Consider the following 57,671-nt stretch of genomic DNA (forward strand, 5'->3'; position numbering starts at 1 on the left):
GCCCTTCGGCAGGACCGGGCACTCGTCGTGGAACCGGGCGAACGCGTCGGCGAGGCGTTCCAGGTGCCGGGCGACCCGGTCGGGGCCGCGGCGGCGGGCGGCGCTCTCCACCACGCGGGGGAAGTCGGCGATCAGGCCGAGGAGTTCGGTCTCCGCGGGGTGGTGCGGCAGGCCGGGCGGGCCCGGTGGCGCTGTCGCGGACCCGTCGCCGTCGACGAAGGTGCCGCTCGTACCGCTTCCTTCGACCGTACACGGGTCCGCTTCGCCGTACGGGTCGTCGTACGGGGCCGGGCCGTCGGACGGCATGCCCAGGTCGCGGGCGTTGCGGAGGAGGGCGCGGGTGCGGGCGTGGGCGTAGCGGACGCGGAAGAGCGGGTTGGCCTCGGTCTGGGCGAGCAGGGCGGCGCGGGCGGCGGCGTCCAGGCGCGGGGGGTCCTCGGCGGGCGGGCGGAGCAGGGCCCAGCGGGTGGCGTCGGGGCCGAGGAGGGTTTGGAGGGCGGCGTACGTGAGGGGGGCGGGCGTGCCGTCGGTGGGCGGTTCGGCCACGTCCAGGGGCTCGGGCGGGGTGCCGGGGTGGGCGCCCGCGGCCCGCAGCAGGCCGTTCACCACTTCGGCGACGAGCGTGCCCCGTACGGTGCCGGGGGCCGCGGCCACGGTGGCGTGCAGGTCGGCGAGGCCGTCGCCGTACCCGTACCGCTCGCGCTGCTCGCGGACCCGGTGGACCACGACGTCGTACGCGCGGGAGCTGAGCGTGATGTTCAGGAAGCCGGCGCCTGCGATCTGCACGTCGGCGATGCCCGGTTCGCGGGTGAGGCGGCGGCGCAGGATCTCCGCGACCTCCCGCGGGGTGCGGCCGGCCGGGCCGGCGAGCTGGAGTGCCACGTTCGTGGCGTAGTCGCCGCAGCCGGGGCGGGGCGGGCGCTGCACCACCACCTTCTCGGGGACCGCCACGGCCAGCTCGGCCGCGTCGACGGCACGGCGCACCGTGGTCAGGACGGCGCGGGACAGCTCGGCGGGGGTCACGGGAAGAGCGTAGGCGAGGGTGGGGGTGGGGCGGCGAGCGGGTTTACGGGGTGGGGCTCACGGGGCGGGTGCGGTTTCGGGGTCCTTCGGCGGGGCGGGGTCCGTGGGGGAGGCGGGGTCCTTCGGCGGGGCGGGTGGGCGCGGGCCGCGCCGGACCAGCCTGCGTACGGTCTCCACGAGCACCGCGGGCTCGAACGGCTTCGCCAGATACGCGTCGACCCCGCCCGGACCGCCGGCCGCCTCCGGGAGGCCGCCGGCGCTGACCATCACGATGCCCACCTGGCGGGTCCGCGGGTCCGCCCGCAGCCGGCCCGCCGTCCGCACCCCGTCGAGGCGGGGCATCACCACGTCGAGGGTCACCACGTCCGGCTGCACCGAGTGCACGATCTCCAGGCACTCGGCACCATCGGCCGCGGTCACCACCTCGAAGCCCTCCAGCTCCAGGTTGACCCTGATCAGCTGCCGGATGACCCTGTTGTCGTCGACAACGAGCACCCGGCCGGACGCGCCCGCCACACCCGGAATCGTAGGCGCCCCCTCGCGACGCGTCCGCGTTTTGCCCACTTCTTCCCCGCCAGGGGTGAACCCTCCCCCGGGCCCCGCCCGTCCTCCCGCCCCCTCCCCGAAACCCCGTCACGCCCACCCTCCCCAACCTGCTAATGTTCTTCCCGTCGCCCCCGTAGCTCAGGGGATAGAGCAACGGCCTCCGGAGCCGTGTGCGCAGGTTCGAATCCTGCCGGGGGCACTTCGCAGGAAGTGCCGACAGACCCCCTGACACGTCAGGGGGTCTTGGCGTACCTGCGGACACAGATGTCCTCGGCGTCCCGGAGTCTGCTGTGACCGCACAGATCGACGGTCCGTACGGGCCACTCATCCCTATGCCCGACCTCACGCCGGACGGTCTCCGTGCCGCCGTCACCAAGATCGCGCCCAGCAGGCTCCCCGCGCTGACCCAGCACCTCTTCGAAGCCACCACCAACGCCCAGCAGACAGCGAGCATCGCCCCGCTCCGCGCGTTCGTCCACTCCTGGGCCGTCTTCGTCGCGATCGAACGCCATCCAGCCCGGGCAGCCCGCCTCCACGAACTCGAACGCCTCGTCGACGCGGGCACCGACGACCCGACGGACGCCATCGCCGAGATCCGCCGCATCCGCGACGAGGCAGAGGCCGAGACCGGCCTGTGAACAACTGGACCTGGGACTACAACCCGAGCACCGACTACCTGACCACCGGACTGCCGCCCGGCGTCATCGCCGAGGTCGAGCGCCTCGCCACCGAACTCGCCGCGCTCGGCGAAGACTCCACGAAGGTCGGCCGCCCCCTCGACCGGGAAGGCGGCCTCCGCGAGTTCGACATCCTCAACGGCCGCGGTTTCATCAGCTTCCTCTCCGTCCCGCGGCACGAATGCGTCTACGTCTGCAACGTCACCTTCTACGGCTGAAGCCGCGTATCCCGAATCCCCCACCGACCGGCCGACGGGCCCCGAACTCCGCGGAACACCCCCTCGGCCCGATGCGGGAGCTACCCCAGCGAGTTCCGTACGACGCTGGTCCCGCACGCCCGTTCCGCCACTGGCGGCACAGGCCGCAGAGCATCGGATCTGGCAGGCCCCCGCCGACCCCGGGCGCGACGCGTAGGAACGCGTAGTCAGAAGGGTCGCCAAAGGCGCCGATCGCCGTTTGTACGGATCGTTTCGACGCGGCGAGCGAACTCCTCGGCCGCTTTCGGCTCCGCCGCAGCCTTGCCACCCAGCCACAGCGCCATCATCAACTCGCGGAGACTGGCCAGCACTTGGTAGCCGGGCCAGTTCATGATGTCGAAGCCGTAGTGGTGGACGAACGACTCGTACTCCGCGCGTGTGTGCCAGCCGAAACGGTCGTAGAACAGCGCGGTCTGGATGAGGTCCCACTCGCGGGGTGCCAGGGCGAAGCCGTCGAGGTCGATCAGCACGGCCTGGCCAGCGCGGTCCCGCAGGACGTTGCCGATGTTCGCGTCACCGTGGATCAACCCGAAGGGAAGCACGAAGTCGAGCCGGGCGTACGCCTGCGCCAACTCGGCGGTGCGGTCGGCCAGGAACGCTACGTCCGCCGAGTCGCAGCCCGCGCCGAGTTGCCGCACCGACGCCTGCACCTTCGCCACCGGATCGAAGTACGGCAACCCCAGCGACTCCGGCTCCTCCAACCAGTGCAACTGTTTCAGCACGTCCGCCAACTCCGGGAGCGTGGCGTACTCCTCCTCGTCCTGGACGCTCTCCCAGAACGTCACCACCCGGCCGCTTACGACGAGGGGTTGCCGGGCGATCCCCGGGAGCAACCGGTTCGCCGGGATCTCCTCCTCGGCCAGCCACCGCGCCACCCGCACGGCCCGCTCCATGTCGGCAAGCGCATCCGGGTCAGCGGCAATCCGCACGATCACCGGCCGCCCGGCAAGCGCGAACACGGCGTTCGACCCCAGCCGCACAAGCCTCGCCCCGGCCCCGTCGAGCCCCACCTCACCACACGCCCCGCGCAGCACCCCGGCGGCAACCTCTTCGGTGAACCCCTCCCCCGCGTCGCCGCCACCCGCCACGTCCACCGCCTCTTGACCACCGCTCGCCATGCCCCCGACCCTACGGCGCGCAGACGCTGATCCACCCGCCATTCTCCCCGGACGGCTCAGAACCGTTGCTTCTACGCGCCCAGCACCCGCCATGCGCTTGCCGCGCTTCGTTCACCACCAGTCGCGTGGCTCCCCCGGCAGCGGACCATCCCCGCGGGCGCGGGGAGCACGCCGACATCGCCCGCACCAGCTCTGAGTTGCTGGGACCATCCCCGCGGGCGCGGGGAGCACTTCCACGCCCCTGACCTGCGGTTCCACCCCGGGACCATCCCCGCGGGCGCGGGGAGCACACTTTCTGACCTGGGACTCTATCGGCCGATGGGGTCGGATTTTGCAACTTCCGCCGACTCGGGCATACCGAACATAACGGCCTCGCACTTCCATATCGCTCCGCCGCGCGTCGGCCTCACGAGACACGCTCGCGAAGGTCGGCACTTGAACAACTCGCACCTACGTCGTAGGGACGTAATGATCACGCCTCCACCGTCGCTCGATCCCAACTCCGCCCTGGTCAGGGCCATTCAACGAGCAAGGGCTCCCCCGGCCTCCGGAGCCGTGTGCGCAGGTTCGAATCCTGCCGGGGGCACACTGTGCAAGTGTGCCAAGACCCCGCCGCCAGCCACCTCGCTGCGTGCGGGGTCTTCGTCTGTGTGCGGCCAGATGCGGCTCGCGGCAGCCGTCTGACGGTGATCACGTTGTAATAGCGTGTTGATCTTGAAGGGCTTCGCAGGGGACCGGAGAGCGTCTCACGGACTTCCGACGCACGCAGGTAACGCCGGAAGCCACGTCGCCCACGAGGCGATGAATCAGCGGTGGACGTCCAGGTGGAGAGGATCTGGAGAGCAGGCCGATCGGGGGTGCGTTGGCTGCGGGAGTGCCGCCGCTCCACTGCGGCAGACGATCAGCACGGCGCAACGGCGTGTCTGCGGGACACCGAACTCCTCTGCATTCAATACTCCGTGCACGACCGAGCAGCCCTCGGCGGGGAGCGCTTTCCCTATTTCCTCCAGGCTGGCAAGGCGGTTCCGCTTGCTCCAGCACGACGGTTTCGTAGGGTCGTCCGGATTCCACGGCAGCAAGGGCCCATCGCAGCGGTCCCAATATCAGACTCGTACGCGGGTCGTCCATGTCAGCCAAACATGCCGAGATGTTCTCCCGATGCACTACCCGTTGAACAAGGTGCTGCACAGTCGCTAGAGCGCGCCGCCTCCCACCATGACCAGCGACGGAAAACCTGGCACGGCGGTCCAGCCACCAGTACGTTCGCATGCGGGAAGTCGACCGGGGAGAACTTACGGACGTCTCCTTCCACGGTTGCTAGCCCTGCGGCGCGACGTCTAGCACAAGCATGCCGATCCCCTTCGATAGCAACGGCCGGCACACCCAGGCTCACCGGCCCCTTCGCGTTGCGTACGAACCGGACACTCCCGCCTCCACTGGCCCGCGCCGAGCCTCGGACCCACCCGGTGAGTACAGCGTATAATCAATAGATGACTTCAGAGAAACTAGCAAATATCCTGAGCTCCGTGGCAAAAAGGATGCGCGCCGACTTTGAGCAGTCGCAGAACTTCAATCATAACGGCGAGGCCGGAACGTCGCGCGAGGTGCTCATCCAGCAGTTTCTTTCTGGATATCTGCCAACTCACGTTGAAGCAGTGCACAACGTAGAAGTCATCGCAACGAATGGCGATGTATCGCCACAGTCGGACATTGTCCTTATCGACCGCGGAACTCCGCCATTCACTACCCTTCAGGGCTTCCGTATCATTCCAAACGAATGCGTATACGGCGTGGTTGAGGTGAAGACCAAGCTCGACGGAGCGCAACTGCTGGACGCTTGCGGCAAGATCGGCCGGATGCGCAAGATGCCCAAGACGGCATACCGCCCCATTTCTGGGGTCATCGTCCGATCCACTAAGGCGTATGGCCAGACGCATGACTTCTTTCCAACATCCGGAATGATTGTGGCGTTTGACAGCCTCAAGTTGGAGACCATCGGGGCTCATCTTGTAGATTGGTGCCGGACCCGCAATCCCATTGAATGGCCGGACAGTGTGTGGGTCGCGGGAAAGGGGCATCTGCAATGGGGAGACCCTCGCACGGGCTCACTCTTCAGGTCTCCGGTGGCTGGCGCTTCGCTATTCCAGATCGACGCCGAACCCGAGCAAGATATCCTGCTGGCGCTGGCGCTTCACCTCAACATCCACTTCTCTGATGCCTGGATGAATCCGCTCGACCTCATCCCCTATGCGGGAGCCGCGCCGTTGGGGCACATCGCCAACCATTGGACGATTTAGCAAAATGGCGCAAACTATCTCTACACCGCTAGAAGCGTGGCGACGGAGAGATAGTTTGCACCCGTGGTCAACCTAGGAAGCGACCGGTCCAACGAAATGGCCATCGTCGGATCGATACACCACCTGGACATCATAGCGATCGAGCAGCGTGTACATGTCGGGCGTGGGGGCTGCCGGCAACAGGATTACGCGCTTAGGCTCGCCCTCATGTTCGGACGTCTTGATGTAACGGCTGTAGTCCAGGATCTGACCTAGGGCCATTCGGATGTCCTCTCGGGAATTCGAGCCCTTTGCCTCATACAGAACGTGATCCGTTGCATCGTACAGGTCGGTGCGAAGCGTTGAGGTGAGGCCCTTTACCTTGATCTGGAACGCACCGGTCTTGTGGCCAGCAGACTCCAAGTGGGCTTGGTAAGCCTGCGTCAATTCGGCCTCATGTCGGACGGCGATCGTCGCGGCTGTGGCGGCACGGATACTCAGCTTGGTACCGAAAGCCTCAGGAACGACGAAAGTACCACTGGTTTCCGCGTTGGGAGTGGCCTTTCGTCCGGAGGTCCCCTTGCGAACGCGCTGCTTAGGAAGCGGCAGAGCGCCGGTCGTTGCCGGTTCGGACTGGAACATCGCCGCGGTAACAGCTTGGTAGGCTACGAACTCGGCCGTGGTCTCTTCGGCGGGAGGGATCACGTCCTGCGCTACGTGCTGAACAGTCCCATCGGGACGCAGCCGGAACACGATGACGCTGCGGTCCTGACCATCTTCGCCATGGACTCGGCGCCAGACGTACGGCTGCATGCCGTCCAGCGTGAACATCCCTAGGTATCGGTGCGTCTTTTTACCGCTTCCAGGAATCTTTCCCACGCGGGTGAACACGCGAAGTACCCGGCCCTGCTCTGCATGTCGCAGGATCGCCCGGTTACCTGAGCCGGCGGTTCCGTCAAAGGTCTGGTCACCGGATTTGCCTGCCCCGGTGTACTCGAAGACCGGCCCCAGGTCGTCTTGCTCAGCCAACCAGCCGTCGTAGTAGCCCGCTTGCTCGCCCACGTCAGGGTCAGAGTAGAGGTTGACGCTGTTCTTGTGGCCAGAAGGACAGATCCCTCCCTGAGGGCTTCCTCCGAACACGGCACGGATCTTCGCGCGCGTATGTACGTCACCGGGGTTGATCACTTCGACGCTTGCGGTCATGAACAGACCCTAGATCACCCCACTGACAGTCCAACCAGCCCTGTATTGAACCGCACGCGCCCCCTGGCTGGCGCACTCGCCGCTGGCTGGGGTTCAGGCGACCCCGTAGTTGGCCCGGAGTCGACGTCATCGATCACCCGCCTCCGGCCGACGTGGCGTGAATGTGCATCCTGGGCACCATGGCCAACGCCGAAGGCCCGTACGTGAAGGTGCACTTCGGACGTGAGGTTGAGGACAACTGACCTCCCGCCGGACGGAGAGCCTGTGGGCCGTCGACCAGGGCGACGGCACCCGGTGGGCCGTCGAAGTGGTTCGGCGATCGGAGAACTGCACCATCCGCTTCATCGTGCTGCGCGATCGCGGTTCAGGAGCCGCACGACAGAGCGTGATCAACGCGTTCAAGGGGCTCGGCGTCGACGGCGAGGGGAGTCGCCACCGCCGCCGCTGAGTCCCCGCTGCTGTACTGCATGGGAGCGTCCGAGCTTCGTCATTTGCGCGGCCTCAGAACGCGCCCCAATCGCGCCGACTGCCGTTTGTCCGGATGGTCTCCACCCGTCGTACGAACTCCTCAGCGGCTCGCGGCTCAGCCGCCGCCTTCCCGCCCAGCCACAGCGTCATCATCAACTCGCGGAGGCTGGCCAGCACTTGATAGCCCGGCCAGTTCATGATGTCGAAGCCGTAGTGGTGGACGAACGACTCGTACTCCGCGCGGGTGTGTTACCCGAACCGGTCGTAGGACAGCGCCGTCTGGATCAGGTCCCACTCGCGGGGTGCCAGGGCGAAGCCGTCGAGGTCGATCAGTACCGCGTGGCCGGCGCGGTCCCGCAGCACGTTGCCGATGTTCGCGTCACCGTGGATCAACCCGAAGGGGAGCACGAAGTCGAGCCGGCCATACGCCTGAGCCAACTCGGCGGTGCGGTCGGCCAGGAACGCGATATCCCCGGGGTCGACGCCCGCACCGAGCTGCCGCACCGACCCCCGCACCCTCGCCACCGGATCGAAGTACGGCAACCCCAGCGACTCCGGTTCCTCCAACCAGTGCACCCGTTTCAGCAGGTCCGCCAACTCCGGCAGCGTGGCGCGCTCCTCCGTGAACGCCTCCCCCACGCCGCCGCCACCCGCCACGTCCACCGCCCCTTGACCACCGCTCTCCATGCCCCGACGGCGCGCAGGCGCGACCCACCCCCCGTTCTCGCCGGACAGCTCGGAACCGCTGCTTCTACGCGCCCGGCACCCGCCATGCGCTTGCCGCACTTCGTTCACACCGGTCGCGTGTCTCCCCCGGCAACGGACCATCCCCGCGGGCGCGGGGAGCACGGTCGGCGCAGGTCGCATTTCGGCCGTCTCGGGGGGCCATCCCCGCGGGCGCGGGGAGCACCCCATGAGCGCGGCTTCCTCGAGCGCCGGGTTGGGGCCATCCCCGCGGGCGCGGGGAGACCACCGGCGCCAGAGCCGGGGCCATCCCCGCGGGCGCGGGGAGCACGCTTTCTGACCTGGGACTCTATCGGCCGATGGGGTCAGATTTTGCAACTTCCGCCGACTCGGGCATATCGAACATAACGGCCTCGCACTTCCACATCGCTCCGCCGCGCGTCGGCCTCACGAGACGCGGCTCGCGCAACGCGCTTGCGAAGGTCGGCACTTGAACAACTCGCACCTACGTCGTAGGGACGTAATGATCACGCCTCCACCGTCGCTCGATCCCAACTCCGCCCTGGTCAGGGCCATTCGACGAGTAACCGCTCCCCCGGCCTCCGGAGTCGTGTTCGCAGGTTCGAATCCTGCCGGGGGCACTTCCGGAGAAGCCTGTTGAACTGCGGAAACGCGAGCCTGACGGGCTTTTGCTTTGCCCGAAGAGGTCCCGCGTCCTGACCGTTGTCGTTTCAGTCACCGAGCCTCGGCCGCAGCCCAGCGACCTGCCATTTCTTACCCGGCGACCATGTCGGCCGAGGTGCCTGAACGCCCCTTCGTCCAGCCTGGTGGGCCATGCATGGGCCACCGAGAGCATCAATTGCCGCTCCCCGCGTGGCGTAGGCCTCTGACCAGCAAAGGCAGGTGTCGCACCCTACTGACGGCCTGTTAGGCACACGGTCCGGTGGACCGGCGAGGACCTGCGCGTTCATGCCGTGCTTCCAGGAGCACGAATGCCTTAGACGACGCTGTCCGCATCGCCTCCGCGAGGGTCGGCGCGAGGGCGGCCAGGACCTCGACGGCCTCGGTGATGTACCGGTACGCGGTCGTGGTACCGATGCCGAACCCCGCCGCGAGTTGGGCATGCGGGTGGCCGTTGCGGAGATGGGCAAGGGTGCGGAGCACCTGACGGTCAGCGCTCCGGCGTCGCCAGCGGGTGCCGAACTCCCGGCGACGCCGCCGCACCTTGGCGGACAGGAAACGCAAGGCAGAACTGGACACGTCGACGCCCGACGGGCAGACAAGCGCACGAAGCCTCTGGTGAAGACGGATTTCTTGGTCGAAAACCCATCTACCAGGGGTTTCACCCGTCTGTCAGCCCAACTGACCATTCCGCCGGACAGGATGGAAAAGGCTCACGGCAGAAAAGGTCGGTCAGGGTTGCCGTAAGTCGGCAATGAAGCGGCGCGCCTCGCTGTGTCAGGATTTCGTCAAGTGGGGGATCGGCGACAGTGACCGGAGACGGCGCGCATGGGCTGGCCGATCACAAGGGAGTCACAAGGGAGGGGGGTGGCGTGGGGCTGCAGCACGCGGCGGGCGGGCGACGGCGGCACAGCACGATCGGCGCCGTACAGGCCGCGTTGGCCGTGCTGGTGGTGGGCGGAGTCGCCCTGGGAGCACTGCTGCTGCACCTCGACACGGGCCTGTTGCCCAAGGGCCGCGGGCCGCTCGGCGGCAACCCCGTCCTCGTGGTCGGCCTCGCCCTGCTGTCGCTCCTCGGCGGCTTCGCGCTGCGCGAGAAGTACCGAGAGCAGGTAGGCGCAAACCGGGAACTCAACCCGGTGGAACAGCGGGTGGTTGACGGCGTGAGCCGCGTCCTGCTGGCCGCGACGCTGGTCGTCCCGCTCCTCATCCTGGTCCTGCACCGGTTCGGTTCGTCCGGCAGCCATGAGACCGGCCAGGGGCACGGCCGCGAATCGTCACCGTTTCCCAGCCCGCAACCAGACCCGGCGCCCACCCCGCTACCCCCACAGCATGCCGGGCACGCGGGCCACAGCATGCACTTCGGGCTGACGCGCATCCTGCTCGGCCTCGGCATCGCCCTGCTTGTCGCGGTCGTCGTGATCGCCGGGCTTCGTTTGTGGCGGTATGTGCCCCGGCCACCAGCGGCCGAGGCCCCGGCGACGTACGCGACGCTCGACGACGAGCAGGAACGCCTGGTCCAGGCCGTGGACTCCGGGCGCCGTGCCCTGCTGGACGGAGCCGACGCCCGCGCTGCCGTCATCGCCTGCTATGCCGCCATGGAGGAGTCGCTCGCCGACTCCGGGGTGGCCCGGCGCGCCTCGGACAGCCCGCAGGACCTGCTGGAGCGGGCCGTCGCCAACGGCCTGCCCACAGGGGCGGCCGCCGCCGCGCTCACCACCCTGTTCCGCGAGGCCCGTTACTCCACGCACCCGATGGACGGCGGCCACCGCGACCGTGCCGCGGCCGCGCTCACCGAGATCGCCCGCAGCCTGCGCTCGCGGACGCCTGGACCCGAAGCCGTGGTGGATACCCCGTGAAGGCGCCCACCTGGATACGGACCCTCGTCAACTCCGTGCCGTCAAAGCCCGGTTCGGTGCGCCACTCGCTGGCCGTGCTGGGCACCGTCGCGGTCGCGGCCGAAGTGCTGCTCGCCCTGGCCGACGGTGCCGCCGCGGCCGCCACCGGCCTCGCCCTCATCACCGCGGTGGCGCTGGCCCTGGGGCGCTATGCCGCGGGCGGCGCCGCCCAGGACAGCGGCTATCGCAGGCCGGTGCGCCTGCTGGGCAGCCGGGCCCCGGCCCTCGGCGGGTGGCAGCGCATCGTTGCCAAGGCCCTCGCGGACGACGGCGAAGCGCACCTCGACACCCAGCTGCGGCCGCAGTTGCAGCGGCTGTTCGCCGCCCGGCTGGCCGAACGGCACGGCGTGGCGATGTACCGGAACCCGCAACGGGCCCGGGCGCTGGTCGGAGCTGAGCTGTGGCCGTGGATCGATCCCGAGGTGACCGCTCCGCAGCCCACTCTTCCCGAACCCGTCCTGCGCGCCCTGCTCGACCGCCTGGAAGCCCTGTGACCGCTAGCGCCGCAACCGACCCCGCAGCCCGCGCGCCCCGACCCCACCCCGTGAGGAACCGACCGTGACCACCCTGCGACCCACCCCGGAACACGACGCCCTGACTCCCCGGCAGGCGGGCGAAAGGGCTGCGGCCGTGCTCGACGAGATCCGCACGGCCGTGGTCGGCAAGGCGGAACCACTGGCGCTGGTGATGCTCGGCATCCTCGCCGGCGGCCATGTCCTCATCGAGGACCTGCCGGGACTCGGGAAGACGCTTCTGGCACGCTCCTTCGCTACCGCTCTGGGCCTGGACTTCCGCCGCATCCAGTTCACCCCGGACCTGCTGCCCTCCGACGTCACCGGAGCTCCGTTCTACGACCAACGGACCGCCGACATGGTCTTCCGGCCCGGACCGGTCTTCACCCACCTGCTGCTCGCCGACGAGATCAACCGCACCCCGCCCAAGACCCAGGCCGCGCTGCTCGAGGCGATGGCCGAGTCCCAGGTGTCCGTCGACGGAAACACCCGGCCGCTGCCGGAGCCCTTCGTGGTCGTCGCCACCGCCAACCCCATCGAGTACGAGGGCACGTACACCCTGCCCGAGGCCCAGCTCGACCGGTTCCTGCTGCGGGTCCGTATGGGCTATCTGGCGGCGTCGGAGGAGGTGGGCATGTTGCGCGCGCGTGTCGATCGGGCGGCGCCGGAGGCTGTGCTGCGCACGCTGAGCGGTCCGGGCGAGGTGCTGGCCATGCGGGCCGCCGTCGAACGCGTCGAGGTGGACGACGACCTGCTGGAGTACGTCGTCGCGCTGGTCGGCGCCACCCGGGCCCACCCGCACATCCAGGTCGGCGCCTCTCCGCGCGGCGGCCTGGCCCTGGTGCAACTCGCCCGCGCCCGTGCCGTCCTGGACCTGCGGGACTACGTGACCCCGGAGGACGTCAAGTCCGTGGCGGTGCCGGCCCTGGCGCACCGCGTCACCCTCAAGCCGGAACTGTGGGTCCGGCAGATCGACGGCGACGACGTGATGCGCGAGATCGTGCAATCCGTGCCCGCCCCGCAGACCATGCCGCGCACTCCGATCGCGTCATGACGGATCCAGTGCCGGCCCGCGGAGCGGCCGCCGCTGTCCGGCGGGCCCTGGACGGCTGCCACGACGGGACCGCCGAACCCCCGCCGCCTCCGCCGCCCGGCTGGCGCGTCGGTGAACGCGTCCTGCGGCTCGGCACGTTGGCCGTGGTCGCGCTGGCCGCCGCGCTGGTCACCGGACGCCCCTGGGTACTTGCTCTCGCGGCCGCACCCCTGGTGCTGATCGCCCTCACGCTGCCGAGCAGGCCGCGTCCGGAGGCGGTGACGGCCGAGGCGGAGGTGGAGCCGCGGCGGTGCTTCGAGGGCGAGCAGCTCAGGGTGCGGATCACGGTGTCCTACGACGGTGAGTCCGGCCGCCTGGACCCTGGCGTCACCCTCGGCCACGGGGTCGGGCTCGACCACCTCGCAGTCGGCCCGCACCGCGTCGATCTCGTCCTGACCGCGCAGCGCTGGGGCCGCTGGACGCTCGGCACGGTCGACGTCGACGTCTACGACCGCGGCGGGCTGGCCCGGCGCACCGTGCGGGCCGAACTCGGTGAGGTCGCCGTCTTCCCCCTGCCCGGACACGCCGGCCTCACGCCCATCCCGGTCCGGCTGCCGCAACGGCTCGGCGAGCACACCGCCGTGCAGCGCGGCGAGGGCGTCGAGGTCACCGGCGTGCACCCGTATGTGCGCGGCGAACGCCAGCGGCGGATCCACTGGCCGGCCACCACCCGTCGCGGCGCCCTGCAGGTCCACCAGTTCGCCGCGGAGCGCACCGCCGACACCGTGGTGCTCCTGGACGTGCTCGCCGACGTGGTCGACCCGGTCAGCGGCACGTCCTCGCTCGACGAGACCTTCCGGACCGCTGCCGGGCTGGTCCGCGCCTACCTGCGTACCCACGACCGGGTCGGCGTCGTGTCCGTGGGTGGAGCGACCCGCTGGCTGCAACCGGGCAGCGGCCAGGGGTACTTCTACCGCATCGTCGAGAGCGTGCTGGAGGTCCGCAAGGACCGCGCGTACCGCACGGAGGGACTCAGCCTGCTCCCACCGCCCGCGTTGCCCGAGGGAGCTCTGGTGTACGTCATCACGCCGCTGACCGACCAGCGGATTCTCGACATCCTGCACCAAGTGCGCGCACGGGCCAACCCGACGGTCGTGGTCGAGATCCCCGCCGGCGACCCAGTCGTGGAACCCGGCGACACCGAGGGCGAACTCGCGCTGCGGCTATGGCGGGCCGACCGCGACGCCATGCGCTTCGCCTTGGTGGAACGCGGCATCGCGGTCGTCACCCACCGACCGGGCGAGACCCTCGACCTCGCCCTTGCGCCGCTGCTGCGCACCCGCATCCACGGGGGGACCCGATGACCACCGCCCCCGCCCGGCCAGGCTCGCACCCGCCCGGCAGCCGAGCCGCCCAGCTCCTCGGACGCCTCACCTCCCGCATCACCGACCGGTTGCTCGGAACGGCCCTTGCCGTTGCCGCCTGCGATCCGCCGGCCGCCCTGCACGCACCGCTGCCGGTCAGGGCTCTGGTGGTCGGAGCGGCAGCGGCCGCGTGGTGGGCAGCTCCGATGGTCGACGCCCGCCCCGTCCTGACCTCCATGCGCTGGCGGACCATCGCGGCCCGCCGCAGGACGACTGTGCTGCCGGCCGCGGCCATCGCGGTCGCCGCGGCCACCGACCCCGCAGTCTGGCTGGTCGTCTGCATCGCCGCCCTGCTGCTCGCCTACCTGCTCGTCACCGACGCCTGGACGGTTGGTGTCACCGCCCCGCCCGGCCGCACGCAGGCGACACCCGCACTGGCGGCCGCCGCCGCGACCGCAGTGGTACTGCTCGCCGCCCAAGCGCCGGTCGCGGGCACCTCATGGGCACGTCTGCCCGCCTCGCTCGCCATCGCCGCGACCACGGTTTGCCTGGTACTGGCCCTGGGCGCCCGTCGCAGCCGCCCGGCTGACCGCCGAGACCGCTGACGGGTTTGTCGCCTATCTCGGCGGCACCCCAAAGACCGCCAAGTGGGGCCGAATCCCACTGAGCCTCTTCCAACCTGCCGGTGACGGTGTGCAGTTGGGGTGGCAACGTGGCGGTCGGGTGTCCCGGAGGGATCGATCGAGCGATCACGAAACGGTCGAGGCCGGACCTAACGCCCTCTCGGAGCCGCCCCTTCCGGCGCAGCACGCCGCGCCGCGGAAGGCAGGGGCGTGCGGGCCGGGGGAAGGGAGATTCCGTCGAGCAGCAGGGTCAGGAGACGCTCCCAACCGGAGTACGACCGGCTGTCGATGGCGGCGGACATGCCGCACAGGGCCATGCCGAGGTCCTGCGCGGTGACGTCGGCCCGGATCGTTCCGTCCGCCTGCGCCCGCGCCAGGGTCGCGTCTAGCTTTTCGAGGAAGGTCCGCAGCGCCGCCGACACCTCGGCGGCGTCCGTATGGGCCGGATCGGCCATCGCCGCCCGTGCGCCGGCGTTCGCCTCCAGGAAGCGCAGCACCTCCCGCAGCGCTTCGGTGAGCGCCGCCCGCCCGGATTCGTTCGCGTCCACCGCCCTCTGCACGGTGAGCGCCATGCTGTCGAAGCTGTCCGCGATCAGTTCTCCCGCAAGGGCCGCCTTGGTGGGGAAGTGCCGGTAGACGGTGCCGAGCCCCACCCCGGCGCGCGCCGCCACCTCGTCCATCTGCGTTCCGAGCCCAGACGCGGCGAACACCTCCCGCGCCGCGGTGAGGATGCGCTCTCGGTTACGCCGCGCGTCCGCCCGCGACGAGGCTGCCGCCTTCAGCGGGCGGACAGGCGGGTCAGCAGGCATGTTTGACACTCTACCCGGACGGTTCCTAGGCTAGAAACGGAAGTGGAAGTCCGCTTCAGATCGGAGTCAGGGATGTCATTCTCGACGGGGTCGGCGTGGTCGGCTTCCGAACTGGTCACCCGCGCGGACAAGGTGCCCAGCGTGTGGGCCTGGGGCGGACGATGGAGTCCTCTGGTCTCCTCGGACGACGCCGGCGGGAGCTACTCGATCCTGGAGCAGACGATGCCGGCGCAGGCCGGACCTCCGCCGCACGTCCACGAGCACAACGACGAGGTCTTCTACATCCTCGATGGCGAGGTCCGTCTCCAGATCGACCACGACGTCGCCATCGGCACAGCAGGAGATCTCGTGCGGATACCGCGCGGGGTGCCGCACGGGTTCGCGGTGAAGAGCGACACCGCGCGTTTTCTCAACCTCTACGTCCCCGGCGCCCTCGACGTGGTCATCTCGGCACTCGGGACCCCCGCGGCCGGGCCGGGCCTGCCGGCCGACGGTACGGAGCGGTCGCCGAGCCCGGAGCAGGTCGCCGCGCTCGGCAGGCGGTTGGAGGAACTGGCCGCACAGAAGTGGACGGGGCAGCAGGACCTGCTGGCCGCGTTCCGGCCCGCCTCCGGCGGTCTCGGCGTCAGCGGTCCCGACGGGCGCTGAGGTCCCGTATCAGCGCCTCATCACCCCCCCGGTCCGCCTCCTACCTCAGGAGGGCGGCAACGTCCTCGCATGACGTTGCCGCAGGCCGGACGCTCCTCGGCGATGCCCGCGCGCCCCGCAAACCGTGAGCCGGGGTTTCGGAGTTCGCCGGCGGGCCGGCGTTCACGATGCCGACGAGCGGACGACGAGGGGGCGACGACCTCCGGCCGGTACGGGTGCGGGCTCCGCGCCGAGGGGCCCTCGTCGGGCGTGGCGGTCATCCGGCCTGCCCGGCGGGGCCCCGGCGGGGTCAGGCGCTCAGGGCGACCGACCCCGCCAGCACGGCGACGATCACCGCCAGGCTGACCAGGGAGGGGATCTCCGGCACGCTGTGGCTGATCGTCTTGTGCGCGGCCTGGAGGACCAGCTTCACCGCGATGAACGCCAGGATGACCGCCAGGCCCTTGCTCAGGTGGTGGAAGCGGTCCAGCAGCCCGGCCAGCATGAAGTACAGCGCGCGCAGGCCGAGGATGGCGAAGGCGTTGCTGCTGTAGACGATGAACGGGTCGTCGCTGACCGCCAGCACCGCGGGCACGCTGTCCACCGCGAACACCAGGTCGGCCGCCTCGATGGCGACGACCACCGCGAGCAGCGGCGTGGCGACGCGCCGGCCCGCCTCCCGGACCAGGAACCTCGCCCCGCTGTACTCCTCGCGGACCGGGACGACCTTGCCCAGCAGCCGCACGGCCAGGCTGCGCCCCGGGTCGAACTCCTCGTCCTCGCCCCGCAGGATCTTGTAGACGCTGTACAGCAGGATGGCCGCGAAGACGAACAGCACCGCGGAGAACCGGGTGACCACCGCCACGCCCGCCGCCAGGAAGAGCCCGCGGAAGACCAGCGCGCCCAGGACGCCGAAGAACAGCACCCGGTGCTGGTAGGGGCGCGGCACCTTGAAGTAGCCGAAGATCAGGGCGAAGACGAACAGGTTGTCGACCGACAGGCTCTTCTCCAGCAGCCAGGCGGTGGTGTACTCCACGCCCGCCGTGGTGCCGAGCACGCCGAAGACGAGGCCGGCGAAGACGACCGCGAGGCCGACCCAGAACCCGCTCCACAGCGCGGCCTCCCGGAAGCCGATCACCTGCGTGTCGCGGTGGGCCAGCAGGTCGACGGCCAGGGACCCGATCACGACGGCGGCGAACGCGAGCCACAGCCACAGCGGTACGTCGGGCACCTGGCCCTCCTCGGGCACGGCGGGGACACGGACACGGGCTTCCGTCTCCGCCCAAGCCTGGCCGACCCGGCCGCCGCTGTCCGCAGACGCGGCCGGACCGGCCGCCGGACCGCCGGGCCGCCGGCACCGGGGCCGTCCCAACACGGCGTCCATCCGCGGTAGTTCCGTGACGTTTCTGCGGTGAACGGTCTAACCCGTACGAGTGACCAAAGGCTTGCCCATCTATGCATCAAGTGTGGGCACAGGAAAGGTATGGGTTTGGCAATGAAGCCGTGCCGTGTACGACGGCCTCACCTGCCCTCCGGCAGGCGCCTTTCACCCCCACGAGGAGTCACGATGAAGTTGAAGTACGGAAGCAAACTGCGCGAGGACATCGCCGCGCCGGGCACGACACCCCTGATCGGCGTCTACGACATGTACTCGGCGTCGCTGGCCGCAGAGCACTTCGACGGCATGTTCGTCTCGGGCTTCGGGTTCGCCGCGTCGTACTACGGGCTGCCCGACATCGGGTTCATCGCCTGGCCGGACATGGTGGCCTTCGTGCAGCGGCTGCGCGGCGCCTTCCCCCGCCACCACCTCCTCGTGGACATCGACGACGGCTACGTGGACCCGGAGGTGGCCTGCCACGTCGTGGAGGGCCTGGAGCGGATCGGCGCCTCGGGCGTGATCCTGGAGGACCAGAAGCGGCCGCGCCGCTGCGGCCACGCCGACGGCAAGCAGGTCCTCCCGCTGGAGGAGTACCTGGAGAAGCTGGAGATGGTGCTCGCGACCCGCCGGGACCTGGTCGTGGTGGCGCGCACGGACGCGACGGAGGAGGAGGACATCCTGCTCCGGGCCGAGCGGCTGGCCGCCACGGACGCCGACGTCGTCCTGGTGGACGGCGTCCGCAGCGTGGAGTGGATGCGGCGAATCCGCGCGGCGGTCGGCGACAAGCCGCTGCTGTTCAACCAGATCGCCGGCGGCAAGTCGCCCCGGCTGTCGCTGGGCGAACTCACCGAACTCGGCATGGACGTGGCGATCTACAGCACCCCGTGCCTGTTCGCCGCGCACGCCGCGATGGAGTCGGCACTGCTCGAACTCAAGGCCACCGACGGCCGTCTGCCCGCAGTGGACCCCGCGCAGGGGATCGGTGTGGCGGCGTCCACGAAGCTGCTGGAGCGGAACATCGCCCGCCACCACCCGGAGCCCGAGACGGTCGGCGCGTGAGCTGCCTGCCGCGTCCGGCCGCGGACCGCGCGGGGGAAGGGCGGGTTCCCCGATGAGCGCGGACTTCCCACGGGCCCGGGCGGTGCTGCTGCTGACCGCGGCGGCGCTGGGCTGCGCCGCGGCGCCGGCGGTGGCCGACGGGAGCCTGGTCACGGTCCTGGACAACTCCCACTCCGACTCGATCCTGGAGGTGGACCGGACGGCTAACCTCCAGACCGGCCACGGCGACGCCGGCAGCGACCACGACGGCAGCGCGGTCGACGCCCTGGAGGTCCTCTTCGGCGCGGGCGGCCAGGGTGAGGACGGTGACGACTGAGCCGACCGGCGGAAGACGGTAGGCGTCCGCGCGGGTCCTCCGGAGTTCCCGTCACCGGGTGTTCCGGGTGCTCCGGGTCGCCCCGGGCCCCGGGTGTTCCGGGTGCTCCGGGGCTCCGGGGCTCCGGGGCTCCGGGGGATCGCGTACGGCGCCGGGCGGTCGCGCGGCGGTGTACGTGGCCGCCCGACGGCTTCGAAATTCCCCCGTCCCTCCTGCGAGAAGCCTCCGAGCTGTACGGCAACGTCATCATGGGCCCTCCGCGCTGACCCGCGCGCGACGCACCACGCACCACGCCGATCACCGCCCACGGCTCCGGACCCGCCCGCCGGTTCCGCCACCGTCCAAAGTGGCGTACCAGGCACCGCTCGGCCCCGTTCGGACGGCTCGTGACACCAGGGCGAAGGACGTCGCCGTTCGCCCCCATCACCCTGAGATCGGTCAGGATCGGGGCGGGCCGCAACAGTGCCAGCATGGCGCTGGCGGATCTGATGGAAGCCGTGGTCGCCTCCGACGCCACCGAGATGCCGATGCGTTCGTGTCCGGAACATCCGAGATGGCGAGGAACACCATGAGAATCACCGCACCGGACCCGCGTGACCGCGTACGGCTGGAGAGCATCGATCTCGCGGACACGGCGCTGTACGCCGAAGGCGACGCGCACCTGGTCTGGCAGACGCTTCGGGCGGAGCGCCCGCTGTTCTGGCAGAGCCGTCCCTCGGGCGAGGGATTCTGGGCCGTCACCTCCCTCAAGGACGTGCGCAGAGTGCTGTCTGATCACAAGGCGTTCACTTCGGAGGCCGGTACGGCGATCGCCATGCTCGAAGGCCCGGACCCGGCGGGCGGGACCATGATGCAGTCAACTGACCCGCCCCGGCACCACGCGTACCGGCGGCAGCTCGCCGGCCGGTTCTCCCGTCACGCGGCGGCCTCGCAGGCGGAGTGGGTTCGGTCCTTCGTCAGAAAGACCATCGAGCCCGCGCTGGACGGCGAGGTGTGGGACGCGGCCGCGGCGCTCACCCGGCTGCCCATGGCGGTGGCGGCGCGCATGATGGACCTGCCGGACGAGGACATCGATCCGCTGATTCACCTGGCCTTCGCCTCCTTGGCGCCTGGGGACCCGCACTTCGGTGAGGGCTCCGAGCAGGAGACGGCGCTGTCGGCCCACTGCGAGATCATCGGATACTTCGAGGAGAGGCTCGTCGAGGTTCACAAGAAGCCCGGCGGCGATCTGATCAGCCATCTGGTGACGCTCACGGTGGACGGTCGTCCCCTGACGGGCAGTGAACTCCTCGTCAACTGCCTCAGCCTGCTCCTCGGTGCCGTCGTGACCACGGCCCAGGCGATCTGCGCGACGCTCGCCGTGCTGCCCGGACCGGGAGGCGAAGGACACTGGCCCCGTGATGCGCCGCTGGACGGCCTGGTGGACGAGGCGCTGCGCTGGTCTTCGCCGGTGCTCCACTTCATGCGCCGGGCACGGACCGATGTGGAGATGCACGGCCGGACCATACGTGCGGGCGAGGCGGTCACCGCGTGGATCGCCTCGGCCAACCGCGACGACGCGGTGTTCGAGCGGCCGTACGAGTTCGACCCGAGGCGTACGCCCAACCCGCATGTCGTGTTCGGTGCCGGTGTCCACCGGTGCATCGGCGCCAACTTCGCCCGGGTGATGGTGCGGGAGGCGTTCTCCGAGCTCATGGATGCGACGGAGTCCTTCAGCATCGCCGGCGGGTATGTCCACCTGCTGTCCAACGAGATCGCGGGGTGCGTCAGCCTCCCGGTCCGCCTGCGGGCCGCGCGGCGGACGGCTCGGTGAGGCGGAGCCGTACCAGGGGAACGAGAGGGCGCCTCCCGCCGGCCGCCACCCGGAAACCGGCCGCACAGCGGGAAGGCCGTCCCGTTCAGCCGCGCCCTCGCGAACGGCTGAGGTCGGGAAGCAGCGCGAGATGCTCCTCGCGCACCACGTCGAACCTGAGGGCGAACGCGACCAGGGCTTCGCGCTTGGAGTGCATGCGGCCTTCGTCCAGGTACTTGGCCCACTGGCTGACCGGAAGCTTCTGGTCCGTCAGGTAGTCGATGTGGTAATTGATGCTACTGCGGTTCGCCCCCCTGAACTGGTCGGTTCCTCTCAGCCTCTCCACCACCTCCTGCACCGAGGGAACTGCCGCCATGGACGAACCGCGCAGACGCGGCTCGCACAATGCGACGAGAACGGCGAAGTACTTGCTCGCCTTGTCCAGCTTGAACATCTCCGACTCAGGCACACTGGCGGCCTGTTCGGGGCCGAGCATGAGTGGCGGCGGGGTGAACACCGTGATTTCACTGATGCTCGCGCCCGCGGGGATCAGGATGCGTGACATCTCGAACGGGATCACCATGTCCAGCTGGCAGGGGCGCACCTTGACCAGTTCGGTTCCCCCTTCCAGGTTCTCGATGACGAAGGTGGCGCTGGTGGTGAAATTCGAGAAGAGGAGATGATGATCGTAGACTTCGAAGGCACCGATGCTGGGCGCGACTCCGGGTTGGAACTCGCCCGTGCGGCCCGAGATGCCGAAAACAAGTCGATCACCGACCCTCAGATTGCTCCGCTCCCTCGCACCGGGTTCGCCGGGAATGCGAGCGCCGATCCTCCAGGTCACGATCACTTCTACATCGGATTCGATTTTCGTATGCATGAAGAGCGCTTCCCTGTCGTCCGATCGCCACTGGGTACGACTACTGACGCCGATGGCGCACGGTTGACCGGCGGGCGCCATCGGCAGAACTTCAGAGCAAACCGCCTCGTCCCGACGGAGGGCATGTTCTCATCCGCCGGTCGACGTATCGAAAAGCGGGAAAATCCACACCGTGACGGCGTGGCGCAATGGAATCGAGGGATTCAGTTCCTCGCTCGGACCAGGCCTATCGAACGCAGCCACGCACGGAGCTGCGGCCACCGTGCCAGAGGAAACGGCAACAACTGACGGATGAGATCTCTCTCACGCGAATCCCCCCCAGGAAAAGTCACCAAGGGCACCTTTTCGGGCCCTCGGCCTTCGTGTCGACCGCATGCATCGTAGGACGCATGTGCGAGCAACTCAAGACCCGTTATTCCCATGCATCACATCCAAAACCTCAGTTTGATAATCAAATGTCCATTTTGGCGGATTTCCCGGGTGAACCACTTCCTGGACCACGCCCGGGGCCGAGGTGACGGTGAGGGCGAGGTCCGTCCGCGGCGAGGCGGACCCGTGGGCATCCGCGGCGAAGACCTTCACGAGGTGTTTTCCGGCCGCCCAGGCGATGTCGGGCGTCCAGGTCCAGCTCGCGTCGTGCGCGACCGGCGCCCACCCCAGGCGTCTGCCTCTCTCCCAGAACTCCACCCGAGCCGCTCCCGGAGCCGTGCCGGCGGCCCGCACGTCCCCCGCCGCCCAGACCCGCCGGCCATCCGAGGGCACGGTGAGGACGGGTGGGCCGAGTGTGTCGAGCACGGTGAACTCGACCACCGTGCCGTCCGACCGGGCGCCTTCCCCGTTGACTGCGACGACTTCGACCGCATGCCCTCCCCGGGCCCACGGCTTGACCGGGGCCCAGGACCAGCTCGCCTCGGCGGCCACCGGAGTGGACCCGACCTGCCGGCCGCCCTCCCAGAAGCTCACCAGGTCGGCGCCTCTGGCCGTCCCCGAGAATCCGAGCATCGAACCCGCCACTCGCTGTCCCGGCTGCGGGGCCGACACCGTCGGAGGGCCGAACCCCCCGCCCTCCTCAGCCGCGGTGGCCCGGACGTACTCCTCGATCAGGGACCTGTCGCCGTCGGGGTCCTCGTGGCCGTGCCGCGCCCTTCCCATTTTCGGGGTGATTCCGTCGATCAGGAGGTTGACGATGCCCATGATCAGCGGAAGGTTCCGGGCGGCCACCTGGTTGTGCCGGGTGATCGATGGGGAGTCGGCGAAGAAGAAATTGAAGTTCTGGTAATCGCGAAAAAGGTCGAGATAAGGTTCTATCTGTTCCCCGTACTGCTCGTCCGCCGGAGCGGAGAAAAGGTAGATGTTGGAGCTCCGGCCGATCCCGCCGCGCACCGCTTCCGGGATGACGGAGTCGAGGACGCGCACGTTCTCGGCAGAGACGTCCCGACCCATCATGTACTGCGCCGCACCCGGTTGTTCCGTCATCACGTAGCTGCCTATGGCGAACTGGGGGGCGCTCGCGAGGATGTTTCGGAACCCATAGCGCAGGCCAAAGTAGAGCGCCGCGCTACCACCCTTCGAACTCCCGATCAACGTGCAGTCGGCCGGCGTCAGCGAGAGGAAGCGCATGACCTTCGAAATGAGTGCGGCCACGGCCGACTCGATGGAGAAGTCCATGCCCCTGCACAAATAGTAGCTGCACTTCCCGTCGAATCGGTCGCGAATCCACAGGACATTGGCTCGCAGGCCGTCCAGCACACCGTACGCGAAACCGAAATCCTCGGGGGCGTGGAAGTTCGCAAATACGACGACCAGGTGCCGGTTGCCGTTGCGAGCATGCGAGAACCGAAATTCAACAGGGTGGGCCCCGGAGTCATCGATTCCCCGGAACCGCTGTCGCTCGGCATGACCACGGACAGACATGAATGCCCCCAGAAAGTCGGGTTCAGCGCATCAAGCGAGAGCCCACCATACGTCACACCACCGTCAGCGGCCACGGTTCGATTTTTGCCCGCTGTGCCCGTCTTCGTCATGGTTGGCCATGGGCCGGAAGACGGTGGTGGCACCATCGGGCCACCGCGGACGAGGCTGTTCCGGGGTGATCCTGACCGGTGTCAGTACAGACGCATCCGGTCGGTCAGTAATTTACGGTTCCGCCGCTGCCAACATGCGGGTCGTCGGACCAGGGATCGCGCAGCGATCGTGAGGAGCACTCCGAAATGGACCTACGTTCCCAAGAGGCGCCGGATCGTGTCGGGGCCCTGACCGAAATCTGGCGGCAGGTCCTCGGAAACCCCGAACTCGACGAGGACTCGGACCTCTTCGAGAACGACGGATCGTCGTTGCACGTGCTGCAGATCACCGGCCTGATCCACACCGTGCTCGGGATCGACGTGAAGCTGCGGGACGTGTTCTCGCACACGTCGCCGCGCGGTCTCGCGGTCTTCCTGGAAAACGAGCAGGGCCGGTGACCGCATCCCGGGCGAAGGCCACCACGGGTCCGACGTCGCTCACGGAAATGGCCAGGCTGACAGGCGAGTTCGCCGACTGGCACAACCTGCACTACTCGACGATGTGGCTCACCGGGGAGCTGGACCTCACCGCGCTTCGCGACGCGTGGTGGCGGGTCTGCCTGCGTCATGACGTCATGCGCCGGACCTACCTCTCGGCGGATGAGGCACGCACCTTCGACGACCCGCAGAGCACGGTGGAAATCCACACCGCCGATACGGACGCCGCGGCCATCGAGCTGATGCGCCGCACCCTCGGCAGCCCCTTCCGGCTGGACGGGCCGGGATTCTCGCGCGTCGTCGTCGTGCAGTGCGGCCCGCGGAGATTCCTCTTCGGGATCGCGATAGACCACATCGTCAACGACCTGACCTCGTGGCTGCGCATCCGGGCGGATTTCACCGACTTCTACAACCGCGCGCTGGCCGGCGACGCCGGCGACATCACGCCCGTGGGCAGCTACCAGGACTTCGCCACGGAGCAGCGCCGTCTGTTCGCCGGGGCGTGGGGAGCGGAACGCAGGGCGTTCTGGCGCTCCTACACCGAGGAGTTCGGGGTCTTTCCCCCGCCGTTCCCGGTGGGCGCCGCGAACACCGGGGAGTACCGGAGCAGGACGGTCACCAGGGACCTCCCGGCGAACGCGAGGTCCCTGGTGCGCGACTTCGCCCGGCGGGCCCGGGCCACCCCTTTCGCGGTGGCCACCGCCGGCGTGCTCGCGGCCGCGCAGGAAGTCACCGGCGATCCGCTGGTGGGGATCTCCGTCAACCAGCACGGTCGGACGCTGCCGGGTACGGCGCAGACCGCCGGCCTGTTCGTCCAAACCGTCCCGATGCACCTGGGGAAGCGGTTCGGAAGCCCGCACGAAACGGTCCGGGACGTGTTCCTGAGGACTCTGGACGTCTTCGAGTACAGTCTTCCGCTCCTCGTCTGCGGACGGTACTGGAACGAGACCCTGATGGCGGCGGACAAGGAAGCCGGACTCTACGTGGGGTTGAACGAGCAACCGCCCTCGTCGTTCAACTTGGCGCCGTTCACCGGCACCGACGCGGAGTACGTGCACCTGGACTTCCCCGGCGGGAAGCGGTGGCCGCAGACCGTGGTCGTCTCATGGAACCTCTACGAGACGGGCCCGCAACTCGTCGCGCAGTACAACGAGAACTTCCTGCCGGGCGACGCTGTGGAACGGCTCCTCACGTCAGCCGAGAGGTTCGCCCTGCAGACCGGTGGAGAGGACGTGCGGCCCTCTCCCGGCACCACGGGACAGTGACCGCCTTCTGAGGCAGGAGTGACATGTTCGACGACAACCGACGTGAGTTCCGCGTCGTCCGCAACGACCAGGAGCAGTACTCGATCTGGCCGACCGGGCGGGAGTTGCCCGCCGGCTGGTTCGAGGCCGGGTCACGGGGGACGAAGGCCGAATGCCTCGACCAGGTCGGCCGATCCTGGACGGACATGAGGCCCGCCAGACTGCGCGAGGTCCTGTCCACCGACGGGTGACCTGTCTCCTGACACCCGATGGCTTCGGCGGGGCCCGCTTGTCCACCGATCCGCACCGCGTGCAGAACGACTGGGGAGTCGCGTACTGATGACTGCTTTCACGGGTGAGTTCTGGCGTGGCGACTCCACCGGCTTCGCGGCAGCCGCGACGTCGCGCCTCTTCAACCACCGACGGCCGGCAGCGCGGCCGCGGGCGGTGCTGCGCGCCGCGCACGCGGCCGATGTGGCCGCGGGGGTGAAGCTGGCAGCGGCGGAGGGCTTGCAGGTCGCCGTCCGCTCCGGCGGGCACAGCTGGCCCGCTTGGTCGCTGCGCGAGGACACCCTGCTCATCGACCTGGCCCGGTTCACCGGGATGTCCCACGAGCCCGGCAGCGGCATCGTGGCAGTCGGTCCGGCGGTGCGCGGCGGCCTTGACCTGGACCCGTACCTCGCCGGGCACCAGCGGTTCTTCCCCGTGGGCCACTCACCCACCGTGGGCATGGGCGGGTTCCTCCTGCAGGGCGGCATCGGCTGGAACTGCCGCGGTTGGGGCTGGGCGGCGGAGTCCGTCGAGTCCATGGAAGTGGTGACCGCGGCCGGTGAGCGGGTGCGATGCTCCGAGACCGAGAACGCGGACCTGTTCTGGGCTGCCCGCGGATCGGGTCCCGGCTTCTTCGGAGTGGTCACCGAGTTCCGGCTGCGCACCCGCCCGCGGTTCCGGGCACTGACCCGCTCCACTTACGTATACCCCGCCGAACTCGCCCCGGAGGTGCTGTCCTGGTACCTCGCGGCGCGCAGCGAGGTGCCGCCGACGGTGGAGCTGGCCGCCGTCGGCTGCACCCCGCCCGGCTCCGACACTCCGGTGCTGATCATCGACGGTCTCACCTTCGACGGCGGTCCCGCCTCGCTGGCCGCGCTGGGCACCTGTCCTGTGGTCGGCAAAGCCCTGGCGAGCAGCGTCGCCCAGCCCGTGGACTTCGCCGACCTCCAGGCAGAACAGCTGCGGGCCAACCCCGAGGGGCACCGCTACTTCGCGGACAACGCGTTCCTCACAGGTGCCCCCTCGCAGCTGCTCCCGGCGCTGATCCCCGCTTTCACCCCACTGCCCACCGACCGGACCTTCACGGTCCTGGGCGACTTCACCCCCCTGCTGTCGCGCCCCCGACCGGAGATGGCCCTGTCGGTACAGACGGACCTGTACTTCGCCGCGTACGTCATCGGCGCATCCGCGGGGGACGACGCCCGGTGCCGTTCGTGGCTGGACGGCGTCATGGACCGCGTGGCACCGCACTCGGCGGGCTGCTACCTGGGCGACAGCGACCTCGCCGTCCGACCGGACCGGATCATGTCCGCCGCGGCGTGGTCGAAGTTCCAGCAGATCGCCGCCATACGCGACCCGGACGGCCGCTTCCCCGGCTACCTGGGGACTCCCCTGCAATAGCAGCCGTCCGCTGCCCGGGGGCGACCGCAACGCGTGCGGTCGCCCCCGGGTACTCCTGTCACATGGGTGGCCGGAGCTCAGAGCATGGCCACGAGCTCAGCGACAGTCGGGTTCCGGACCAGTACCTGGGCCCGCAACTGCACACCGAGGTCGGTCCGGATTCTGCTCCGCAGCCGGGCCGCCATCAGGGAGTCCCCGCCCAGCGAGAAGAACCCCTCGTCGATGCCGACCCGCTCGACGCCCAGTATCTCGGCGAACAGTTCGCACAGCCGCTCCTCGCGGTCCGTGCGGGGGCCGCGTCCGGCACCGCCGCCGTAGTCGGGCTCCGGCAGGGCCTTGTGGTCCAGTTTCCCGTTCGGCGTCAGCGGAAGCTCGGACAGCTCGACGAACGCCGAGGGCACCATGTAACCGGGCAGTGTCCTGGCCGCCTGTCCGGCCAGCGCGACGGCGTCCACCAGCCGTCCCTCGTGCGGAACCACGTAGGCCACCAGGCGCTCCCCGCCCTGCGCTTCCCGCCTGACGACCACCGCGACCTTCCGGACGCCGTCCTGGCGTGCCAGGACGGTCTCCACCTCGCCGAGTTCGATGCGGTATCCGCGCACCTTGACCTGGTCGTCCGCCCGGCCCACGAACATCAGCACGCCGTCGCGCGTCCAGCGGGCCAGATCCCCCGAGCGGTACATCCGCGCGCCCACACCGTGGAAGGGATCGGGCACGAAGCGCTCGGCGGTCAGTGCCGGCCTGCCGAAGTAGCCGCGGGCCAAGCCGACGCCGCCGAGATACAACTCGCCGACCGTGCCCGGCGGAACCGGGTTGAGGTACTTGTCCAGCACGTAGACCCGCCGGTTGTCGAGCGGCCGGCCGATGGGGACGTCACCCGTCAGGTGATCCGCCCGCTCCACCCGGTGGTGGGTGGCGGCCAGGGTGGCCTCGGTGGGTCCGTACAGGGGGCGTACCACCAGACCCGGACACGCCTTGAGCACGTTCCGCACGGCGACCGGCGAGACCACCTCACCGCCTGGGTACACATCGACCATCCCGGTGAACGCCGCCGCCGAGTCATCGGCGATCATGCGGAACAGTCCGCCGGAGAACACGGCGCCGGTCACACCGTGGCGGTCGACGAGGTCCTTCAGACTGCGCGCGTCGAGGTCTCCGGGCGGCGCGATCACCAGCTGCCCGTTCCTGAGCAGGGGCGCCCACATCTCACCCGTCGACGGATCGAACGCCAGCGGAGAGTGCACCAGCATCCGTGCCAGCGACGCGTCTCTCCAGCAGTCGTCGAGCGCCAGACTCACCGCGCTCTCGTGGGACACCACGATGCCCTTCGGCACTCCGGTCGACCCCGAGGTGTACATGAGGTAGGCGGCCTGCTCCGGCAGGGGCTTGCGGTCGGGGCTCCCCGTCACCGCGCCCTGGGGGCTGCCCTGCGACACGTCGATCACCATCGCGGCCCCGCGTGCCGCCTCGTGGTCGGCGTGCGGGGTGTCGGTGAGGAGGACCCGGGCTTCGGCCGCCGCCATGATGCCGATCATCCGCTCCGCCGGGTGGGCCAGGTGCAGCGGCAGGTAGCAGCCACCCGCCTTGAGCGCCGCCAGGACCGCGACGACGAGTTCCGGCGAGCGGTCCATCAGGACGGCCACCGGCTCTTCGCGTCGGATGCCCGCCCCGACCAGACGGTTGGCCAGCTCGTTCGCCCGTGAGTCCAGTTCGGCGAAGGTCATCGACGCGTCGCCGCAGACAAGCGCCACCGCGTCCGGCGTCGCCAGGACCCGCGCCTCGAACAGTTCCACCAGGGTGTGCTCGCCGACCTCGCGAGACGCGCCACTGGAGGTCTCCAGCAACGCCTGGCGCTCCTCGGCTGACAGCAGTTCCGCACCGGAGAGCGCGGTGTCCGGTGCGAGCGAGAAGGCCGGCAGCAGCCGGACCAGCCGATCGGCGAGCGACTGCGCTGTCGCGCGGTCGAACAGATCGACGTCGTAGGCGAGTTCCCCGGCGATCCCGGCCGGCGCCCCGTCGGGCCCATGACGTTCCGTCAGAACGACGGAGAGGTCGAACCCGGAGGTGTCCGCCGGACCGATGCGGGACGTGGCATCGTCGTTCACCAGCACGGCCACCTGGACCAGCGGGCTCCGCCCGGCGTACTCGGTGAGGTCGATGATCTCCGCCAAGCGCTCGACCGGCATGCCGTGCACCGCCCGTGCCATGCGGTCGGCCTCCCGCGCCTGCGCCAGCACCTCTCGCAGGCCCGGGTCCCCCGAGGTGTCGATCCGCAGCACGAGGTGGTTCGCGAAGAAGTCCGCCGGGTCCTTGTGCGGAACACCCGGGCGCGCCGCGGCCGGCGCGGCGATCGGAATGTCGTCACCGGCCCCGAGCCGGCTCAGCAGGACAGCCACCGCGGCGCAGATCGCCGTCGACATCGTCGTCCGGGCTTCCCGGGCGGCAGCGAGGACGGCCCGATGGGTCTCGGGGGGGACGTCGAACCGGTGCAGTTTTGTCACTGGCGAGCCGTGCGTCTGCCGGGGGCGGTCCGTCGGCAGCACCAGTTCCTTCGGTAGCGAGGCCAGAGTTCGTCGGCAGTACTCCGTGAGCGGTGCAGCGTCGTCCGTGGTCGGCATGCCGCCCTCCATCCAACTGTTGGTGTTCTCCGTCTGATCAGGCACACCCGGCTGTCAGCGCGGCATCAGTACGGGCTCTCGTCCTCACTGACGAACCTGACGTGGCGTTCGTCCTGTTCGTCGAACGCGGGCGCCACGGTCAGGACCATCTCCATCGACCCGAAGTAATGAATCCGGGTGTTCGGCGGGATCGCCATCAGGTCGGTGGCACCGACGGCGACCGGCCGGCCATCCAGGTAGAACGTCCCCCGGCCCTGGACGACGTAATAGATGTAGGTACTCCGCACGTTGAGGAATTCCTGGAAATGGCCTCGCTCGACCTTGACATGGACGACGGTCGCCGACGGGTCGTGCCGGCCGTAGACCGTCAGGTCGATGCCGTGCTTGCTGAAGCGCCGGGCGTCCTCGACCGTGTGCCGGTACATGGTCATCGGACGTCGGCGGCCGAGGGGCGGCGCGCCGCCGACGCCGCCTCGAGTTCGCTCGGCGAGGAGAACTCGAAGACCAAGCTCGTCGGGGGCCGCCAGCCCGAGAGCGACGCGTAGCGCGACAGGAGCTTGGGGACGAGCAAGGAGTAGCCACCGGCCTGGAAGAAGTCGGTCTGCTCGTCGATGTCGTCGCGCTCCAGGATGTCGCGGAACGCCACGAGCCACGGCGAGTCCGCGCGATCCTCCTGGCCGGCAGCCGGGCGGGGCGGGGTCGCCGGCGCGGCCTCCTCGACCGCGTCGCGGACTTCGGGTGCGGTCTGCGCCGCGCGCGGGGACGGCGCGACCTCGGCCAGGGCCAGGGAACCGATCGGCTCCAGCGGGTTCGCGGCGTAGGCGCGAAGCAGGGTCTCGAATGCGGTGGCGATCAGCTCCACGTCGTCGGAGTCGAACCGCTGCGTCGAGTAGTCCCAGGACAGTTCATAGCCGTACTCGCCCTCGTCACCGTGGAGCACGGCACCGGGCGTGACGAAGACGCTGAGGTCGAAACGAGCGCTCCGCGTGCTCAGGGCGACCTGCATGTCGACCGTGAGGCCGGGCACGTCCACCGCCGGGAAGGGCCGGTCGTGCATGCCGAAGGTGACGTTGAACAGGGGGTTGTCCAGCCCCTTGCCGCTGAGCCCGAGCGCCTTCACCAGGTCCTGCACCGGCGCCGATTCGTGATCGACGGCCTCGAAGATCGCGGCCAGAGCGTCCACGCCCACCTCGCTGCACGGGGCGCTGGGGTCTATCACCAGTCGGACCGGCACCGTGTTGACCATCATGCCGACCGTGTTCTCGAACCGTGCCGGACAGTTGGCCATCGGCATGCCGATGACCAGGTCGTGCTGACCCGAGTAGCGGCGGCAGAGTTCGGCGTAGACCGCCAGCATGGCGGAGAAGACCGTGTGGCCGCCCCGCTGGGCGGCGGTCCGCACCTCGGCCATGAGGTCGGCGGGGAGCGACTGCCGGTACTGCCCGCCACGGTAGTCGAACAACTCCGACCGCTGCTCGGCCAGTTCGGGGAACTCCACAAGGAACGCGGCGTCCTTGAGGTTCTCGGTCCACCACTCGACGGAAGCGGCGACCGCCTCGCGGTACTCGTCGGAGGTGATGTGCGCTACGTATTCCTGGTACGACGGAGCACCGACCGGGAGGAAGGACCCGCCCGATTCCTCTGCCGCGTACTGCGCGAGCACATCGCGGAGGAACGCCACGGTGGACCTGCCGTCATGGACCAGGTGGTGCTCGGTCATGAAGAGCTGCCAGTGGTCGTCCGCCAATCGGACCATCATCCAGCGGGCCAGCGGCGCCGCCTGTAGGTCGAACTCGGTGTGCATCTGCTGGTGCAGCAGCTCCGCCCGGCGCCCCTCGCTTTCCTCGACGCCACGAAGATCGTACTCAGGAATGTCCAGACTGACCTGCTCCACGATTTCCTGGTGCGGCACCGGAGAGTCCAGATCGCATATCCGCAGCCGCATCGCATCGTGCCGGCCGACCGCGTCGACGACAGACTTCCGGAGTACCGCAGAATCGACCCGTCCGTGGAAATTGACCACCGCGGAACTGTAGTAAGCGCGGCTGTCAGGAACCGTCTGGTGCTGTAGCCAGACGATCTGCTGTTGAGCGCTGAGCGGGAACACCAGGTCTCCTTGTCGATACGACTGGGGGCGAGTATGCAGGCACACAGGCGTCGGTCCGGTACTGATATCTGCCAGTACGAACGGCTCCGGCCGGTCCCTAGCCTGGCGTCCACAAAGCGCCAATGCCGCCGGACCGCGTTTCGCCGCGCGGCCGGCGGCCATTGACCGTCCCGGCGAAACGATTCGAGCGGCACGGTGCCCGCATTCCACTCTTCGGGTCAGTCACGCCCTGGAATCCGAACCGCCAGTGCGTTCTGCCAGAAAGGCTGGCGTTGTGCCGGAGCAGCTCGAGGCGGGCCGCGGCGGACAGCCGCGCGGCGCCGGGCCGATGCGGCCGCTTCCTGACCGCCGCGCGCACGAGCTCTTCGAGGACTGCGCGCGCAGCGCCCCGTCGGCCACCGCCGCCGTACACCGCGGGACCCGCTGGACCTACGCAGAGCTCGACGCCGCGGCGAACCGGGTGGCCTGGACGCTGCTGGCGGCCGGCCTGCGGCCCGAAGGCGTCGTGGCAGTCATGAGCCAGCGCTCACTTCACTGGCTGGCCGCGATCCTGGGAGTCTTCAAGGCAGGCGGGGTGTACCTGCCCATCGACCCGGCCTACCCCGACGAGCGCGTCGCCGACATGCTGCGCCGCAGCGGCACTCAGCTGGCCCTGGTCGAGGACGAGGCATCGGCACGTCCGGTCGAGGCCGCGGCGGTTCCCACGCTTGCGCTGGTGCCCGCATCGGCGGTCGACGCACGGCCGGTTCGCATCCGGACCGGGACGCTCGCCTACGTCTACTTCACCTCCGGGTCCACCGGGGCGCCCAAGGCAGCCGCGTGCGAGCACGCCGGAATGCTCAACCACCTCCTGGCGAAGGCCGACACGTTCGCGCTGGGCCCGGGTGCGGTCGTCGCCCAGAACGCGTCCCAGTGCTTCGACATCTCGCTCTGGCAGGCGCTCGCGCCGCTCGTCGTCGGCGGCAGCACCGTGATCATCGACCCCGAGCTCATGCTGGACGTCTCCGCGCTCTTCGCACTGCTGGCTGCGGAGAAGGTCGACGTGCTGCAGGTTGTCCCTACCTACCTGGACGTGATCGTCACCCGACTCGAGGGTGGGGACCGGGTGCCGGCCTCCCTGCGCATGCTCGGCGTCACCGGTGAGGCCGTCAGCCGGCAGGTACTCACCCGCTGGTTCGCCCAGTGCCCCGAGATTCCGGTCGTCAACGCCTACGGCGCCACCGAGGCATCGGACGACACCATGCACGAGGTCATCCGCAGCATGGCGGACCACGACCAAGTCACCGTCGGCAGGCCGATCGACAACGTCTTCGTCGACGTGGTCGGCGCGGACGGGCTGCCGGTGGAGGGAAGCGCCGTCGGTGAGATCACCTTCTCCGGCGTCTGCGTCGGCCGGGGCTACCTCAACGATCCGCGGCGGACCGCTCAGGCGTTCGGCGACGATCCGGCCCGTCCCGGACTGCGCCGCTACCGCACCGGGGACTTCGGGCACTGGCTGCCCGACGGACGGCTCAGATTCGTCGGCCGGCGGGACGAGCAGATGGAGACCGGCGGCGTCCCTGTCGAGGTCGGCGCGATCGAGGCCCGGCTCCTGCAGGTGCCCGGAGTCCGAACAGCCTGCGTGATCGTCGTCCCGGACGCCGCGGGCAGGCGCCTGGCCGGCTTCTACACCGCTGCGGCGCCGATACCGGAGGTTCATGAAGTGCTGGCCGGGACGCTGCCGGCCCGGTTCGTCCCGCACACCCTGCGCTGGCTGACCGAACTCCCGCTCACCGACAACGGCAAGGTGGACAAGCGGGAGCTGGCGGATCTGGAGACCAACCTCGCCGGCGGCAACGCCCTCATGCCTCCGCGGACCGACACCGAGCGGCGCATCGCCACCGCGTGGGCGGAGGTGCTGGGCCTGGCGCTCGACGAGGTCGGCCGCAAGGACGACTTCTTCGAACGGGGCGGCGGATCTCTGGAAGGAGTCCGGCTCGTCGTACAACTCGGCGGGCTGGTCTCGCTGGTGGACCTGATGGCGAACCCGGTACTGGCCGACCTGGCGGCCGCGGCCGACGGCCCCCGCCCGGCCGGCTCTTCGCTCCTGCAGGCCCTTGTGGTGCCCGAAGACGCGGCTGTGGCTCTGGTGTGCGTCCCGTACGAGGCCGGCAACGCGCTGAACTTCGGGGCGCTGGCGCAGGCGCTGTCCGGGTCGGACGTGGCGGTGTACGCGGTGGAACTGCCCGGCCACGACGTCACGCGGCCACACGACCGGTTGGCCGGATTCGACGGCCTCGCCGAGAGGTTGAGCCGGGAGGTCCTGGACCGCGTCGACCTCCCCGTGGCGCTGTGGGGCCATGGGGCCGGTGCGGCGCTCGCGCTGGCGACGGCCCGGGCGCTGCAGAGCGCCGGGGCTCCCCCGCTGCACCTGTTCCTGGCCACGGCAGCCGAACGGGAAGCCGCGGACGGCGCGTCGGCCCCCGTCGGGTCGGAGGACGTCGGCGCCTGGCTGCGCACCTCGGGCGCCCTCATCGACGTGGACCAGTGGCGCTCCCCCCGCAGCAAGCTGATCGAGCGCGCCTACTGGCACGACCTCGGCGAGGCGGAGCGCTGCCTCGCCGCATGCACCAAAACCCTCGACCTGCCCGCGACCGTCGTCATCGTCCCGCGGGCGCCGGGCGAGGGGGACTCGGCGGCACGCTGCGCCTCGGTACTGCCCGCTGCCCGAACCACGCGGTTCGCGGACGCGGGCCGCTATCTCGTCCGCAGCCACCCCGCTGCGGCGGCAGATCTCGTCACCGCGACCATCGCGGCCATGGAGGAGGGCGACATCCGTTGAAGCTGACCGGTCGGCTCGCTGCGACGCCGGACGATTTCATCAGGCAGGAGTTCCTCGAGCCGCAGTTCCGGCACGAGGTCGCCAACCTGCTGCGCTGGTACGTACTGATCGAGAAGGCGCTCCTGCGCGAGTACCACCGCCTCGGGGTACTGTCGGCCGTGCAGGTCGGCCGGCTGGCGCAGGCGCTTGACGGGTTGACCGCCGAGCAGCTCACCGCCGGCGCCGACGCGGCCCTGTCCGACATCGCGCTGGCGATGGAATCCCAGGTCGCCAAGGCACTTCCGGAGCCCGTGCCGGCCTGGCACGTGGACCGGAGCCGCAACGACCTCCAGGCCTGCGCCCAGTTGCTGTACGGCCGTGAGCAGGTGAGCGGAATCGCCTCCATGCTCGGCGAGTTGGCCGAGGTCGCGCACGAGCGGGCAGGCCGCGACATCACCTCCCCGATGCCCGGCTACACGCATCTGCAGTCCGCGCAGATCATCACTCCGGGCTTCTATCTCAGCGCCGTGGTGGAGCATGTGCTGCACGTCTCGGCCAGGATGCTCGGCACCTATGACCGGATCAACCTCTCGCCGCTCGGCGCCGGCCCGATGGCCGGCCAGGAACTGGCCTGGGACCGGGATTGGTTGGCGCAGGCGATCGGCTGCGCCGGCCCGGTTCGGCACGCCCTGACCGCGGTCGCCTCACGGGAGTGGCTGCTCGACGTCGCATCCGACATCGCCTCGGCGGGCGTGGGCTTCAGCCGCATCCTGACCGACCTGATGGCCTGGTCTTCCAGCGCGTACGGCCTGGTCGAGCTGCCGGACGAACTTGCCGGCATCTCAGCGGCCATGCCGCAGAAGAAGAACTACCCGCTCCTGGAACGTCTGCGCGGCCGCACCGGCCACCTGACCGCCTTCTACGTCGACTTCGCCACCGGCCAGCGGAACACGCCCTACAGCAACATGGTGGAGGTCTCCAAGGAGGCCGGCCTGCACACGGGCACCATGTTCCACACCGTCCGCGCGGTGCTCGCCGGATTCCACCTGGTCCTCGACAGGTTGCAGTGGCGCACCGACAGGATGCGCGCCGTCTGCGAAGAGGACCACTTCGGCGGCTTCAGTCTTGCCAACGAGCTGACACTGCGGGCCGGCATCCCGTGGCGGACCGCCCAGGTCATCGCCGGCCGGTACGTCTCCGCCGTACTGGCGAAGGGAGCGGGAAAGGCCGGGATCAGCGACCCGGAAGCCCTCGGCGCAGCGGCACGGGAGGCGGACCATCCGCTGGAGGACCCGGGCTCCTACTTGACGAACTCCCTGGACGTGGACGCGCAGTTGCGCGCGAAGGTGTCCGCGGGCTCGGCGAGCCCCGCCTCCGTGAAGCTGGTGCTGGCCGCGCAGCGAGAACGGCTCGACGCGCTGGCGGAGCAGTGGAACGCGCGCAGGGTCACGGTGCAAAGCGCGATCGCCGCCACCGATGACGCCCTGCGGCGCGCGGCCGAGGGAGCCGTATGACGGGTCGGCGACTCGTCATACGGCCGTCGGACCACCACCGGCCGCCCTCCCGGTCCGTCGCGGTCAGCTCGGCCTTCGGCACCTTCGGGGAACTGTTGCAGGGCGCGCTGCCCGGCGGGCCCGACTTCCTGGTCACTCTTCCCATCGCGAGGTGGGCCACGGCCATGTTCACGTACGAGAGCACACACGAGGGCGTCGAAGTCGTCCCGGAGACCAAGTCGAAGGCGCGCAGAGTCGCCGAAGCCGTGCTCGCGCGCTACGGGGGCGGCGGGGGGGCGCTCAGGCTGACCGGCTCGCTGCCGGAGGGGAAGGGCCTGGCGAGTTCCTCAGCCGACCTCGTGGCGACCGCGCGGGCGGTGGCGAGTTCGCTGGGCGTCGATCTGCCGCCGCAGGACATCGAGGACCTGCTGCGCGGGATCGAACCGACCGACGGCGTCATGTACCCGGGGGTCGTGGCGTTCGAGCACCGCAACGTCGCGCTCCTGGCCCGGTTGGGTGCCCCGCCTCCCATGACGATCGTCGGCATCGACGAGGGCGGCACCGTGGACACGGTCGCGTTCAACCGGATTCCCAAGAACTTCACGGCCTCGGAACGGGACACCTACGCACATCTGCTGGACGAGGTGCGGACCGCCGTACGGGCTGGTGACGCCGCCGCGATCGGCCGGGTGGCCACCCGCAGCGCCCACCTCAACCAGCGTCTGTGCCACAAGCGGACCCTGAACGCGATGACCGCTCTCAGCGCCGAGATCGGCGGGGTCGGTGTGGTCACCGCGCACAGCGGATCGACGATCGGGCTGATGCTCCCGCACGACGTCCCGGGCTTTCGGACCCGACTGGCCGAGGCCATCAACCGGTGCGGTCAGCTCGTGCACAGCGAACGGGTGCTCTGCTACCAGACCTTGAGTTTCGAGCCGACAGGAAACGGACCACGCAATGATCTTCGATGACCTTGTCGACGCGGTCGGCCACACCCCCGTCGTTCGGTTGCGAGTGGCCCGCGCGGACGTCACCGTGGCTGCCAAGCTCGAACTGCAGAACCTCTTCGCGATGAAGGACCGGGTCGCCCGTCAGGTCGTGCGCGAAGCGCGGGAGAACGGAGTGCTCGCTCCCGGGGCGCCGATCATCGAGAGCTCGTCGGGCACGATGGCGCTGGGGCTCGCCCTGGTGGGGAACATCCTCGGCCACCCGGTCCACATCGTGACCGACCCCCGCATCGACGCCATCACCCTCGCGAAGCTCAAGGCCCTGGGCTGCTCCGTGCACGTCGTCGAGGCGATGACCGCGAATGGCTGGCAGAGCGCCCGGCTGGAGCGGCTTGCCGCTCTGCGGCAGGAGTACCCGGGGGCGTTCTGGCCGCGGCAGTACTCCAACCCGCAGAACCCGCTCGCCTACACCGCGCTGGCCGAGGAGCTGGTGGCCGATCTGGGCCGGATCGACGTGCTCGTCGGCGCAGTCGGCAGCGGCGGCTCGCTGTGCGGCACGGCTCGGGCCCTTCGCCGGGCCCTGAAGTCCGCAGGCACGACCGATCCGCTGCGGGTGATCGGAGTCGACGCGGTCGGCAGCGTGCTGTTCGGCCAGCCGGACAGACCGGGACGCAAGCAGAGCGGCATCGGCAACAGCCTGATCCCGGGCAACCTCGACTACGCCGAGATCGACGAGGTCCACTGGCTGAATGACCGGGAGGCGTTCGCCGCGACCCGTGAACTCGCGCGGGCCGAAGGCATCTTCGCCGGGAACTCCTCGGGTTCGGTCTACCAGGTGCTCAGGCATCTGGCCGCGACCGTCGCTCCCGGCACGCGTGTCGTCGGCATCCTCCCGGACCGGGGCGACCGCTATGTGGACTCTATCTACGACGACCGCTACTGGGAGCAGGCGGGCTTCGCGGAACTCCCGGTCCGCGGCGAGCCGTTGCAGGTGCGTTACGGCACCGAGACCGAAAGCTGGGCGTGGGCTCAGGTGCCGTCCACCCCGCGCAGGCGGCTGGTGTTCGTCGAGTCGAACACCACGGGCACCGGGATGCTCGCCCTCTCACGCGCCAGGCACCTCGGTCTGGAGCCGGTGATGGTCACCAACCGGCCGAGCCGGTACCCCGGCATCGGAGAGGCCGACTGCGCGATCATCCGGTGCGACACCAACAGCGCGGACGCGCTGGCGGCGGCCGTACGCGCCCACCTGTCTCCCGACGACGTGGCCGGCATCACGACCACCAGCGAGTTCTACCTGGAGGCAGCCGCCGGGCTGGCCGCATCCCTCGGCCTTCCCGGCAATCCGCCCGAGGCCGTCGCCGCATGCCGCCGCAAGTCGGCGACGCGCCGGCTGCTGACGGAGGCGGGCCTGCCCCAGCCGGTCTCGGTGCCGGTGACGCGCGCGGCCGACGTGCGCGGCGCGGTCGCGGCCACCGGCCTGCCCTGCGTTGTCAAACCGGTCTCGGATTCGGCGTCCACAGGGGTGCTGCTGTGCGCCTCCCTCGAGCAGGCCCAGGAACACGCCGCGAAAATCCTCTCGATCACGCACAACGTGCGCGAGCAGGCCGTCCCGCAGGAGGTGCTCGTCGAGGAGTTCGTCCAGGGGCCGGAGTACAGCGTGGAGACGATCTTCGCTGACGGCTCGCTCCACGTCGTGGGCATCACCCGCAAGACGGTGTCCGCCCCGCCGTCGTTCGTCGAACTGCGGCACACCTTCCCGGCACCGCTGGACGAGGCCGCGGCGTGCGAGGTGGAGCGGGTGGTACGGGCGGCCATCGAGGCAATGGGGCTGCGCCACGGCGCCTGCCACACGGAACTGCGCCTGACCGCCGCGGGACCGGTGGTCATCGAGATCAACGCCCGGCTCGCCGGCGGCATGATTCCCGAGCTGATCCGGCTGGCCGGCGGGCCCGACCTGCTGACCCAGCAGCTGCGCGCGGCCGCCGGGATGGATGTCCAACTGCCGGCGGGGACGCCGCACCCGGCCGGTGTCGCCTTCCTCACGAGCTCCGCGCAGGGACGGCTGGCGGGTGTGGAGGGCGTCGAGCAGGCTCGGCAACTGGCCGGTGTCGCCGAGATCCAGATCTCGCGCCGGCCGGGCGACCCGGTCAAGCCCGCCACCGACGCCTACGACCGGATCGGCTACGTCATCGCCTCGGCCGGCTCCGGACCCCAGCTCGACGAGGTGCTCGATGCGGCACTGGACCGCGTCACCGTCAAGTTGGCCGACGACTACACCACCAAGGATCAGCTGACATGATCGAAATGAGAAGCGACACGTTCACCCTGCCCACCGAGCAGATGGTGGCGGCGATGGCCGAGGCGGTCCTCGGGGACGACGTGTACGGCGAGGACCCGACCGTCAACCGGCTGGAAGAAGCGGCCGCGACCGCTGTCGGCAAGCCGGCAGCGTGCCTGATGCCCAGCGGGACGATGGCGAACCTCGCCGCCCTGCTGGTGCACGTGCCGCGCGGCGGGAAGGCCCTCGTCGGCGACGAGAGCGACATCTACCTGTACGAAGCCGGCGGTGCGAGCGTCTGCGGCGGTGTCGTGTACGAGCCGATCGCGACGCAGCCGGACGGCACTCTCGCCCTGGACGACCTGGCCGCCGGCTTTCCACCCGATCCGGACGACCCGCAGTTCGCGTTGCCGGGGCTCGTCTGCGTGGAGAACACCCACAACCGGATGGGGGGCCGGGTACTGAGCGGGACGTACCTCGCCGAGGTCCGCCGCTTCGCCGACGCCCGCGGCGTCCCCGTGCACATGGACGGCGCCAGGATCTTCAACGCCGCCGTGGCATCGGGCGTGCCCGCCGACCGCATCGCCGCCCACGCCGACTCCGTCCAGTTCTGCCTGTCCAAGGGCCTGTCGGCGCCGATCGGCTCGATCCTGGCGGGCGAGGCCGACTTCGTCGCGAAGGCGCGGCGGGTGCGCAAGATGCTCGGCGGCGGCATGCGGCAGGGCGGTGTCTTCGCGGCGGCCGGTCTGGTCGCGCTGGACTCGATGGTCGACCGGCTGGCCGAGGACCACGCGGGTGCGGCAAGGTTGGCCGCAGGTCTGGCGGAGGTGGACGGGATCGACGTCGACCCCGGTTCGGTGGAGACGAACATCATCCTGTTCCGGGTGACGGCCGAGGGGCTGGACGACGACCGCTTCCTTCGTGGCGCCCGTGAACGGGGGCTGGCGATGGGCGAGTTCGGTCACGGCCGGATCAGAGCCGTCACGCATCGCGGCCTCGGCCCGAAGGATGTCGACGCGGCCCTGGGGATCGTGGCGGACGTGGTGCGCGAGGCACGGTGAACCATGAACGGGCCGGCCGGGTGGGCGCGTACGCCGCCCGGTCCGGCCCGTTCGGGGCTCACACCAGGAAACGCGCCTGGCAGTAGGAGTGGTCGGACTCGGTCGGCGTCACGGTGGTGGTGAGCAGCCGTACCGCCTGGCCGTACAGGATGTGGTCCTTCTGCCGGTTCGCCGGCGTTGTGGGAGTGCGGTCGAAGGCGCTGAGGTAGCGCCCCGGACACAGCGCCTCGGCCAGCAGGTCACCCACCCGCGCGTCATTCAGGTCGAGAGCCGCCAGCGCCGGACCGGCCTCGCCGAGCGCCACCAGGTCCGCCGCGAGCATTGCCCACATCGGCGCGAACGTGGGATCGGTGGGGCTCACACCGAAGTGGTGCAGCGGGAAGCAGTGCCCGTTGACCAGTCCGAGCGTGCGGCCGCCCAGATCCACCTGCCCGACGACATAACCCTTGTCGTGCAGTTTCCAGCGCTCCCCGTTCGGGCCGGCGCCCTTCAGCCCGGGATTGGGGAACTGCTTGTACACGGCGTCCTGGATGGGGAAGCGGGACACGATTCCGAGCGCCAGGGACGCCCGCTCCGCCATGTGGGAGCCGCTCGTCGGGAACGACACCGAGTAGCCGTATCCGGCCCGCCTCGCCAGGTACTGTGCCTGGCCTTCCCGGCGCCCGTGGTAGTCGTGGGCCTCCTGCAGGCAGACCACGTCGGGCCGGTGGGCCGCCAGGACTCTTGCGTAGTAGTCGAGTGAGGGCTCCACACCGCGCTGGTGGGACTCCCCGAGGATGCCTCCCCCGATGTTCCACGTCGCGATCGTCAGGGGCGTGTGGTTCATGGGCGCATCCTCTGCGGGCTGTTGCCGGGCCGGGGAGGTGGAGCGGGCGTTCGAGGTCCCGTGGACCGCCGTTCACGGACGTGCGGTGCGGCGTGGCATCGCCATGTCCCGCAGCGCACGGCGGTCCAGCTTCCCCGAGGCCGTCAGCGGCAGCGCGGGGACGAAGTGGTACCGGTCCGGCAGCATGAAGCCCGGCACGTTTTCGCGCATGTGCCGCCGCAGCACCGCCTCGGGTCCGTCCGCGCGCTGATCGGCGAGCACGACGCATGCGACGAAGAACTGGGTGCCGGCCGGACTGGTGACCACGGCGGCCGCGGCGTCCTTGACCAGTGCGTGGGCCCGCAGGAACGACTCCACCTCACCGGGCTCGACGCGGGCGCCCCGGACCTTGACCTGCTGGTCGTTGCGGCCGACGTAGTCGAAGGAGCCGTCCGCGAGCCGCCTGGCCAGATCCCCGGTCCGGTAGTAGCGGCGCCGCCCCGTCGGGGTGTCCAGGACGACGAAGCGCTCGGCTGTCAGCTCGGGCCGGCCCAGGTACCCGATCGCGACCGAGGACCCGGCCACCACCAGTTCTCCGACCTCGCCGTCAGGGAGCAGTTCCATCCCCTCACCGCGTACCTCCACCACCAGGTGCGGCAGCGCCGTGCCGATCGGCGAGCGCACCGCACCCCCGAGGTCCGCCCGGCTGAGCACCCGGCAGGTGGCGACGCACGTCACCTCGGTCGGACCGTAGACGTTCACGACCGTCGGCGGAGTACCCCGATAGGTGTCCGCAAAGGCCGAGATCACGCCGAGATCAACGCTCTCGCCGCCGAGCACCACGTAGCGCAGGGCGAGTCGGGGCCTGCCGGCCTCCTCGTAGCAGTAGGCAAGTGCCCCGAAGGCCGTGGGGACCTGGGAGATCAGGGTCACCTCCTCCCGGCGGAGCAACTCGACGAAGTCGGGCACCGACAGAGCCACCGGGGACGGCACCACGATCGCCGTCCCTCCGGAAGCCAGCGCGAGCCAGAGCTCGTTGACGGACCCGTCGAAGATGAACGGGTGGGAGAGCGTGACACGGTGCCTGCTGCCCAGGCCGAGCACCGGCATCTCGCTGCGGAGCAGTTCGAGCACACCGGCGTGTGCGATCATGCAGCCCTTCGGGGTGCCGGTCGAACCGGACGTGTAGATGATGTACGCCAGTTCGCTGCCATCGAGGTCGATCCGCGGTGGCGGGAGCGGCTCCTTCCGCCCGGTGTCCGGAGCGACCACGCGCACTTCGGTGAGTCCGCAGGACGCCACGTGCTCGGCGTCACCGATGACCAGCTTGATCCCGGCGTCACCTGTCAGATAGCGCAGACGCTCGGCCGGGTAGGAGGGTTCGAGCGGCACATAGGCCGCTCCCGCCTTCAGAACGGCGAGGATGGAAACCGGGATCTCGACCGAGCGGTGCAGGAGAATCCCCACGCGGTCGCCCACGCGTACCCCCTCCGCCACGAGTTCAGCCGCGAGTCGATCCGATACCAGGTCGAGTTCCCGGTAGCTCAGCGTTCGTCCGTTGTCGCGCAACGCCTCAGCGGCACCGCGCAGTGCCGCGACCCGGCGGAACAGGTCGGGCAGGGAGATCGCGTCGTCCAGATATGCCCGCTGCTCGTCGGCGGTCACGGCATTGCACATGGGATGTCTCCCCCGGTTCTAGGGTGTCCGGAAGCTTCCGCAGGGATCTGCTCGCGCGTCGGTCTATGCCTCTCCACGGGCGAACCGCCTGGTTTCCACCGCGCTCAGTACGCCGCCGTGGTAGTCCTGGAAGACCGCTCCGCGAGCCGCCTTCGGCGTCTCGGCCTTGGCGCCCAGGCGGACATGGTCGATCCCCCGGGCGCGCGCGTACGCGAACGGCAACTGGAAGAGCAGGTTGACGTACAGTGCGAAGCGCTCGCCGCCCTCCTCTCCGTCCAATCCGACGTCGTACACCTCCAATTCGTCCTCCCAGGCGACAATCGTCTGCACGCCGCGGATACCGGACGACTGGGCGGTGAACACGAAGAGGTCGATGTCGGGGTTCTCCTGCAGTTCGGAGTACCGCAGATCCACGAACTCGGGCCTTTCCGAAGTCCCCTTGCCGGCGTAGTGCAGCGAGATCAGTTCGGCCGCCCACGCGCTGACCTCGTCCCAACGCTCCCGACTCACCGCCATGGGTACCGCGGCGATCTTGCGCCGGTCCCGGTGGATCGTGTTCCGCACCTTCGACGGGAGTCCGCTCTCCCACCGGGGGTCGGACAGGCCGAACATGTGTGCCTCACGCCCCAGTCCGGTCCAGACGATGCGATCGTGGCTCGCGGCGGCCAGGACGTTCCGGGCTTCGGTGTACACGTAGGGGAACGCCAGGCACCGCTCCTCCTCCGCGGCGAGCCGGGCGAGTTCGATCAGAAGCCCGTGCAACTGGCCCGGGGTCGCGTCCGGATCGACATGGAGGCCGGTGCGCCGGTCTCCGCATCCGCCGACCATCAGGGTGGCCTCGGGCGAGCACCCGTCACCGGCTCCATCCGGCAGCCCCCATGAGCGCGGGTCGTAACCCGGGTCGGGCCACGCCTTCATACGGGACCGGTAGACCGGTATCGCCGCTCGCAGCCGGGACCCGTCGGTCCACTCGAGGTAGCGGCTGGACCACCTGGCATCCCGCTCCTTCTGAAGAAGCCGGCTGTACGAGGAGGCGAAGCCGGCCGTCCTGTCGAGCGCATCGAACTGCTGACGGTCGAAGTCCGCGATGGCCGAGGTGAAGTGGATGTCGCCCATGTGCAGTCCCCACAATCTGTTTCCATGGCAACAGCCGCCCCGGGCCGTGTGCGGGCCGGGCCCCCGGAACGGTCCTGACGTACCGTCACGACACGACGGGATCGGCCTCCGGATCGGGGCGGGGGATGTCGCGCATCCGGCGGAGCGGAGAGAAGAACACGAGCCAGCCGGATGCCCACACACCGATGACGGAGACCCACAGCGAGGGGCGCACCCCGATCGCCGTGCCCAGCAGTCCGCCGAGGATGCCGCCGATGGGCATCGTGCCCCAGACGACCCATCGGACGGCCGCGTTCATCCGCCCCATCAGGTCAGGAGGTGTCACCGACTGCCGGTAGCTGAGCTGCGCGATGTTGTAGACCATCATCGCGAAGTAGCCGGCGCCCCAGCCCACCGGGACAAGCAGTACCCCCCAACCGCGCCAGGCCGCCGCGGCAACGACCTGTGGCGCGGCGAACACCAGCACGGACACCCAGATGATCCGGGCCGATCCGATCCGCTTGGCCAACCGGCCGGCGAACGTGCCGCCGACGATTCCGCCGATGGAACCGCCCGCCATGATCAGTCCGACGAAACCGGGCCGCACGTGCAGCACCCGGACGAGGAAGACCATCATCAGCGCCGTGTTCATGCTGCTGAAGAGGTTGCCGGTGCCGGTGCAGGCGACGATCCTGCGGAGAATCTTGTCGGTGACGATGAACCGCAGGCCCTCGGCGATCTGACGGCGCAGCGTCTGGTCGGTCCGCCTCGGACGCGGCGGTTCCTCACCCTTGCCGATCGCGAAGAGGGAACCGACCGAGACCAGGTAGGAGATGGCATCGGCCGTCAAGGCGCCCGCCGCTCCGAATGCCGCGACCAGGCCGCCGCCCAGGCTGGGACCGGCCATCTGCGAGAAGGCACCGGTGGTTCCCAGCTTGCTGTTGGCGTCCATCAGTTGGTCGGTGCGCACCAGTGAGGGCAGGTAGCTCTGGTAGGAGACGTCGAAGAACACCGTGCACACGCCGGCGGCGAGCGCGACGAGATAGAGCTGCGCCATCGTCAGGCCGTCCAGGGCGGCGGCCAGCGGGAGCGAGCCGATGAGCAGCAGGCGCAGGAGGTCGCAGGCGACCATGATGGAACGCTTGGAACCGCGGTCCACGAGCGCGCCCGCCGGCAGCGCGATCAGTGCGAACGCGGCAGTGGTGGCGGCGGTCAACAGGCCGACCTGGAACGTGCTCGCCTTGAGCACGACGACCGCCACGAGCGGAAGAGCGACCTGGGTAACCGCCGAACCCATCACACTGACGGTCTGACCGCCCCACAGCAGCATGAAATCCCGCTGCCGCCACAGGTTCGGGCGATCGGTCTTCGCCCCGGCGTCCTGCAAATCGTCCGCTACATTCGTCACGGCCGTCAACCTAGCATGTCATGCTCAAAGCAGGTGATGGCGTCGGTCCTGATATTTGTTAGGACTTCGACGAGCCGTCACCCTGGCAAGCTGTGCTCGGGTTGAACCGGGTTGATGCGCGGCGCCCGGCTTTCTCCACCCGCCTGTCTCATATCGGCACGCTCGCCGACCGGCCCGCCGCGGCCGGAGAATCACGAATCACGGCCGAAACGGGGGACCGAATGGCGAACCGGATTCCCCTGTTGAACGCACAACTCGCTTTCGGGCTTCAGGCGGAGCGCTCGGGACGGCGTTCCACGGTCACCTTGATGTTCCGCACACCGCCTGCCGGCCTGTCCACCTCGGATGTGCAGCAGGTTGTGCAGTCGTTGCTGCTCCGGACCCCGGCGCTGTCCTACCGTATCCGGTTCTCCCGGGGCGGCGCGTACCAGGAGCGGCATGCGGCCGAGTGCGACTTCGCCGAACTCACCGTAGCGGGAGGAGAAGCGGTTTCCGCGGGTGTGACGGAACAGATCGAGGCATTCGAAGTCTCACTGGACGGCGCCGCCATGGCTGCCCGCCTCCTGCGCTCGCCGGAGGCCGACACCCTTCTTCTCATTTTCGACCACGCCCTGGTCGACGAACATTCGATGGTGCTCATCAGGCGGCAACTGGCTGCTCCCTCGACGCCGGACGCAGGGCAGCACGCGCGCTATCAGGCGGCGGTCCACGACCGGATGGCCGCTGAAGCCGCTGCCGCGGCCGGGCCCGGGGTCGCGTTCTGGCGGGAACGCCTCGACGCGGCCGGCGAATTCCCCCGGCTGAGGCCGAAACCCACCCGGGTCGTTCCCATCGAGAAGATCCCCGGCGTCGCCATCCCCCGTTCCTTTCGCGGTTCCCTGTTCCCCTACGTCCTCTTCTCGATCCACCGCGCACTGCGTGACGTCTCGCAGCCCGGACCGACCGTCATCGGCTACCCCTGGGGCGGCCGGAACCCCGCGTACACCGACGTTGTCGGCTGCTTCATGAACACCGTCATCTCGCTGGGCCCGACCGGAGCGCGGCAGGCACCGGCCGACGCAGCCGAGTTCCTCCGGGGATGGTACGGGGAACTCGACCACGCGGACGTGCCGTTCAGCACGGTCGTCGGACTGAGGTCCGCGTTCTCCGGCGCCGTCACAGCGCAGCTCAGCTACCAGCGCGCCACGGAGCGCACAGTGGTGATCGCCGGTGTCCCGGCCGTCGAGACCGCACCCAGCCGCGGTCGAGGGCCCCAGGGGCCCGTGGTCCTGGCCGGCGCGACGCTCCACGACGAGGAGCTCGGGCTCCGGCTGCTCATCGACGAGCAGAGCGCCGGCTACGGAGCCCAGGCATTCGGTGCCCGCTGGCGCCACTGGCTCACCACAGCCCTGTCGCGCTCTCCCGAGCGCACCTCCTGACAACCCGACGATCCATACCCTGGAGAAGCAAGGCATGCTGAATTCCCGGTCAAAAAGTGCACTGTGGCGGCCTTGGACGCCGATCACCCAGCAGGCCGACTCGATGCGGATCGTGGAGGCGCAGGGCAATCGCGTCCGCGACGCGGGAGGCACCTGGTACCTCGACGGAATCTCCGGTGTCCTGAACGCGTCCTGCGGACACGGGCATCCGCGGCTGGTGGAGGCCGCGACCCGGCAGTTCCAGCAGCTCGTCCACTACGACCCCATGGTGTCGAGCCACGATCCCGCCGAGACGCTGACCGCGCGGCTGGCCGAGATCCTGCCGGGCGAGCTCAACGAGACGTGTCTGCTCAACAGCGGTTCGGAGGCCACCGAGGCGGCGCTCAGGATCGCGTTGCAGTACTGGCGCAACCTCGGCGAGAGCCGCAACCGGGTGATCACGTTCGAGGCGGCCTACCACGGCAGCACCTTTCTGGCCCAGCAGCTGTCCGGCCTGCCCTTCACCGTCAGCGAATGGACCCCGCCCTTCCCCATCGACCACGTCTCCCTGCCCGCCTCGCCCCGGGCGGTGCGCACCGAGGAAGGAGCGGACGAGCTGATCGCGCTCTTCGCCCGGGCGCTCGAGGCCGGCCCGCCGGCCGCGGCGGTCATGGTCGAGCCGCTGCTGGGCCTCGGCGGCTGCGTGGTACTTCCCGCGGGATTCCTCGCCAGGCTGCGCCGGTTGTGCGACGAGCACGGAGCGCTGCTCATCCTCGACGAGGTGTTCTGCGGATTCGGCCGTACCGGTCGGATGTTCGGATTCGAACACGACGGGATCACCCCGGACATCGTCACGATGAGCAAGGGCATCAGCGGCGGGTACCTTCCGCTGGCCGCGGTGACCGTCACGTCGCCGATCAAGGAGTCGTTCGTCCGGGAACCCGTCGCCCAGGGGCTGCGGTACGGGCACACGACAGGCGGCCACGCCGTCGCGAGCGCCGTCGCGAACGCGGTGCTGGACGTCATGGCCGACGAGAAGCTCGTGGAGAACTCCGCGGCTCAGGGCGCCACGCTGCTGGACGGCCTGCGGCAGCTCGAACCGAGCCCGGTGATCACCGATGTCCGCGGTCTCGGACTGGTCGTCGCCATCGAGGCCGACTCTCCCGAGTCCGCGGCCGCCATCGCGACGGCTTCGGCCCGGGCCGGCGTCATGATGCGCCACGAGCGCGGTGTGGTCCGGATCGCGCCTCCTTTGACGATCACCACCGACGAGACGGCGGAGATGCTCCAGAAGATCGGTGCGGCCGTGGAAACCGCGGCTGAGGCACGTCGCTAGGAGGAGCCAAGTGAGCGAGACGACCCCGGCACTGCGGGAGGAGCTGTCCCTGCCTTCCTTCGACGCCCCGAGCGAGGCACCGTTCTCGTGGCTGCGGGACATGGCAGGGACCGTTCGTGACCGGATGCTGAAGCACGGGGCGGTGGTCATCCACGGCCTGCCGGTGGATGACCGGGACAGTCTGGCCGAGGCGCGCGGTTCCCTGGGGATCGAGCCGTTCACCCCCACCGAGTCCTTCAACCACCGGAGCGACCGGGGCGACGGCATCCTCTCCCCCATCAGCTGGCCGCAGGACAGGATCATCTGCCCCTTCCAGGAGAGCTCCTTCAGCAGGGAGTTCCCCTCCGTGGTGCTCACCGCGTGCGTCACCCCGCCCGACGGCGACGGGCGGACCCACCTCAGTGACGCCCGCCGAGTGGCCGATCACCTGCCGGCCCAGCTCGCCGACCGGGTACGGACGGGCGGTTGGACGATGACCCGGGTCTTCCACGAGGGGTTCGGCATCTCATGGCCGGAGGCGTTCTCCGTGACGGATCGTGCCGCGCTCGATGATCTCTTCCAGACCGCGGGGATCGATTCCGCGTGGCTCCCCGACGGCACGCTGCACACCGTGCGGCACCGGCCTGGCGTCCTCCGCCATCCGGTCACCGGGGAGGAGTGCTGGTTCAACCAGATCGCTTTCCTGAACGCCGGCAGCCTGGACCCGACCGAGCGCGTGATCATGGCCAACGCCTTCGGGGAGCACCTCCCGATGAACACTTTCTTCGGCGACGGGTCGCCGCTGTCCGAGGAGGATCTGGCGGCCGTGCACCACGCCTACGACGCGGTGAGGATCGGCGTCCCATGGCGTCGGGGGGACCTGCTGATCGTCGACAACATCCTCATGGCCCAGGGCCGGTCCGCCTTCGAGGGGTCCCCCGAATTCCTGATCGCCCTCGGCCGGTAACGCCCGGGGGCACCGGTTCGTCCGTCCCAGGAGCAGAGGCAGGCCGTCGCGCCGGCAACGCTTTCCCCCATCCATCGATCCGCTGATCGCCAGCATCCACAGAAGGAGAAACAGGTCATGGTGCAGGTTGTGCCAGAGGCGACTCTGCAGGAGATAAAGGATCACCTGGAACTGGTCGTCGGCAGCGCTTCCGGCAACACCTTCCAGGGCTCGGAGTCGGTGGTCCGCCGCCTCGCCGACCCGGGGGAACTGCGATCCCTGATCGGCCAGGTCATCGCTGACGGCCAAGCCCTCGCCGAGATCGCCGCCCGCTCGTACTACCACGCGAACAACTTCCTGAAAGTCGTGCTGCTGTCCGGCGACAAGAACCCGTGGAAACTGCGCCTCCACGTCTGGCACCCGCAGCCGGACGCCTCGGGGACGATCACGGAGGACATCCACTCCCACCGCTGGGACTTCACGACCGCCCTGGTGGCGGGGGAGTACTTCGCCCAGGAGTTCACCATCGGCCCCGGAGACGAGTACCACCACTTCAAGTACCTTCCGGTAGGGGCCGGGCAGGCCTTCTCCTTGGAGGCCCAGGGCAGGGAACGGCTCCGCAACGTGTTCTCGGCCCTCCTGCCGGCCGGCACGGTCTACCACATCGATCACCAGGTGCTGCACTGCATCTCGCGATCGGCCGGCAGGGCCGCCGCCTCTATCGTCCTGCAGCAGCCCGCCGAGACCGACTTCACGAACGTCTACCGGACGTCACCTGCCGGCGAGCAGGCCAGGACCGAGATCACGGTGGAGCGGCCTTCCACCGGTCAGCTGCGTGAAGAGCTCACACACTTCCTGTCCTGGCTCGGCTGACCAGGACGGCCGCGCACCCGGGACAACGCGCCCCCGACAGAGCGGGTCGGGGGGCCCGTCCGGCGTCTCAAGGAGGGCGTACACGTGCATCAGGGTGATCGGGACGCGACCGGTGAACTCGGTCGGGCGCCCGCCGTCGAATGGGCGCGGCTGTTCTCGGATGCCGCGCAGCGACGGGGGCTGTCAGGAGACGGTCTTGCCCTGGCCCGAGCTGCCCGGGAGGAGATCAAGCAGCGCGCGCGGAGGACTTCCGCCCTGATCGACCAGGTGCCGGGCCTTCCGCTCACCACGGAGGAATGCTCGATCCTCGAACCGCCCTTCGGACGGTCCACCCATCTGCCCAGTCCTGATCGCCCCTACGCGCATCTGGCCGTCCACACCGGACTGGGAGGCGTGAGCGTCACGCCGCTCTGGGCCACCGCCGCCGGTGGGAACGTGGTCATGAGCACCGTGGAGAACAGGATCAAGGCGAGGGCCACCGCCCTGGACCCGATGGTCGCGCTGTCCGTACCGGCCGGCATCGGCAGCCCGCTCTGCTACGAAGTGGGCGGCTTCGTGAAACAGTCACCGGACCCCGAACGCACTGTCATCCGCGCTCTGGCCGCCCTGTACAGCAAGCCGGGAATCAGCGAACACACGGACGGCAACTACACGAGCTGGGATCGGCGTGAAGGCAACGAGCGGCTCCGGCTGGAGGTGCTGGCCTACCGCGTCCGCAACGACCTCGGCGACGTACCCGCGTTTCGGACCGCCCCTTACATCCGGAGACTGGCGCCGAGGTACGGCGGAACCCGTCCCCCGCGGTGGTCCGCAGCGAACCGGCACGAGGACTTCCGGACGCTTGACGCGCGCGACACGGACGGGTCGGCTCCGTATGGTGCCGGCGACGAGCTGGCCGTTCTCGGCGTGGTGCGCCACTCCGGGCATCCCGGGTACCGGCCGCTGAACGCCACCTACGGCCACCTCGCGTGCTTCGACCGCTCCGGTCTCCTGCGCTGTCGCCAGCTCGGGTTCGACGTGATCGACGTCCGCGGCGAGACCCGCATCTCGTTCCTCGTCGACAGGCGCGACTGCGAGGCCCTGCGCCGCAGTCCCGCGGCCGCCCTGTCCGTCACAAAGTTCCGCGGCGGGAGTACGTGGCTTCAGTCGCGGGGGCTGGTGGAACTCCACGACGGCGCGGACGACCTCCGAAGGGCGATCCGGCGCCTCGAGGACAGGTACAGCCGCGACCACCGCCGCCTGGCCCTGGACCTGGGTGCGGCCGAACGGGCCCCCGGGGACTGCGTGCTCGCGACCCTCTCCCGGCAGAAGGTCAGCAGCCGGTACCGGGAGGCGGGGCGATCGCTGCGTTCGGCCGGCGCGCGGTGAGACGGCGGGGCCGCCCGGTCACCGGGCGGCCCCCTGTTCGTCTCACACCCCGTCTCCGGGCAGGTGCGCGGTGTCCACGTACTCGTAGAGGAAGGAGTCGTAGAATTCCGCGTCCGGCGAGGGAACGACCTCGACCAGCCGCCACCCGTCCCGGATCTCCGCGGCGGCCGCGGCGACCGGGGTCTTCTCCAGCTCGGTCCCCTGCCCGTCCGGCTGTCCCCTGCCGGTGAAGCAGAGGACCACGCGACGGGGGTGGCGGCGGATCGAGTCCTCGACCCTCCCCAGGAACGTCAGGGCCACCTCGACGGAGAAGGGTTCGTAGAAGTAGAAAAGCCCCCCGTCATCCGGAATGTCGTAGGTGGTTGCGTCGGCGTGCACGATCTCGATCCGGTCGAAGCCGTCGCGGTTCTCCGCGGCCTTCCGCACGTTGCTCGCGGCGATGCCGCACAGCGTCTCCGACGCCTCCACGCCGACGATCCGGCGGAACGGCAACTCGGCCGCCAGCAGCAGGACCCGGCCCTTTCCGGAGCCGACGTCGACAAACGTCACTTCCTCATGCCTGACGCCGCACCGGCCGAGCGCGTTGCGCACCGTACGGACCGGCGTCGGCGAGTACCTGGCGTTCCGCCCCACCGGCATCAGATCCGCCTCCGGGAGATCCCACAGTTCGACGTTCTGTGCGGTCTCCACCGCGTAGTCCGCGTCGAAGGACGTCTGCCGCTCGATCCGCTCCAGCCGATCGTCGAACACCTGACGGTACTCCAGCGCCCGTAGGAGCTTTCCTCGCTGATCCTGAGCCTGATCGTGATCCGGCATCCTGTCGTCCTCCCTCGGTCGGCGCCCTTACTCAAAGGGCCCGTCTGCTGTCGACCGTCGCCGCGAGGTCGGACAGCACCGGAGTGCGGGCGACATCGAGCAGCGACACCTGTTTTCCGAGCTTGACGACAAGCCGGATCGCCGACAGCGAGCTGCCCCCTCGCGCGAAGAAGTCGTCGTTCCGGCCGACGCTCGAAGCCGGCAGACCGAGCAGTTCCTCCCACAGGCCGGCCAGCATCTGCTCCGTCTGCGTCCGAGGCGGGACAGCCTCGGATCGCGCCACCGGGGAGTGGCCCAGCTCGTTCGCCAGGGCCTTCTTGTCGATCTTCGAGTTGTCCGTGAGCGGCATGCTGGGCAGGCGCTGGATGTGCGGCGGGATCATGTACGCGGGCAGCGCCTCCGCGAGGCTTTCGCGGATCAGCTCGGTCTCGATGGGGGACGCCGCGGTGTAGTAGCCGACCAGTCCGGTGTCGGCGTCAGCGCCTCGTCTGACGACCACCGCGGCATCGCGCACGCCCTCGATGCGCAGCATCGCGTTCTCGATCTCACCGAGTTCGACCCGCACCCCGCGGATCTTGATCTGCTCGTCGCGGCGGCCCAGGAAGTCCAGGACACCGTCCTGCCGCCACCGCCCGTAGTCACCGGTTCGGTACAGCCTCAGCCCCGGCTCGGTTCGGCTCTCGACGAAGGCCGCCCTCGTTCGCCTGTCGTCGTTCGCATAGCCCCGGCCGACGCAGACGCCGGCGAACGCGATCTCCCCCGGTGCGCCCATGGGCACCACCTGGAGGTTCTCGTCGACGATCAGTACCTGCACATTGCGCACCGGCTTCCCGACGGGCACGGACGCCGACGCCGGCGGCCGCCGCATCACATGGTGGGTGGTGTCGTCCGATGCCTCGGTCGCCCCGTACGCGTTCGTCAACGGAATGTCGCAGAACTCGAACCACCGTTCCACGATGCCCTTCTTCAGGGCCTCCCCCGTGACGACCACGTGCCGTACCGCCGGCAGCCTGCGCGCGGGCTCGATCTCCGACAGGCGTGCCGTGAGCATCTCCAGGTAGGACGGAACGACCTGGATCACGGTGGCGCCCACGCGCTCGGCCGTCGCGATGAAGTCGTCGATGTCCCGCACCGTCTCGGCGGAGACCACGGTCGTCGCCGCCCCCACGAGAAGCGGTGCGATCGCCTGCCACAACGAGATGTCGAACGTGGCGGGCGCGCTCTGCACGAGCATGTCCCCGGAGCCGATCTCCAGGTCCTCCAGCTTCGCCAGGAGGTGGTTCACCATCCCGGCGTGCTCACACATGGCCCCCTTCGGGTCCCCGGTGGAGCCGGACGTGAAGTAGATGTACGCGAGTTGGTCCGCGGCCACGGCGATCCCGGGATCACTTTCGGCCGGTTCGGCCGCGGCGGTGCCGATGGTCAGGACCCGCGCGGCATCGCCCAGGGACTCGGTGACGACCGTAGTGAGGGACTCGCTCTCCTCGTCGACGAGCACGACCCGCGCTTCCGCCTGCTTGAGAACCACCCGCAGCCGGTCGGCGGGCCACTGCGGATCGACCGGCAGGTACGCGCCCCCGGCCCGCATCACCCCGATGATCGCCGCAACCCATTCGACCGACCGCCGCAGGTTCACGGCCACCACGTTCTCCGCCGTCAGACCGCCGGCCAGCAGGCAGTTCGCGATGCGGTTGGCCAGCCGGTCGAGCTCCGCGTAGGTGCACGACCGATCCCCGTCCCTGACCGCCAGCGCACCGGGGGTCCGCGCGGCCTGCTCGGCGAAGAGCCGGTGAAACCGCTGTGCCGGCAGAGCGACCACGGGCCCGGCGAACTCACGTAGCTGGACGTCCAGTTCACCCGGCGATACGAGGCTGTGATCGCCGTGTCCGGCAAGGGGGTCACGGAGCAGCAGGTCGAGAGCGCGCAGGTAGTAGCCCGCGTAGCGCGCGACGCACTCTTCGCCGTAGCAGTCCGCTCGATACCTCAGCCGGAGGCGCGCTGAGTCCGCCGCCGTGGAGAAACTCCACAGCAGAGCCGGATCGCCGTGCTCGCTCCCGGTCCTCCCGTCTCCGGTCCAACCGGTGACGTCGAGGACGGCTTCGAGATCCGCGGCGAGGTGTCCGGAAGGCCGCGGGCCCGAAGGGGCACCGTCGGACTCCCGCAGCGCCTGCTCCGCCTGCCCGATCAGGTCGAGCCAGGAGCCCGCCGGAACCGTCATCCTCAGCAGACGCGGCTCGTCGCAGCCGGCCGAGCGGTAGCCGACAGAAACGCTCCGTTCCCCGGTCAGGACCGAGGCCACCTTCGCGTACGCCGCCGCCAGCGCCGCGCACTGCCGGTCCCTTCCCGACAGTGCGTGACGGACCTCGGCGGGAATCGCGAGTTCGTACGTCTGCCACCCGGTCTCCCGGGACGGGTCGGCCGACGGCCACCGGGGCAGGACGCTGGTGAGCGCGGAATGTTCCGTTGCGGTTCCGGACGAGTTGACCACGGCTGCCTTCCCTTGGACCTGTCACGGGCTGTCGTCTGGCTTCGGGTCGTACCAAGTGCTCGCCCTGAGCGGCTCAGGGCAACTCCGCGGCCCACTTCCGCAGCGTGAGCCGGTCCACCTTCCGGTTGGAGTTCAGCGGAAAGCCGTCCAGGTGGACGTATCGGCGCGGAGCGACGGTGTCCGGCAGCACCGCGCGCACCCCTTCGGCCAGCGAGGTCTCCGGCACCTTGTCGCCGGTGTAGAACACCACCAGTTCCGTTCCGAACGCCGCGGGCCGGCTGACCGTGACCGCGTTGCCCACTCCGTCGCACTGGCGGACGACATGGTCGACCTCCGCCAGTTCGACACGCCACCCGTGCACCTTGACCTGCGAGTCCATGCGCCCGATGTAGGTGAGTTCACCGCCGGGACTGGCGCGCACCCGGTCACCCATGCGGTACCAGCGCCGGCCGTCGAACTCGACGAACCGGCCTTCCTCGTCGGCCGGGTCGAGATACCCGGTCGCCATCTGCGGACCGGTGACCCACAGTTCGCCCTCCACGGACGACTCTTCGCCCTGCTCGGTCACAAGGCGGAAGTCGTGGCCTTCGTGCACCTTCCCGATCGGCACTGTGCCGTTGGCGCCGGCCAGCTGCGACTCCTCGCCCGACCAGCGGTGCCAAGTGATGTTGATGGAGAACTCGGTGGGTCCGTAGAGGTTCTCCACGTTGGCTCGCGGCGCCGCCGCCTGCCAGTCCGCGGCGTCCTGGCAGCGCAGCGCCTCGCCCGCGAAGAACGACCACCTCAGGCCGGCGAGTGCGCCCGGTTCCAGCCCGCCCATCTCCCGGGCCATCCAGATGGCGCTCGGCGTGGAGTACCACACCGTCACCCCGTGCTCGGCGAGGAACCCAGGGAGGTCCCGATACGCCGACGGCGGCACCGCCTGCGCCGTCGCGCCCGCGCCCCATGCCGAGAACACGTCGTGAATTCCGCAGTCGAAATTGAGGTCGAAGGTCTGTGAGAAGACGTCATCAGGCCCGAAGTCGCACCGCCGGTCAAGGAGGTCGAAGTAGTGCGCGAAACCGCCGTGGGTCAGGGAAGCGCCCTTCGGGACCCCGGTCGAACCAGATGTGAACAGGATGTACGCCCGGTCCGAAGGAGCCGCTTTCACCGGTGCCGAGAGTCCGGGACGCTCAAGCATCGGGATCGTCGGAAACCGGCCGGCGAATCCGCCGGTGTCGAGGACGCGTGGAGGCGCCTGCTGATCGCTGATCTCCGGGAGGACCGCCAGGCCGCGGTCGTCGACGATCAGCGTGTCCAGCCCGGACAGTTCGATCATCCGGCGGAGGAGCTCGGCGGGGAAGCCGGGCTGCAGCGGAACGACGGTGGCACCCGCGTACAGGGCCGCCAGCAAGCCCGTGTAGGCCGTCGTGCTCTTGCCCGCCAGCACCCCCACCGACCGGGGAGCGCCCTGCGCGATGAGTGAACCCGCCCAGCGCAAGGCCGTTTCGTGCGCCTCTCGATAGGTGACGACGTCCGAGCCGACCCGTACCGCCGGACGGTCAGGGGATAGTTCCAGCCCCCGCAGGAATCGCTCGGTCAAGGTGAGCGACATACTCTCGTCAACTCCTGTCGTTCGCCTGCGCAATGCGCTTGAGCGCGGTAGTCGATCTCCTATCTCTGCACCAGAGGTTCGCTTATCGGTGCTTCGTGCCGTACTGGCATCCGTCAGGAGACTCGGTCCGCAGGCGGAACCCGCCGGAGACCGTCGTCCAGCCGGTGGAACCGAACCGGGGTCCCCGGTCCGGCTCTGTGCGATAGGTTGCCGACCATGAGTGAGACCGAACTCGCCGCATGGCCGCCTGCCCCGATCAAGACCGAACGCCTGGTGCTCCGCGCGTCCGAGGCCCGCGACCGTGCGGCGTTCGTCGAACTGTTCTCCTCACCGGAGGTGGGCACCTACATCGGTGGCGCGCAACCGCGGGAGCAGCTCGACCGGGCGATGCCAGAGGTGCCCGGGCGGCGATTCGGCGTCTTCGTCGTCGAACTCGACGGCGCCATGATCGGCATGATCACGCTCGACCCGCGTGACGCGGAACGCCCGGGCCATGTCCGTCCGGATGCCGGCGAGGCCGAACTCGGCTACATGTTCCTGCCGCAGGCATGGGGGCGCGGATACGCCGCCGAGGCCGGCGCGGCGGCACTCGGCTGGTTCTCCGACGCGCGTCCCGACGAGCCGGTGGTGCTGTCCACCCAGATCGCCAACGGCGCCTCGCTGCGCGTGGCGACGAAGCTGGGGTTCACCGAGGTGGAGCGGTTCGAGGAGTACGGCGCCGAGCAGTGGTTCGGCGTGTGGTCCCCGCTCCCGCCGACCGCCTGAGCGCGCGGCCGGCGACTACCGACAGGAAGATCCAGGGGCCCGGGGCGGCGACGCGGTCGGGCCCCTTTTCTGCCCCCATGCCCCGATCGCGCGCGGCCCCTTCAGCGCGCCGCGCGGGCTTCTCTAACGATGTAAATCCGCGGCCTCCGAGGGCCCCCGGCTCCCCCGGGCGGCGCCCCCTCGCACCCTCGGCCCGTCCCCCGCACGCGGAAAATCCTCCCGGGCCGACCTGCCGGCGTCACAGCGATGAGCTGCACACATACGGGTCATGACCATCCGTCGGCGAAGGCGCTTTGCATCAACTCCTGCCGCAACCCTTGACGGTTCCTGTGTCCCGGTGGCGGAATCTGTGCGTTACATCGTTGTAGGGCGATGACGAAAGGACCGTCAGATGGTCCCAGCAGTGGTGTCCTCGGGCAGGCGCGGGCCGCGATCGATCGGAGCGCCGAGGGGCCGTTGGCTCGCCTTCACCGCCGCCCTCGCGGCCCTCGTCCTGCTCGCGCTGGTCAGCCCGGCGTCACCGGCCCGCGCGGCGGGCGCGTACGACAGCGCCGCCGCCGGCCCCGGCAGCAGCCCCGCCGCCGGCCCCGGCACCCCGGCCTCCGCGGTCGGCGCCGGAACGCACATCCTGGACGACGCGTCCTACCTGTCCGGCTTCGCCGACCCGGACTGGTACGAGTCGAACATCCCGTTCGTCGACCTGCCGGACGCCACCATGCAGAGCGTCTACTACTACCGCTGGCGCACCTACAAGGAGCACCTGCGCTACACCGACCCGCAGGACGGCTGGATCTCCACGGAGTTCCTCGACTGCTGCGGCTACGCCGCGCCCTACCAGGCGATCGACGCGGCGGCCGGCCACCAGATCACCGAGGGCCGCTGGGTCAGGGACCAGACGTACGACGACGACTACATCCGGTTCTGGCTGACCGGGCCCGGCGCGGGCGCCAAGCCGGCGACCGACGACGTCAACGCCGACACCACCGACTGGGCGCACGAGTACAGCGTGTGGCTGGCGACGGCCGCCTACCAGCAGGCCGAGGTGACCGGCGACTACGCCGAGGTCACCTCGCTGCTGCCGGCGCTGGTCCGCCAGTACCGCGGCTGGGACGAGCAGTTCGACGCGAGCCTCGGCCTGTACTGGTCGGTGCCGGTGTGGGACGCGATGGAGTACTCC

The 57,671-nt window shown here is 69.7% G+C and carries 47 protein-coding genes, 1 tRNA gene and 2 pseudogenes (2 of these 50 cut by a window edge); 29 read left to right on the forward strand and 21 right to left on the reverse strand.

Annotation, left to right across the window (positions count from 1 at the left end):
• Nucleotides 1-1,023, reverse strand: partial view of an ArgS-related anticodon-binding protein NrtL gene (gene nrtL / locus WA788_RS10400; protein ID WP_335974793.1) — the 5' portion only. Its footprint begins 114 nt before the window's first position; the window shows 1,023 of its 1,137 coding nt (coding positions 1-1,023); the start codon lies at nucleotides 1,021-1,023; the stop codon falls past the left edge of the window.
• Nucleotides 1,024-1,080: 57 nt separating this feature from the next.
• Complete coding sequence (locus WA788_RS10405; RefSeq protein WP_335974798.1) at nucleotides 1,081-1,539, reverse strand: response regulator; 459 nt, start codon at nucleotides 1,537-1,539, stop codon at nucleotides 1,081-1,083.
• A gap of 157 nt (nucleotides 1,540-1,696) precedes the next feature.
• Here WA788_RS10405 and WA788_RS10410 point away from each other — a divergent pair.
• From WA788_RS10410 to WA788_RS10420, 3 genes are all read left to right on the forward strand, one after another.
• Nucleotides 1,697-1,768: transfer RNA gene (locus WA788_RS10410), tRNA-Arg, on the forward strand.
• A gap of 133 nt (nucleotides 1,769-1,901) precedes the next feature.
• On the forward strand, nucleotides 1,902-2,207 hold the full coding sequence (locus tag WA788_RS10415) for a hypothetical protein (RefSeq protein WP_335974800.1): 306 nt from the start codon (nucleotides 1,902-1,904) through the stop codon (nucleotides 2,205-2,207).
• On the forward strand, nucleotides 2,204-2,464 hold the full coding sequence (locus WA788_RS10420; protein WP_335974805.1) for a hypothetical protein: 261 nt from the start codon (nucleotides 2,204-2,206) through the stop codon (nucleotides 2,462-2,464). The genes WA788_RS10415 and WA788_RS10420 overlap by 4 nt, the downstream gene beginning before the upstream one ends.
• 206 nt (nucleotides 2,465-2,670) lie before the next feature.
• Here the strand turns inward: WA788_RS10420 and WA788_RS10425 are convergent, their stop codons facing one another.
• Together WA788_RS10425 and WA788_RS36035 are read right to left on the reverse strand one after the other, a co-directional pair.
• Nucleotides 2,671-3,621 (reverse strand): aminoglycoside phosphotransferase family protein, encoded by a 951-nt coding sequence (locus WA788_RS10425; RefSeq protein WP_335974808.1) that lies wholly within the window; start codon nucleotides 3,619-3,621, stop codon nucleotides 2,671-2,673.
• Nucleotides 3,622-4,750: 1,129 nt separating this feature from the next.
• Nucleotides 4,751-5,014, reverse strand: coding sequence for a DNA cytosine methyltransferase (locus tag WA788_RS36035; RefSeq protein WP_443034002.1), 264 nt, complete (start codon nucleotides 5,012-5,014; stop codon nucleotides 4,751-4,753).
• 97 nt (nucleotides 5,015-5,111) lie between these two features.
• On the opposite strand from WA788_RS36035, the gene WA788_RS10430 reads away from it, so the two are divergent.
• Complete coding sequence (locus tag WA788_RS10430) at nucleotides 5,112-5,918, forward strand: DUF6602 domain-containing protein (protein ID WP_335974812.1); 807 nt, start codon at nucleotides 5,112-5,114, stop codon at nucleotides 5,916-5,918.
• 72 nt (nucleotides 5,919-5,990) lie between these two features.
• Here WA788_RS10430 and WA788_RS10435 read toward each other — a convergent pair whose 3' ends face one another.
• From WA788_RS10435 to WA788_RS10445, 3 genes and pseudogenes are all read right to left on the reverse strand, one after another.
• Nucleotides 5,991-7,100, reverse strand: a complete 1,110-nt coding sequence (locus tag WA788_RS10435; protein ID WP_335974816.1) for a hypothetical protein — start codon at nucleotides 7,098-7,100, stop codon at nucleotides 5,991-5,993.
• Between the two features lie 501 nt (nucleotides 7,101-7,601).
• A pseudogene (locus WA788_RS36040) lies at nucleotides 7,602-8,189 on the reverse strand (phosphotransferase family protein); the annotation flags it as partial.
• A 1,041-nt stretch (nucleotides 8,190-9,230) separates the two neighbouring features.
• A pseudogene (locus WA788_RS10445) lies at nucleotides 9,231-9,563 on the reverse strand (helix-turn-helix domain-containing protein); the annotation flags it as partial.
• Between the two features lie 242 nt (nucleotides 9,564-9,805).
• Here WA788_RS10445 and WA788_RS10450 point away from each other — a divergent pair.
• The 5 genes from WA788_RS10450 to WA788_RS10470 all read left to right on the forward strand — a co-directional run bounded on the left by WA788_RS10450 (nucleotide 9,806) and on the right by WA788_RS10470 (nucleotide 14,345).
• A complete protein-coding gene (locus tag WA788_RS10450) occupies nucleotides 9,806-10,792 on the forward strand; it encodes a DUF4129 domain-containing protein (protein WP_335974825.1) in 987 nt (328 codons plus the stop codon).
• On the forward strand, nucleotides 10,789-11,325 hold the full coding sequence (locus WA788_RS10455) for a hypothetical protein (protein ID WP_335974827.1): 537 nt from the start codon (nucleotides 10,789-10,791) through the stop codon (nucleotides 11,323-11,325). Before WA788_RS10450 ends, WA788_RS10455 begins: the two co-directional genes overlap by 4 nt.
• 64 nt (nucleotides 11,326-11,389) lie before the next feature.
• Complete coding sequence (locus tag WA788_RS10460; RefSeq protein ID WP_335974829.1) at nucleotides 11,390-12,397, forward strand: AAA family ATPase; 1,008 nt, start codon at nucleotides 11,390-11,392, stop codon at nucleotides 12,395-12,397.
• Nucleotides 12,394-13,740, forward strand: coding sequence for a DUF58 domain-containing protein (locus WA788_RS10465; protein ID WP_335974831.1), 1,347 nt, complete (start codon nucleotides 12,394-12,396; stop codon nucleotides 13,738-13,740). The genes WA788_RS10460 and WA788_RS10465 overlap by 4 nt, the downstream gene beginning before the upstream one ends.
• Nucleotides 13,737-14,345 carry a hypothetical protein gene (locus WA788_RS10470; RefSeq protein ID WP_335974833.1) on the forward strand — a complete coding sequence of 203 codons (609 nt, stop codon included), beginning with the start codon at nucleotides 13,737-13,739 and terminating at the stop codon, nucleotides 14,343-14,345. The genes WA788_RS10465 and WA788_RS10470 overlap by 4 nt, the downstream gene beginning before the upstream one ends.
• A gap of 167 nt (nucleotides 14,346-14,512) precedes the next feature.
• On the opposite strand, the gene WA788_RS10475 is transcribed toward WA788_RS10470, so the two are convergent.
• A complete protein-coding gene (locus WA788_RS10475; protein ID WP_335974834.1) occupies nucleotides 14,513-15,172 on the reverse strand; it encodes a TetR/AcrR family transcriptional regulator in 660 nt (219 codons plus the stop codon).
• Between the two features lie 72 nt (nucleotides 15,173-15,244).
• Between WA788_RS10475 and WA788_RS10480 the strand changes: the two genes are divergently transcribed.
• Nucleotides 15,245-15,820, forward strand: a complete 576-nt coding sequence (locus WA788_RS10480) for a cupin domain-containing protein (RefSeq protein ID WP_335974839.1) — start codon at nucleotides 15,245-15,247, stop codon at nucleotides 15,818-15,820.
• 289 nt (nucleotides 15,821-16,109) lie between these two features.
• Here the strand turns inward: WA788_RS10480 and WA788_RS10485 are convergent, their stop codons facing one another.
• On the reverse strand, nucleotides 16,110-17,030 hold the full coding sequence (locus WA788_RS10485; protein WP_335974842.1) for a TerC family protein: 921 nt from the start codon (nucleotides 17,028-17,030) through the stop codon (nucleotides 16,110-16,112).
• 342 nt (nucleotides 17,031-17,372) lie between these two features.
• On the opposite strand from WA788_RS10485, the gene WA788_RS10490 reads away from it, so the two are divergent.
• From WA788_RS10490 to WA788_RS10500, 3 genes are all read left to right on the forward strand, one after another.
• Nucleotides 17,373-18,236, forward strand: a complete 864-nt coding sequence (locus WA788_RS10490) for an isocitrate lyase/PEP mutase family protein (protein WP_335975259.1) — start codon at nucleotides 17,373-17,375, stop codon at nucleotides 18,234-18,236.
• 52 nt (nucleotides 18,237-18,288) lie between these two features.
• On the forward strand, nucleotides 18,289-18,552 hold the full coding sequence (locus tag WA788_RS10495; protein ID WP_335974844.1) for a hypothetical protein: 264 nt from the start codon (nucleotides 18,289-18,291) through the stop codon (nucleotides 18,550-18,552).
• A 568-nt stretch (nucleotides 18,553-19,120) separates the two neighbouring features.
• On the forward strand, nucleotides 19,121-20,365 hold the full coding sequence (locus tag WA788_RS10500) for a cytochrome P450 (RefSeq protein WP_335974847.1): 1,245 nt from the start codon (nucleotides 19,121-19,123) through the stop codon (nucleotides 20,363-20,365).
• A gap of 85 nt (nucleotides 20,366-20,450) precedes the next feature.
• On the opposite strand, the gene WA788_RS10505 is transcribed toward WA788_RS10500, so the two are convergent.
• Entirely contained in the window at nucleotides 20,451-21,224 is a 774-nt protein-coding gene (locus WA788_RS10505; RefSeq protein WP_335974850.1) for a hypothetical protein, read from the reverse strand.
• 402 nt (nucleotides 21,225-21,626) lie between these two features.
• Nucleotides 21,627-23,138, reverse strand: a complete 1,512-nt coding sequence (locus WA788_RS10510) for a hypothetical protein (RefSeq protein ID WP_335974853.1) — start codon at nucleotides 23,136-23,138, stop codon at nucleotides 21,627-21,629.
• Nucleotides 23,139-23,434: 296 nt separating this feature from the next.
• Between WA788_RS10510 and WA788_RS10515 the strand changes: the two genes are divergently transcribed.
• From WA788_RS10515 to WA788_RS10530, 4 genes are all read left to right on the forward strand, one after another.
• Complete coding sequence (locus WA788_RS10515) at nucleotides 23,435-23,686, forward strand: acyl carrier protein (protein ID WP_335974856.1); 252 nt, start codon at nucleotides 23,435-23,437, stop codon at nucleotides 23,684-23,686.
• A 47-nt stretch (nucleotides 23,687-23,733) separates the two neighbouring features.
• Nucleotides 23,734-24,990: a condensation domain-containing protein gene (locus tag WA788_RS10520; protein WP_335974860.1), complete on the forward strand. Its 1,257-nt coding sequence runs from the start codon at nucleotides 23,734-23,736 to the stop codon at nucleotides 24,988-24,990.
• 23 nt (nucleotides 24,991-25,013) lie between these two features.
• Nucleotides 25,014-25,220 carry an MbtH family protein gene (locus WA788_RS10525; RefSeq protein WP_335974873.1) on the forward strand — a complete coding sequence of 69 codons (207 nt, stop codon included), beginning with the start codon at nucleotides 25,014-25,016 and terminating at the stop codon, nucleotides 25,218-25,220.
• 88 nt (nucleotides 25,221-25,308) lie between these two features.
• Nucleotides 25,309-26,640, forward strand: a complete 1,332-nt coding sequence (locus tag WA788_RS10530; protein ID WP_335974877.1) for an FAD-binding oxidoreductase — start codon at nucleotides 25,309-25,311, stop codon at nucleotides 26,638-26,640.
• Between the two features lie 77 nt (nucleotides 26,641-26,717).
• Here WA788_RS10530 and WA788_RS10535 read toward each other — a convergent pair whose 3' ends face one another.
• The 3 genes from WA788_RS10535 to WA788_RS10545 are packed head-to-tail and all read right to left on the reverse strand — an operon-like array spanning nucleotide 26,718 to nucleotide 31,410.
• On the reverse strand, nucleotides 26,718-29,270 hold the full coding sequence (locus WA788_RS10535) for a non-ribosomal peptide synthetase (RefSeq protein WP_335975263.1): 2,553 nt from the start codon (nucleotides 29,268-29,270) through the stop codon (nucleotides 26,718-26,720).
• Nucleotides 29,271-29,323: 53 nt separating this feature from the next.
• Entirely contained in the window at nucleotides 29,324-29,683 is a 360-nt protein-coding gene (locus WA788_RS10540; protein ID WP_335974881.1) for a cupin domain-containing protein, read from the reverse strand.
• Nucleotides 29,684-29,685: 2 nt separating this feature from the next.
• Nucleotides 29,686-31,410, reverse strand: coding sequence for a condensation domain-containing protein (locus tag WA788_RS10545; RefSeq protein WP_335975268.1), 1,725 nt, complete (start codon nucleotides 31,408-31,410; stop codon nucleotides 29,686-29,688).
• Nucleotides 31,411-31,639: 229 nt separating this feature from the next.
• On the opposite strand from WA788_RS10545, the gene WA788_RS10550 reads away from it, so the two are divergent.
• From WA788_RS10550 to WA788_RS10570, 5 genes are read left to right on the forward strand one after another with little or no spacing between them, the layout of a single operon-like run.
• Nucleotides 31,640-34,186: an amino acid adenylation domain-containing protein gene (locus tag WA788_RS10550; protein WP_335974885.1), complete on the forward strand. Its 2,547-nt coding sequence runs from the start codon at nucleotides 31,640-31,642 to the stop codon at nucleotides 34,184-34,186.
• Nucleotides 34,183-35,679 carry an argininosuccinate lyase gene (locus WA788_RS10555; RefSeq protein WP_335974887.1) on the forward strand — a complete coding sequence of 499 codons (1,497 nt, stop codon included), beginning with the start codon at nucleotides 34,183-34,185 and terminating at the stop codon, nucleotides 35,677-35,679. Before WA788_RS10550 ends, WA788_RS10555 begins: the two co-directional genes overlap by 4 nt.
• Nucleotides 35,676-36,629: a GHMP family kinase ATP-binding protein gene (locus tag WA788_RS10560; RefSeq protein ID WP_335974889.1), complete on the forward strand. Its 954-nt coding sequence runs from the start codon at nucleotides 35,676-35,678 to the stop codon at nucleotides 36,627-36,629. The genes WA788_RS10555 and WA788_RS10560 overlap by 4 nt, the downstream gene beginning before the upstream one ends.
• Nucleotides 36,616-38,907, forward strand: coding sequence for a pyridoxal-phosphate dependent enzyme (locus tag WA788_RS10565; RefSeq protein ID WP_335974891.1), 2,292 nt, complete (start codon nucleotides 36,616-36,618; stop codon nucleotides 38,905-38,907). Before WA788_RS10560 ends, WA788_RS10565 begins: the two co-directional genes overlap by 14 nt.
• Complete coding sequence (locus WA788_RS10570) at nucleotides 38,904-39,947, forward strand: GntG family PLP-dependent aldolase (RefSeq protein WP_335974892.1); 1,044 nt, start codon at nucleotides 38,904-38,906, stop codon at nucleotides 39,945-39,947. Before WA788_RS10565 ends, WA788_RS10570 begins: the two co-directional genes overlap by 4 nt.
• Before the next feature lie 58 nt (nucleotides 39,948-40,005).
• Here WA788_RS10570 and WA788_RS10575 read toward each other — a convergent pair whose 3' ends face one another.
• The 4 genes from WA788_RS10575 to WA788_RS10590 form a co-directional block, all read right to left on the reverse strand.
• Entirely contained in the window at nucleotides 40,006-40,773 is a 768-nt protein-coding gene (locus tag WA788_RS10575) for an endonuclease/exonuclease/phosphatase family protein (RefSeq protein WP_335974894.1), read from the reverse strand.
• Nucleotides 40,774-40,845: 72 nt separating this feature from the next.
• Nucleotides 40,846-42,429, reverse strand: a complete 1,584-nt coding sequence (locus WA788_RS10580; protein ID WP_335974899.1) for an amino acid adenylation domain-containing protein — start codon at nucleotides 42,427-42,429, stop codon at nucleotides 40,846-40,848.
• Nucleotides 42,430-42,492: 63 nt separating this feature from the next.
• A complete protein-coding gene (locus tag WA788_RS10585) occupies nucleotides 42,493-43,545 on the reverse strand; it encodes a hypothetical protein (protein ID WP_335974902.1) in 1,053 nt (350 codons plus the stop codon).
• Nucleotides 43,546-43,630: 85 nt separating this feature from the next.
• Nucleotides 43,631-44,932, reverse strand: a complete 1,302-nt coding sequence (locus tag WA788_RS10590; protein ID WP_335974905.1) for an MFS transporter — start codon at nucleotides 44,930-44,932, stop codon at nucleotides 43,631-43,633.
• A 92-nt stretch (nucleotides 44,933-45,024) separates the two neighbouring features.
• Between WA788_RS10590 and WA788_RS10595 the strand changes: the two genes are divergently transcribed.
• The 5 genes from WA788_RS10595 to WA788_RS10615 all read left to right on the forward strand — a co-directional run bounded on the left by WA788_RS10595 (nucleotide 45,025) and on the right by WA788_RS10615 (nucleotide 50,831).
• Nucleotides 45,025-46,350, forward strand: a complete 1,326-nt coding sequence (locus WA788_RS10595; protein WP_335974909.1) for a hypothetical protein — start codon at nucleotides 45,025-45,027, stop codon at nucleotides 46,348-46,350.
• 34 nt (nucleotides 46,351-46,384) lie between these two features.
• A complete protein-coding gene (locus tag WA788_RS10600) occupies nucleotides 46,385-47,665 on the forward strand; it encodes an aminotransferase family protein (RefSeq protein WP_335974914.1) in 1,281 nt (426 codons plus the stop codon).
• A 10-nt stretch (nucleotides 47,666-47,675) separates the two neighbouring features.
• Nucleotides 47,676-48,611, forward strand: coding sequence for a TauD/TfdA family dioxygenase (locus WA788_RS10605; protein ID WP_335974918.1), 936 nt, complete (start codon nucleotides 47,676-47,678; stop codon nucleotides 48,609-48,611).
• A gap of 117 nt (nucleotides 48,612-48,728) precedes the next feature.
• Complete coding sequence (locus WA788_RS10610) at nucleotides 48,729-49,463, forward strand: hypothetical protein (RefSeq protein WP_335974922.1); 735 nt, start codon at nucleotides 48,729-48,731, stop codon at nucleotides 49,461-49,463.
• Nucleotides 49,464-49,547: 84 nt separating this feature from the next.
• Nucleotides 49,548-50,831, forward strand: a complete 1,284-nt coding sequence (locus WA788_RS10615) for a hypothetical protein (protein WP_335974924.1) — start codon at nucleotides 49,548-49,550, stop codon at nucleotides 50,829-50,831.
• A gap of 42 nt (nucleotides 50,832-50,873) precedes the next feature.
• Here WA788_RS10615 and WA788_RS10620 read toward each other — a convergent pair whose 3' ends face one another.
• The 3 genes from WA788_RS10620 to WA788_RS10630 all read right to left on the reverse strand — a co-directional run bounded on the left by WA788_RS10620 (nucleotide 50,874) and on the right by WA788_RS10630 (nucleotide 55,729).
• Nucleotides 50,874-51,647 (reverse strand): class I SAM-dependent methyltransferase, encoded by a 774-nt coding sequence (locus WA788_RS10620; RefSeq protein ID WP_335974927.1) that lies wholly within the window; start codon nucleotides 51,645-51,647, stop codon nucleotides 50,874-50,876.
• 31 nt (nucleotides 51,648-51,678) lie between these two features.
• Complete coding sequence (locus tag WA788_RS10625; protein ID WP_335974930.1) at nucleotides 51,679-54,135, reverse strand: non-ribosomal peptide synthetase; 2,457 nt, start codon at nucleotides 54,133-54,135, stop codon at nucleotides 51,679-51,681.
• 73 nt (nucleotides 54,136-54,208) lie between these two features.
• Nucleotides 54,209-55,729 carry an AMP-binding protein gene (locus WA788_RS10630; protein ID WP_335974932.1) on the reverse strand — a complete coding sequence of 507 codons (1,521 nt, stop codon included), beginning with the start codon at nucleotides 55,727-55,729 and terminating at the stop codon, nucleotides 54,209-54,211.
• Nucleotides 55,730-55,945: 216 nt separating this feature from the next.
• Between WA788_RS10630 and WA788_RS10635 the strand changes: the two genes are divergently transcribed.
• Nucleotides 55,946-56,494, forward strand: coding sequence for a GNAT family N-acetyltransferase (locus tag WA788_RS10635; protein WP_335974936.1), 549 nt, complete (start codon nucleotides 55,946-55,948; stop codon nucleotides 56,492-56,494).
• A 391-nt stretch (nucleotides 56,495-56,885) separates the two neighbouring features.
• Nucleotides 56,886-57,671, forward strand: partial view of an MGH1-like glycoside hydrolase domain-containing protein gene (locus WA788_RS10640; RefSeq protein WP_335974941.1) — the 5' portion only. 2,376 nt of this gene lie beyond the right edge of the window; 786 of the gene's 3,162 nt are visible here — the first part of the coding sequence; its start codon is at nucleotides 56,886-56,888; its stop codon lies off the right edge, out of view.

Origin of the sequence: Streptomyces sp. CA2R106 (genome assembly GCF_037034245.1) — a bacterium.
Classification (GTDB): Bacteria; Actinomycetota; Actinomycetes; order Streptomycetales; family Streptomycetaceae; genus Actinacidiphila.

What these genes read in the sequence shown, in the direction of transcription:
- WA788_RS10415 (WP_335974800.1), top strand. Translation starts at nt 1,902, where the DNA reads ATGCCCGACCTCACGCCGGACGGTCTCCGTGCCGCCGTCACCAAGATC.
- WA788_RS10425 (WP_335974808.1), bottom strand. Translation starts at nt 3,621, where the DNA reads ATGGCGAGCGGTGGTCAAGAGGCGGTGGACGTGGCGGGTGGCGGCGAC.
- WA788_RS10430 (WP_335974812.1), top strand. Translation starts at nt 5,112, where the DNA reads ATGACTTCAGAGAAACTAGCAAATATCCTGAGCTCCGTGGCAAAAAGG.
- WA788_RS10435 (WP_335974816.1), bottom strand. Translation starts at nt 7,100, where the DNA reads ATGACCGCAAGCGTCGAAGTGATCAACCCCGGTGACGTACATACGCGC.
- WA788_RS10465 (WP_335974831.1), top strand. Translation starts at nt 12,394, where the DNA reads ATGACGGATCCAGTGCCGGCCCGCGGAGCGGCCGCCGCTGTCCGGCGG.
- WA788_RS10470 (WP_335974833.1), top strand. Translation starts at nt 13,737, where the DNA reads ATGACCACCGCCCCCGCCCGGCCAGGCTCGCACCCGCCCGGCAGCCGA.
- WA788_RS10475 (WP_335974834.1), bottom strand. Translation starts at nt 15,172, where the DNA reads ATGCCTGCTGACCCGCCTGTCCGCCCGCTGAAGGCGGCAGCCTCGTCG.
- WA788_RS10480 (WP_335974839.1), top strand. Translation starts at nt 15,245, where the DNA reads ATGTCATTCTCGACGGGGTCGGCGTGGTCGGCTTCCGAACTGGTCACC.
- WA788_RS10495 (WP_335974844.1), top strand. Translation starts at nt 18,289, where the DNA reads ATGAGCGCGGACTTCCCACGGGCCCGGGCGGTGCTGCTGCTGACCGCG.
- WA788_RS10500 (WP_335974847.1), top strand. Translation starts at nt 19,121, where the DNA reads ATGAGAATCACCGCACCGGACCCGCGTGACCGCGTACGGCTGGAGAGC.
- WA788_RS10505 (WP_335974850.1), bottom strand. Translation starts at nt 21,224, where the DNA reads ATGCATACGAAAATCGAATCCGATGTAGAAGTGATCGTGACCTGGAGG.
- WA788_RS10510 (WP_335974853.1), bottom strand. Translation starts at nt 23,138, where the DNA reads ATGTCTGTCCGTGGTCATGCCGAGCGACAGCGGTTCCGGGGAATCGAT.
- WA788_RS10515 (WP_335974856.1), top strand. Translation starts at nt 23,435, where the DNA reads ATGGACCTACGTTCCCAAGAGGCGCCGGATCGTGTCGGGGCCCTGACC.
- WA788_RS10520 (WP_335974860.1), top strand. Translation starts at nt 23,734, where the DNA reads ATGGCCAGGCTGACAGGCGAGTTCGCCGACTGGCACAACCTGCACTAC.
- WA788_RS10525 (WP_335974873.1), top strand. Translation starts at nt 25,014, where the DNA reads ATGTTCGACGACAACCGACGTGAGTTCCGCGTCGTCCGCAACGACCAG.
- WA788_RS10530 (WP_335974877.1), top strand. Translation starts at nt 25,309, where the DNA reads ATGACTGCTTTCACGGGTGAGTTCTGGCGTGGCGACTCCACCGGCTTC.
- WA788_RS10535 (WP_335975263.1), bottom strand. Translation starts at nt 29,270, where the DNA reads ATGGAGGGCGGCATGCCGACCACGGACGACGCTGCACCGCTCACGGAG.
- WA788_RS10540 (WP_335974881.1), bottom strand. Translation starts at nt 29,683, where the DNA reads ATGTACCGGCACACGGTCGAGGACGCCCGGCGCTTCAGCAAGCACGGC.
- WA788_RS10560 (WP_335974889.1), top strand. Translation starts at nt 35,676, where the DNA reads ATGACGGGTCGGCGACTCGTCATACGGCCGTCGGACCACCACCGGCCG.
- WA788_RS10565 (WP_335974891.1), top strand. Translation starts at nt 36,616, where the DNA reads ATGATCTTCGATGACCTTGTCGACGCGGTCGGCCACACCCCCGTCGTT.
- WA788_RS10570 (WP_335974892.1), top strand. Translation starts at nt 38,904, where the DNA reads ATGATCGAAATGAGAAGCGACACGTTCACCCTGCCCACCGAGCAGATG.
- WA788_RS10575 (WP_335974894.1), bottom strand. Translation starts at nt 40,773, where the DNA reads ATGAACCACACGCCCCTGACGATCGCGACGTGGAACATCGGGGGAGGC.
- WA788_RS10580 (WP_335974899.1), bottom strand. Translation starts at nt 42,429, where the DNA reads ATGTGCAATGCCGTGACCGCCGACGAGCAGCGGGCATATCTGGACGAC.
- WA788_RS10585 (WP_335974902.1), bottom strand. Translation starts at nt 43,545, where the DNA reads ATGGGCGACATCCACTTCACCTCGGCCATCGCGGACTTCGACCGTCAG.
- WA788_RS10600 (WP_335974914.1), top strand. Translation starts at nt 46,385, where the DNA reads ATGCTGAATTCCCGGTCAAAAAGTGCACTGTGGCGGCCTTGGACGCCG.
- WA788_RS10610 (WP_335974922.1), top strand. Translation starts at nt 48,729, where the DNA reads ATGGTGCAGGTTGTGCCAGAGGCGACTCTGCAGGAGATAAAGGATCAC.
- WA788_RS10620 (WP_335974927.1), bottom strand. Translation starts at nt 51,647, where the DNA reads ATGCCGGATCACGATCAGGCTCAGGATCAGCGAGGAAAGCTCCTACGG.
- WA788_RS10630 (WP_335974932.1), bottom strand. Translation starts at nt 55,729, where the DNA reads ATGTCGCTCACCTTGACCGAGCGATTCCTGCGGGGGCTGGAACTATCC.
- WA788_RS10635 (WP_335974936.1), top strand. Translation starts at nt 55,946, where the DNA reads ATGAGTGAGACCGAACTCGCCGCATGGCCGCCTGCCCCGATCAAGACC.